This is a genomic window from Pseudomonadota bacterium (assembly GCA_022361155.1).
Taxonomy (GTDB): domain Bacteria; phylum Myxococcota_A; class Polyangia; order Polyangiales; family JAKSBK01; genus JAKSBK01.
In genome coordinates this window covers 1-50,930 of sequence record JAKSBK010000299.1, presented here as the reverse complement: position 1 = coordinate 50,930, position 50,930 = coordinate 1, and the positions used below count along the sequence as shown (strand labels likewise).

At 65.4% G+C, this 50,930-nt stretch carries 39 protein-coding genes and 1 tRNA gene; 17 read left to right on the top strand and 23 right to left on the bottom strand.

Annotation, left to right across the window (positions count from 1 at the left end):
* Both MJD61_11700 and MJD61_11695 read left to right on the top strand, forming a co-directional pair.
* Positions 1 to 330, top strand: a 330-nt coding sequence (locus MJD61_11700; GenBank protein MCG8555932.1) for a hypothetical protein, incomplete at its 5' end; no start/stop codon positions are given.
* 111 nt (positions 331 to 441) lie between these two features.
* The gene (locus MJD61_11695; GenBank protein MCG8555931.1) at positions 442 to 2,295 is read left to right on the top strand and encodes a hypothetical protein; all 1,854 of its coding nucleotides are present in this window, start codon (positions 442 to 444) and stop codon (positions 2,293 to 2,295) included.
* Between the two features lie 79 nt (positions 2,296 to 2,374).
* Here the strand turns inward: MJD61_11695 and MJD61_11690 are convergent.
* The 3 genes from MJD61_11690 to MJD61_11680 form a co-directional block, all read right to left on the bottom strand.
* Positions 2,375 to 2,450 (bottom strand) — tRNA-His (locus MJD61_11690).
* Positions 2,451 to 2,506: 56 nt separating this feature from the next.
* Positions 2,507 to 3,043 carry a TrmH family RNA methyltransferase gene (locus tag MJD61_11685; GenBank protein ID MCG8555930.1) on the bottom strand — a complete coding sequence of 179 codons (537 nt, stop codon included), beginning with the start codon at positions 3,041 to 3,043 and terminating at the stop codon, positions 2,507 to 2,509.
* Positions 3,040 to 3,594: a thioredoxin family protein gene (locus MJD61_11680; protein ID MCG8555929.1), complete on the bottom strand. Its 555-nt coding sequence runs from the start codon at positions 3,592 to 3,594 to the stop codon at positions 3,040 to 3,042. The genes MJD61_11685 and MJD61_11680 overlap by 4 nt, the downstream gene beginning before the upstream one ends.
* A gap of 232 nt (positions 3,595 to 3,826) precedes the next feature.
* Here MJD61_11680 and MJD61_11675 point away from each other — a divergent pair, with 232 nt between their 5' ends.
* Both MJD61_11675 and MJD61_11670 read left to right on the top strand, forming a co-directional pair.
* On the top strand, positions 3,827 to 4,300 hold the full coding sequence (locus tag MJD61_11675) for a hypothetical protein (GenBank protein ID MCG8555928.1): 474 nt from the start codon (positions 3,827 to 3,829) through the stop codon (positions 4,298 to 4,300).
* The gene (locus MJD61_11670; protein MCG8555927.1) at positions 4,297 to 5,757 is read left to right on the top strand and encodes an HTTM domain-containing protein; all 1,461 of its coding nucleotides are present in this window, start codon (positions 4,297 to 4,299) and stop codon (positions 5,755 to 5,757) included. The genes MJD61_11675 and MJD61_11670 overlap by 4 nt, the downstream gene beginning before the upstream one ends.
* Before the next feature lie 23 nt (positions 5,758 to 5,780).
* Here MJD61_11670 and rpmG read toward each other — a convergent pair whose 3' ends face one another.
* The gene (gene rpmG, locus MJD61_11665; GenBank protein ID MCG8555926.1) at positions 5,781 to 5,942 is read right to left on the bottom strand and encodes a 50S ribosomal protein L33; all 162 of its coding nucleotides are present in this window, start codon (positions 5,940 to 5,942) and stop codon (positions 5,781 to 5,783) included.
* Between the two features lie 174 nt (positions 5,943 to 6,116).
* Here rpmG and MJD61_11660 point away from each other — a divergent pair, with 174 nt between their 5' ends.
* Positions 6,117 to 6,371, top strand: a complete 255-nt coding sequence (locus MJD61_11660) for a hypothetical protein (GenBank protein ID MCG8555925.1) — start codon at positions 6,117 to 6,119, stop codon at positions 6,369 to 6,371.
* Between the two features lie 86 nt (positions 6,372 to 6,457).
* On the opposite strand, the gene ruvB is transcribed toward MJD61_11660, so the two are convergent.
* Both ruvB and ruvA read right to left on the bottom strand, forming a co-directional pair.
* Positions 6,458 to 7,423, bottom strand: a complete 966-nt coding sequence (ruvB, locus tag MJD61_11655) for a Holliday junction branch migration DNA helicase RuvB (GenBank protein MCG8555924.1) — start codon at positions 7,421 to 7,423, stop codon at positions 6,458 to 6,460.
* 94 nt (positions 7,424 to 7,517) lie between these two features.
* A complete protein-coding gene (ruvA, locus tag MJD61_11650) occupies positions 7,518 to 8,126 on the bottom strand; it encodes a Holliday junction branch migration protein RuvA (GenBank protein MCG8555923.1) in 609 nt (202 codons plus the stop codon).
* A gap of 352 nt (positions 8,127 to 8,478) precedes the next feature.
* Here ruvA and MJD61_11645 point away from each other — a divergent pair, with 352 nt between their 5' ends.
* On the top strand, positions 8,479 to 10,395 hold the full coding sequence (locus MJD61_11645; GenBank protein ID MCG8555922.1) for a sodium/solute symporter: 1,917 nt from the start codon (positions 8,479 to 8,481) through the stop codon (positions 10,393 to 10,395).
* 9 nt (positions 10,396 to 10,404) lie between these two features.
* On the opposite strand, the gene ruvC is transcribed toward MJD61_11645, so the two are convergent.
* From ruvC to MJD61_11630, 3 genes are read right to left on the bottom strand one after another with little or no spacing between them, the layout of a single operon-like run.
* Positions 10,405 to 10,908 carry a crossover junction endodeoxyribonuclease RuvC gene (gene ruvC / locus MJD61_11640; protein ID MCG8555921.1) on the bottom strand — a complete coding sequence of 168 codons (504 nt, stop codon included), beginning with the start codon at positions 10,906 to 10,908 and terminating at the stop codon, positions 10,405 to 10,407.
* 8 nt (positions 10,909 to 10,916) lie between these two features.
* On the bottom strand, positions 10,917 to 11,672 hold the full coding sequence (locus tag MJD61_11635) for a YebC/PmpR family DNA-binding transcriptional regulator (protein ID MCG8555920.1): 756 nt from the start codon (positions 11,670 to 11,672) through the stop codon (positions 10,917 to 10,919).
* A 58-nt stretch (positions 11,673 to 11,730) separates the two neighbouring features.
* Positions 11,731 to 13,176: a glycosyltransferase family 2 protein gene (locus tag MJD61_11630; GenBank protein ID MCG8555919.1), complete on the bottom strand. Its 1,446-nt coding sequence runs from the start codon at positions 13,174 to 13,176 to the stop codon at positions 11,731 to 11,733.
* Positions 13,177 to 13,713: 537 nt separating this feature from the next.
* Between MJD61_11630 and MJD61_11625 the strand changes: the two genes are divergently transcribed.
* The 6 genes from MJD61_11625 to MJD61_11600 all read left to right on the top strand — a co-directional run bounded on the left by MJD61_11625 (position 13,714) and on the right by MJD61_11600 (position 23,953).
* Positions 13,714 to 15,981: a cytochrome-c peroxidase gene (locus MJD61_11625; GenBank protein MCG8555918.1), complete on the top strand. Its 2,268-nt coding sequence runs from the start codon at positions 13,714 to 13,716 to the stop codon at positions 15,979 to 15,981.
* Between the two features lie 69 nt (positions 15,982 to 16,050).
* The gene (locus tag MJD61_11620) at positions 16,051 to 17,304 is read left to right on the top strand and encodes an Nramp family divalent metal transporter (protein MCG8555917.1); all 1,254 of its coding nucleotides are present in this window, start codon (positions 16,051 to 16,053) and stop codon (positions 17,302 to 17,304) included.
* A 162-nt stretch (positions 17,305 to 17,466) separates the two neighbouring features.
* Positions 17,467 to 18,777, top strand: a complete 1,311-nt coding sequence (locus MJD61_11615; GenBank protein ID MCG8555916.1) for a hydroxymethylglutaryl-CoA reductase, degradative — start codon at positions 17,467 to 17,469, stop codon at positions 18,775 to 18,777.
* A gap of 283 nt (positions 18,778 to 19,060) precedes the next feature.
* Positions 19,061 to 20,470 carry an AarF/UbiB family protein gene (locus MJD61_11610; protein ID MCG8555915.1) on the top strand — a complete coding sequence of 470 codons (1,410 nt, stop codon included), beginning with the start codon at positions 19,061 to 19,063 and terminating at the stop codon, positions 20,468 to 20,470.
* 106 nt (positions 20,471 to 20,576) lie between these two features.
* Complete coding sequence (locus tag MJD61_11605; protein ID MCG8555914.1) at positions 20,577 to 23,159, top strand: DUF2079 domain-containing protein; 2,583 nt, start codon at positions 20,577 to 20,579, stop codon at positions 23,157 to 23,159.
* Positions 23,156 to 23,953: a class I SAM-dependent methyltransferase gene (locus MJD61_11600; protein MCG8555913.1), complete on the top strand. Its 798-nt coding sequence runs from the start codon at positions 23,156 to 23,158 to the stop codon at positions 23,951 to 23,953. Before MJD61_11605 ends, MJD61_11600 begins: the two co-directional genes overlap by 4 nt.
* On the opposite strand, the gene MJD61_11595 is transcribed toward MJD61_11600, so the two are convergent.
* The 9 genes from MJD61_11595 to MJD61_11555 form a co-directional block, all read right to left on the bottom strand.
* Positions 23,946 to 24,695, bottom strand: a complete 750-nt coding sequence (locus MJD61_11595) for a glycosyltransferase family 2 protein (protein ID MCG8555912.1) — start codon at positions 24,693 to 24,695, stop codon at positions 23,946 to 23,948. The genes MJD61_11600 and MJD61_11595 overlap by 8 nt on opposite strands.
* Positions 24,696 to 25,055: 360 nt before the next feature.
* Complete coding sequence (locus MJD61_11590; GenBank protein MCG8555911.1) at positions 25,056 to 26,015, bottom strand: hypothetical protein; 960 nt, start codon at positions 26,013 to 26,015, stop codon at positions 25,056 to 25,058.
* A 114-nt stretch (positions 26,016 to 26,129) separates the two neighbouring features.
* The gene (locus tag MJD61_11585) at positions 26,130 to 27,137 is read right to left on the bottom strand and encodes a hypothetical protein (protein MCG8555910.1); all 1,008 of its coding nucleotides are present in this window, start codon (positions 27,135 to 27,137) and stop codon (positions 26,130 to 26,132) included.
* Entirely contained in the window at positions 27,134 to 27,706 is a 573-nt protein-coding gene (locus MJD61_11580; GenBank protein MCG8555909.1) for a hypothetical protein, read from the bottom strand. Before MJD61_11580 ends, MJD61_11585 begins: the two co-directional genes overlap by 4 nt.
* Positions 27,703 to 29,028 carry a succinylglutamate desuccinylase/aspartoacylase family protein gene (locus MJD61_11575; GenBank protein MCG8555908.1) on the bottom strand — a complete coding sequence of 442 codons (1,326 nt, stop codon included), beginning with the start codon at positions 29,026 to 29,028 and terminating at the stop codon, positions 27,703 to 27,705. The genes MJD61_11580 and MJD61_11575 overlap by 4 nt, the downstream gene beginning before the upstream one ends.
* Positions 28,991 to 30,820, bottom strand: coding sequence for an ABC transporter ATP-binding protein/permease (locus tag MJD61_11570; protein ID MCG8555907.1), 1,830 nt, complete (start codon positions 30,818 to 30,820; stop codon positions 28,991 to 28,993). Before MJD61_11570 ends, MJD61_11575 begins: the two co-directional genes overlap by 38 nt.
* Positions 30,817 to 31,929 (bottom strand): hypothetical protein, encoded by a 1,113-nt coding sequence (locus MJD61_11565; protein MCG8555906.1) that lies wholly within the window; start codon positions 31,927 to 31,929, stop codon positions 30,817 to 30,819. The genes MJD61_11570 and MJD61_11565 overlap by 4 nt, the downstream gene beginning before the upstream one ends.
* A 153-nt stretch (positions 31,930 to 32,082) precedes the next feature.
* Positions 32,083 to 34,410, bottom strand: a complete 2,328-nt coding sequence (locus tag MJD61_11560) for a hypothetical protein (protein ID MCG8555905.1) — start codon at positions 34,408 to 34,410, stop codon at positions 32,083 to 32,085.
* Positions 34,411 to 34,638: 228 nt separating this feature from the next.
* Positions 34,639 to 37,791, bottom strand: a complete 3,153-nt coding sequence (locus MJD61_11555) for a TonB-dependent receptor (protein MCG8555904.1) — start codon at positions 37,789 to 37,791, stop codon at positions 34,639 to 34,641.
* Between MJD61_11555 and MJD61_11550 the strand changes: the two genes are divergently transcribed.
* The gene (locus MJD61_11550) at positions 37,790 to 38,014 is read left to right on the top strand and encodes a hypothetical protein (protein MCG8555903.1); all 225 of its coding nucleotides are present in this window, start codon (positions 37,790 to 37,792) and stop codon (positions 38,012 to 38,014) included. The genes MJD61_11555 and MJD61_11550 overlap by 2 nt on opposite strands.
* On the opposite strand, the gene MJD61_11545 is transcribed toward MJD61_11550, so the two are convergent.
* The 3 genes from MJD61_11545 to MJD61_11535 form a co-directional block, all read right to left on the bottom strand.
* Positions 38,004 to 40,052 (bottom strand): thiamine pyrophosphate-dependent enzyme, encoded by a 2,049-nt coding sequence (locus MJD61_11545; GenBank protein MCG8555902.1) that lies wholly within the window; start codon positions 40,050 to 40,052, stop codon positions 38,004 to 38,006. The two genes, MJD61_11550 and MJD61_11545, sit on opposite strands and share 11 nt — an antisense overlap.
* Before the next feature lie 379 nt (positions 40,053 to 40,431).
* Positions 40,432 to 41,634, bottom strand: a complete 1,203-nt coding sequence (locus tag MJD61_11540) for a trypsin-like peptidase domain-containing protein (protein ID MCG8555901.1) — start codon at positions 41,632 to 41,634, stop codon at positions 40,432 to 40,434.
* 3 nt (positions 41,635 to 41,637) lie between these two features.
* Positions 41,638 to 41,997: a cupin gene (locus tag MJD61_11535; protein MCG8555900.1), complete on the bottom strand. Its 360-nt coding sequence runs from the start codon at positions 41,995 to 41,997 to the stop codon at positions 41,638 to 41,640.
* A 161-nt stretch (positions 41,998 to 42,158) separates the two neighbouring features.
* On the opposite strand from MJD61_11535, the gene MJD61_11530 reads away from it, so the two are divergent.
* On the top strand, positions 42,159 to 43,400 hold the full coding sequence (locus tag MJD61_11530) for a DUF1015 family protein (GenBank protein MCG8555899.1): 1,242 nt from the start codon (positions 42,159 to 42,161) through the stop codon (positions 43,398 to 43,400).
* A gap of 120 nt (positions 43,401 to 43,520) precedes the next feature.
* Here the strand turns inward: MJD61_11530 and MJD61_11525 are convergent, their stop codons facing one another.
* Positions 43,521 to 46,466 carry a sulfatase-like hydrolase/transferase gene (locus MJD61_11525; GenBank protein ID MCG8555898.1) on the bottom strand — a complete coding sequence of 982 codons (2,946 nt, stop codon included), beginning with the start codon at positions 46,464 to 46,466 and terminating at the stop codon, positions 43,521 to 43,523.
* Positions 46,467 to 46,601: 135 nt separating this feature from the next.
* Here MJD61_11525 and MJD61_11520 point away from each other — a divergent pair, with 135 nt between their 5' ends.
* A complete protein-coding gene (locus MJD61_11520; protein MCG8555897.1) occupies positions 46,602 to 47,708 on the top strand; it encodes a DUF444 family protein in 1,107 nt (368 codons plus the stop codon).
* A gap of 216 nt (positions 47,709 to 47,924) precedes the next feature.
* Positions 47,925 to 49,466 (top strand): SpoVR family protein, encoded by a 1,542-nt coding sequence (locus tag MJD61_11515; GenBank protein ID MCG8555896.1) that lies wholly within the window; start codon positions 47,925 to 47,927, stop codon positions 49,464 to 49,466.
* A 66-nt stretch (positions 49,467 to 49,532) separates the two neighbouring features.
* Here the strand turns inward: MJD61_11515 and MJD61_11510 are convergent, their stop codons facing one another.
* Complete coding sequence (locus tag MJD61_11510) at positions 49,533 to 49,715, bottom strand: hypothetical protein (GenBank protein ID MCG8555895.1); 183 nt, start codon at positions 49,713 to 49,715, stop codon at positions 49,533 to 49,535.
* Positions 49,716 to 49,936: 221 nt separating this feature from the next.
* Between MJD61_11510 and MJD61_11505 the strand changes: the two genes are divergently transcribed.
* Complete coding sequence (locus tag MJD61_11505; protein MCG8555894.1) at positions 49,937 to 50,755, top strand: helix-turn-helix domain-containing protein; 819 nt, start codon at positions 49,937 to 49,939, stop codon at positions 50,753 to 50,755.
* The last annotated feature ends 175 nt before the right edge of the window (positions 50,756 to 50,930 follow it).

The following is a 50,930-nucleotide window of genomic DNA, read 5'->3' as shown; positions in this document are numbered from 1 at the left end:
GCCACGCCCGAGCTCGAGTCCGACCTGCGCTCGTTCGAGGGCTACGTCAGCACCGACCCGAACCGGATCCGCAACACCCGCACCTTCTTCGAGGTGAGCGGGGACCTGAGCGAGCCGGGCGCGGTCGTGAGCCCGGACCGGTACGCGCGGGTCAAGGTTGGCGGGCGCTGGAGCCAGCGTTTGGCCGTGAGCGCCATCAAGGACGTGGACGGGGAGGCCGAGCGCGTCACGTTTGCCCTTCCCACGGGCATGGCGCACGCCGAGCAAGCCGAGCTGGTGCTTCACGGAGTCCGCGTCGACATCCGTGCTGATATGATCGAGCCCTACTAGTGCCTCGCCACAGGAATCCTGATCGTTTGGCCCCAGCCCTGGCGCCCGCTGGCGGCGTGGCGAGGCACTAGTGTCCTGCATCCGTGATTACTAGAGGTAAGGAGACCCCCCATGCGTGTCAAACACCCCACACGGACCCAGGCGACGCCAGCGCGAGGCTCACTGTGCGTCGCGCTGGTAGCGCTGGTAGGCGCTGCTTGCTCGGGACACGACTACCCCACCCCAACGGCGGGCGCGAGCGTGGCTCCTAGAGCCGGGACGTCCGGCGGCGCAGGCACGGGCGCTGCGGGCGGCGCAGCTGGCCAGACGACGGCCGGAACGGTTGCTCCCCCGCTGGTGGGCGGCATGGGCGGAGCCCTGCCGCCGATGGGTGGTGTGGGCGGCCTGCCGCCGATGGGTGGTATGGGCGGCCTGCCGCCGATGGGTGGTATGGGTGGCCTGCCGCCGATGGGTGGTATGGGTGGCCTGCCGCCGATGGGTGGTATGGGCGGCCTGCCGCCGATGGGTGGTACTGCGCTGCCGCCGTTGCCCACCGTCGGCGCTCAAGGCGTCAACATCGTGCGGGTGGAGATCAACCAAGGCAACGCCATCGTGCTCGCCAAAGCTGGCCAGCCGGTCGCCGATCCCTACAAGATGGCGCCGGTCGTGGGTGGCAAGAAGGCGCTGGTGCGCGGCTACTGGCAGGCCGGCGCGCAGCCGGGCTCCGTCTTGGGGATCCTGACGGTGACGCAGATGGGCGGGACCATGAAGCGCTTCGAGGACACCAAGATGGTCAAAAAGCCGTCCAAGCCGCTCAACAGCGGTTCGGTGCCCGAGGACGGAGCCTTCAACTGGATACTCGAAGCCGAGGACGTCAAGGACGGCATGCAGCTCGCGATCGAGCTCTTCGATGCCACGGCCGCGCCCGGGGCACCGCCCGTGCCGGCACCCCGCTATCCCGAGACCGGTACGCTGCCGGTCAAGGCCGACGACACCCGCTCCGAGCTCACCGTGGTGATCCTTCCGGCTACGTTGGGCGGCAGCACGCCCACGCACACGCCCGCCGAGGCCAAGGAGCTCGAGGACTACCACTACGACATCTTCCCGGTGCAGAAGGTCAACATGGACGTGAGGGGTCCGACCACGCTGGACGGCGTGCCCCAGGGCGTTTCCGAAAACGCGCCCATCTGGACGGCGCTCGGCCGGATCTGCCGCAGGGACATGGCGAAGCTGGGCGTCTTCTACCAGGCGATCATCGATCGCTCCAAGACCGGCTTCAGCAAGGGCGGCAGCTCGACCGGCCGCACGAGCACGCTGATGCCGTGCTCCAGGCTGGCCTTCAATCTAGGCAACTACGGGAGCTACACGAACTCGATCACCACCAAGATGGATTCGGTGGCACACGAGTTCGGCCACAACCACGAGCGCCCGCACATCGACTGCGGGGGCCCGGCGAGCGTCGACCCGACATTCCCTTATCAGAACGGCGATATAGGCCAGCAGGGCTACCGCGTGACCGTGGGCGAGTTCATGCACAGGGACATGTGGAAAGACTTCATGGGCTATTGCCGGCCGCGCTGGATCGCCGACTGGAGCATCGGCAAGCTTCACGAAGTGACCAAGAGGCTCACGCGTACGGCGCCGCCCGACGTGCCCGCCACGCCCGAGCTCGAGTCCGACCTGCGCTCGTTCGAGGGCTACGTCAGCACCGACCCGAACCGGATCCGCAACACCCGCACCTTCTTCGAGGTGAGCGGGGACCTGAGCGAGCCGGGCGCGGTCGTGAGCCCGGACCAGTACGCGCGGGTCAAGGTTGGCGGGCGCTGGAGCCAGCGTTTGGCCGTGAGCGCCATCAAGGACGTGGACGGGGAGGCCGAGCGCGTCACGTTTGCCCTTCCCGCGGGCATGGCGCACGTCGAGCAAGCCGAGCTGGTGCTTCACGGAGTCCGTGTCAAGTTCGGTGCCCAGGGCATCGAGCGTTTCTGAGCCGGAAGCTCCGATTCGGGTTGGGTTACCGTGCCTTCCGCGCGCGGCCACGAACGCTCCCGCGCGCGGAATGTCGGACTGGGGTGAGCGACGGGATTCGAACCCGCGACGACTGGTACCACAAACCAGCGCTCTACCTACTGAGCTACGCCCACCAAGGAGCTGCCAGGACCATAACCGCGCTGCCGGTCAAGTCAACGTTGTACTAGCACTACTGCCACCCAAGGATGCCGCGGCCGCGCGGGTAGTAGCGTCGGGTCCACTCGGCCATCGCGATACCGGCCGCCACCGAGACGGGGTACGAGTGGTTGACGCCGAACATGGGGATGGCCACCACCTGTTCGGCCGCATCCAGGATGCTCGGGTCCACGCCCGTGTCTTCGTTGCCGAAGACCAGGACCGCGTCCCGCGCCGGCAATTCGGCCTGCCACAGCCCAACTCGTGCGTGATCCCGCTCGAACGCGATGATGCGCCAGTCCTTTTCGCTTGCCAGCTGAACGAACCGGGCTGGCGAGGCCACATGAACGATGTGCTCGTATTTTTCCATTCCCATGGATGCCCGTTTGTAGTAGGGAGCTTCACCCAAGAGCAGGATCTCCTGGGCCAGGAACGAATGCGCTGTGCGGATGATGGCCCCCACGTTGAAGGGATTCTTGAAGCGGTCCACGGCAATCCGAAGCGGGTGCCGCAATCGCGCCAGCTCGCGCCGTACTTCCTCGCTGGGATAACCGAGCGGAGCTACCCTCACGCCCGCGCTTTCCACTTGATGCTACACCCCATAGAAGCTACCGGCGCGAAGCTCAGGGTGGCGTCGGCCAACAGGCAGTCGATCACCTCCCGCAGGTCATGACGCTTGACTTGGTCGGCGTGCTGCCAGTTGTCATCCAAGCGGCCGTTGTAGCGGAGCCTGCGCGCCTGGTCGAATACAAAGAAATCGGGGGTGCAGGCGGCGTTGTAGGCGCGCGCCACCTCCTGACTCTCGTCCCGCAGGTAGGGAAAAGGAAACTCCCGATCTCGCGCGCGTTGCACCATCTTGTCAAACGAATCCTCGGGGTAGTTGACATCGTCGTTCGGGTTGATCGCCACTAGCTGCGCTCCTCGTGGTCCAAAGTCCTCTTGGAGCCGCACTAGCCGGCTCTCGACTGCCTGGGCGTAGGGGCAGTGATTGCAGGTGAACACGACCACGAGCACCCGTGCGTCGTTGAAGGAGTCGAGCGAGTAGCTTTGACCGTCGGTCGCGGGTAGCGAGAACGGTGGGGCGGGGGTATCGAGGGGCATTCCTTTGGAGTAGGCGACCACGTTTGATGCTCCTGGGCAGTGGGATGACGATACGCTTGCGATAGGCTCTAGTGTCCTGGATCCCTGATTTCGTACATGAAAGGACGGTCGCTGGCTCGAGCGGCGTCAAGGGCCGGTGAATTATGTGCGAGATTTGGAATCCGGGACACTAGTCTAGTGCCTCTGCAGCACGATTTCGACGGGTCCCACCGCTTCCGAAGCCCGTGGATGGTAAGGTTGCCGCGCAAGGCCCATGCCGAAGGCAGCCGAAGAGCCCGCGAGGCTCGCCGACCCGCCTCAGGGGAGAGCACGTCGCTTGACAGACGTGCTCATCGCTGGGTTCGTACTGGTCCAGCTAGCGCTGCCGTTGAGCTGCTACCTAGCGGATCGCGGCTCCGACGAGCGCTTCTGCTGGCGCATGTTCTCCACGTTGCGCATGCGCAGCTGCAGTGTCTTGGTGCTCGAGACCCGCTCCGAGAGCGGCGAGCGGGTCTCGCGCGAGCTCGCGCTCTACAAGGCGCTACACTCCGCCTGGGTCAGCTCGCTCAAGCGTTTCCGGCGCAATGTGGTCGACAAGTTCTTGCGCTGGCGCTGCGAGCAGCCGGGAACCACGAGCGCGGTGTTCACACGATCGTGCCGTGAACCCGACGGCAGCGAAGTACCCGCAGACAGGCTGGCGATCGACTGCACAGAGGGGTGGATCCGGGTCATGGGGAGCGGCCGGTGAGCGTTTGGGAGCGACACTGGTACGGTGACGTGATCGCGCTGCGCCCCTACCTTCTGCGCAAGGGCGTATTGGTGCTGCTCGCCCTGGACGCCTGGCTGCTCATGCTCGGCCACGCGGGTCGCTATGGAGCGGGCGGTTTCAATGTGGCGCACTTCCTCTGGCTCGATGCTGCGCAGCCGCTGCCGGTGCCAGGCTTGTACATCGGCGTCGTGCTTGTCGTGGGGCTGCTTGCGCTCGTCATGGCGCTCGTCGGCGAGTCGCGAACCGGTATGGCGGCGCTGTGGCTGCTGTACACGTACTCCTGGTGCATGAGCATGCTCGATAGCTACCAGCACCACTACCTGCTGTCGGTCGTCCTTTTCTGCCTGGTGTTCTTCCCGCCGGCAGATGCCTCGGGCCTGTATGCCCTGTCCGGGATCCGCAGCCGGCGGCCGGCCCAGCGCTGCAGCCAGCCCACGGCCACGGCCACGTGGTCGCTGCGTGCGGCTGCACAGCGCTGCAGTGCGACACTCGGGATCGTCGTGGGGGGGCGTGGCTGGCGGCTAGCCACGACGAGCGCGTGGAGCTACCGCATGCTGCTTACGTTCGTCGGCATCGTCTACGGCTATACGGCACTCGCCAAGGTCGACGACACGTGGCGCAAGGGGCATACGTTTCGCTCGATCGGTGATGCCGGCCGCCTGCTCGAGCCGCTCTCGGTCCATGCGCGTGAGCTCGGCATGTCGTCGGAGAGCTTCTGGGAGCTGATGGCGAGCTCGGTCGTGCTGGCCGAGGTGCTGCTCGCGCTGGGCTACGTGGTTGTGGCCTACAGCGACCAACTGGAGCGAGCCTGGCTGCGGCTGTGGTGTCTCGCTACTTGGCTGCTGGCGCTCGGCCTTCATGCGATGATCGAGCTGATCGATCTCAGCATCGGTTGGTTCAGCTACTACATGCTGTGGGCCGCGTCGGTCGCGCTGCTGCCGGCCTCGTGGCTGCATCGCCTCGGCATGGCGGCGACTTGGCCGGCGCGCCTCCTACAAGCCGGCCTCACGCGCTGGGAGCAGGAGCAAACCGCGCGCCGGGAGGGCCCGCTCGTGACGCTGGTGCTCGCTTGCGGCGCGGCGGCGCTCACGGTGTTCGCTGGACGGGCTCTCGATCTGCCGGGCGCCCCGCAAGCGGCGCTCGTGGTCGCGGTGCTCCTCCTCGTTCGGGCGGTCGTGTCGGCTCGCAGCGCCGCGGGACGCGCGAGGCTTCAACGCGAGGCGCTGGCCACGGTCGCGGCAGTGGGCTTGCTGTGGCTCAGCGTCACCAACAGCGACGTACGCTACGACTACTACCGATTCGTTGGCGGCGACCTGAGCCGTCGCGACCGGCTCGAGGACGCGCTGTCAGCCTACCTCAAGGCCGAGCGCTACGCTCCCGAAGGCGAGTCGCGCAAGGACAAGATCGCGCGTCTCAAGCGCCAACTGGGGATCTAGCTATAGGCTGGCCTCAGGCTGGCCTAGCCCTTGGAGATGCGACCCTCTTTGTGCAGCGTGTGAGAGCGGCAGGCGCGGCAGAACTTCTTGATCGAGAACTTGCCGGTCATCTTCCGCTTGTTCTTGTCGGTTACGTAGTTATCGCGCCCGCACGCATCGCAGCTCAGCTTGATGAGGTCTCGCATGACGAGGCGGGCATAGCCCCCGGGTGTTCCCTCGGCAAGACGAGGCCGCCGTTGGCCCGAACCGGCAGCCGGGGCCACCGCGTGTCACGGCGGCTTGCGGGAGTTTTTCGTGCCTGGTTTGACGCCGCGATGTGTGTACCTAGAATTCGACACTTGGGGGGAGAGGGTCCAACCATGAGACGGCTCACACTCTGGTGCGCGCTTATAAGCTTGCTGATCAGCGCCTGCGGGGGCGAGGGTTACCCGATCCCGCTGAGGGGCGATACCGGAGATGCTGCACAGCTGACCGACTGCTACGACCCCGAAGACGAGGGGCTCGAATGCGACGAAGCCGATCCGATACCCATATCCGACGTGGGCAGCTTCTGCCATTGCCAGTGCGTTGACGACCTCGTCGAGTGCCAGATCGGCAATACGCCCCTGCCGTGATCGGCTCCTGCCGGATGCATGCCGGCGGATCGGCTGGATCGTAAGGGCCCCAAGGCCTTCCTCAGGGCTCGACGAGCCCTCGGTCATCAGAACAGATCTGCCTGGCGTTTGGCCGGTTTCGCCATGCCGAGGTGCTCGTAGGCGCGGCCCGTGGCGATGCGGCCTCGGGACGTTCGGCCCACAAGGCCTTGCTGGATGAGGTAGGGCTCGTACACATCCTCGAGGGTGTCGCGCGGCTCGCCCAGTGCGGCTGCGAGGGTGTCGATGCCGACCGGGCCGCCGGCATAGTGCTCCACGATCACCCGGAGATAGCGCCGGTCCATGGCGTCCAGACCTGCCGCGTCCACTTCCTCGCGCTCCAGGGCATCGCTCGCAAGGTCGTGGTCCACGCGGCCATCGGCGAGCACCTCGGCGAAATCGCGCGCGCGCCGCAACAGGCGGTTTGCGATCCGTGGAGTGCCCCGGGCGCGCCGAGCGATTTCCAGCGCGGCGTCGTTGCTGAGCGGCAGCGACAGCAGCCTGGCGCTGCGCACCAGGATCCGCGCCAGCGCGTCGACGGGGTAGTACTCGAGTCGTGACACGATACCGAAACGTGACAGCAAGGGGCTCGTCAGCAAGCCGGTGCGCGTGGTGGCTCCCACCAGCGTGAAGGGTTGCAGCGGCAGCTGGAGCGAGGTTGCATACGGGCCCTCACCCTGGACGATCTGGATCTTGAAGTCCTCGATGGCACCGTACAGGCTCTCCTCGACAGTCGGCGTCAGGCGATGGATCTCATCGACGAACAGCACGTCGCGTCGTTCGAGCTTGGTGAGCAGGGCAGCAAGCTGCCCCTTGTGCTCGATGGCCGGACCGTCCGCACGTACCACGTTTGCATTGAGCTCTCGCGCCAGGATCAGTGCCATGGTGGTCTTGCCCAGGCCCGGGGGCCCGCACAGCAGCGTGTGATCCAGCGGGTCCCTGCGCCGATTTGCGGCCTCGGTGTAGACGTGCAGGTTGCTCTTGACCTTGTCCTGCCCGACGAACTCGTCAAAGCAGGTCGGTCGCAGCGTCACGTCGTAGTCGCGATCGTCGTCGCTTGCGTCTGCGTCGAGCGGCTGGTTGGCTCTGGGGTCGAGTCGTTGGTGCACTGGCGTGTTTCCGGACCTGCTAGCCGAGCAGCAGCAACGTCTTTCGCAGCAGTTCCTCGACCGGCTTGTCGAGGTCGCCATCGGGGATCTTGCCGGCTGCCGTCTCGGCTTCGCTCTTGCGGTAACCCAGGTGAACGAGCGCGTTGGCTACGATCGCACGCTGTTCGGGCAGGCCCGGGGCTTCGCGTGCCGGGGCTGCGCTGGGACGCGTGGCGCTCGCGACCGCCGGCAGCTTATCCTTGAGCTCGAGTACCAAGCGCTCCACGGTCTTCTTGCCCACGCCGCTGATGCCCTTGAAGCGGCTCTTGTCGCCGCGCGCTACCGCGGTGACGAGGTCGCTGGCGCTCAGGTGACCCAGGATGGCCAAGGCGATCCTCGGACCCACGCTTGCAACCCCGAGCAACGCGCGAAACACGGCGCGATCCTCGACGCTGGCGAAGGCGAACAGGGTGAGCGCGTCTTCGCGCACGTGGGTGTGCACGAAAAGCGACACTTGCTCGGGCGCCGCGGGCAGCCCTCGAGCCGAGCGGACCGGCAAGAGCACCTCGTAGCCCACCCCGCCGACGTCGACGACACAGGTACCGTCAGATTCCCGCCCCACTACTACACCGCGCAGCCTGCCAATCACTGGCCGGTTCCGATCGCTGGGCGCCTGGCGATCACGGCGCCGAGGGTAGCATGGCCGGGGGCCGGCGGTAGCCACCCTCGCCAGCAGCGCGCTTGGCCACACAGGCTTGGGTTTCCCTTGGCGCACGGCCCGCGTGCCCGGCGATACCGACTACTGACGGCAGCGCGGTGGCGGGCTGGCCGGCCGCTTGCGGGTCCATTTCCGAATTCTGCATCCGAGCGTTCAGGAAACCGTGGTGGGTCGAGCCGGCTGTGTGTAGAGTCGCTCCGCTTCAATCCGCCGGGGCGCGGACGCCGGCCCGCTTCAACGCAGGCGTTCTGGGACACGGCGCGATGATGGAAAGGCTGCGGCAATGGCTGGCTCCGACATACTCGTCTTCGTCTTGTTCGTGATCTCGGTGATCTCGATCGGTCTTTGGAAGAGCCGGGGCGAGGAGACCCACAGCGAGCACGGCGCCCAGGACTATTTCCTCGCTGGCAGGGGGCTGCGCTGGTGGCTGGTCGGGTTTTCGCTGATCGCCGCCAACATCTCGACCGAGCAGTTTGTCGGCATGAGCGGCAAGGCCGCGGACTGGCTGGGCATGGCCATCGCCAGCTACGAGTGGATGGCCGCCATCACACTGGTCGTCGTGGCTTTCGTGTTCTTGCCGACCTTCCTGCGCAGCGGGATCTACACCATCCCCGAGTTCCTCGAATACCGCTATAACCCGTTTGCGCGCACGATCATGGCCATCAGCACGCTCGTTATTCTGGTCGGCGTGCCCACGGCATCGGTGATCTTCGCGGGCGCCAAGGTGATCTGCGTGTTCTTTCAGGGCCAGAGCCTGCTCGGCCTGGACCTCGGCAACATCACGGTGGCCTGCTGGATCATCGGCACGCTGGCGGCGGTCTACGTTTTTGCGGGCGGCCTGAAGGCCTGCGCCTGGGCCGACTTGATCCAGGGTGCCGCGCTGATTCTCGGTGGAGGCGTCGTCCTCGTGTTGGCCATGAACGCCCTGGCTGCGGCCGATCCGCAGTTTCTAGCGGCGCATGCCGTCAACCCGGATGTGAGCCTGGAGCGGCTCACCGCGGGCGGTCCGGTGGCGCGTTTCGTCGAGCTGAACGGCGGCGCGCTGCCCGAAGGCAAGCTGCACATGGTGCGGCCGAGCGACGACCCCGAGATCCCCTGGTCCGCGCTCGTGGTGGGCCTGTGGATACCGAACTTCTTCTATTGGGGGCTCAACCAGTACGTCACGCAGCGCACCTTGGGCTCCAAGTCGCTTGCCGAAGGCCAGAAGGGGATCGTCTTCGCGGCGTTTCTCAAGCTGCTCATTCCCTTTGTCGTCGTGATTCCGGGCGTGCTCGCCTTCAATCTGTTCGGCACCGACCTGCAGCACGAGGCCAAGCGCAAGAACGCGCCGATCGTGGAAGCCTTCGAGCGCGGCGAGCGAGGGCTGATCGAATTCTCGGAAGACTTCGCCAGGGACAACCCCGAGCTCGGTCTCAAGGTGCTCGCGCACAACCGGGCGCTGCTCGGTCAGCCCGAGCCCGGACCCATGCAGCCGGCGCAGCTCGTCGCCGCCAACGCCCTGTGCGCACGAAGCGGGGCGGATCGCGGTTTGCCCACGCTGGGAACACTCATCGGCTACGACTACGATGCCGCGTTCCCCACGCTGCTGCGCAACCTGCTCGTGCCGGGCTACGGTCTGCTGGGTTTCGTGCTGGCCGCGATCTTCGGCGCGGTGGTGAGCTCACTGGCTTCCATGCTCAACTCGGCGTCTACTATTTTTGCGATGGACGTTTACGCTCGGGTCAAGAAGGCGCATTCCCAATTCGAGCTCGTGAGCGTGGGCCGGGCGGGGGTGGTCGTCTTTGTCTTGATCGCCATGTTGATCGCTCCGCACCTCGGCAGCCCGCGCTTCGGGGGCATCTTCACCTTCATCCAGGAGTTTCAGGGCTTTATTTCGCCCGGCATCTTGGCGATATTCCTGTTCGGGTTGCTGGTGCCCAAGGCACCTCGCGTCGTGGGCATGGTCGGTCTCGTGCTCAACCCAATCCTGTACGGCGCGTTGAAGGTAGTCTTGCCCCAAGTCGCGTTTCTCGACCGCATGGCCATTTGCTTCGGCGTGGTCCTGGTCGTGCTGGCCGTGCTCACCGCAGCAAGACCGCTGAAAGAACCGGTCGTGCTGCCGGTCAACGAAGACATGGACATGACCTCCACCAAGGGCGCCAAGACCTTTGGGGGCGTGGTGGTGGTCCTCACGCTGATACTGTACGCCGTGTTCTGGTAGTTCATCTGTTCAAGTTGCGCGCCGGGCAGCCTCGAGCGGCGCCACGTTCAAGTGCGTGATCGCGACGGCAAGGGCATCGGTGGCGTCCAGCGAGGGTAGGTTGCGCCAGCCCAGGATCGCGGCAACCATGCGCGCGACTTGCTCCTTGGGAGCACGCCCCTTGCCTGCGACAGCCCGCTTGACCAGCGCGGGCGGGTACGCATGCACGCTGAGCTCGGCCTTGGCGGCGGCCAACAGCGCGACTCCGCGCGCGTGCCCAAGCTTGAGCGCGGCTTGGGGCGAGCGCGCGAAAAAGATGTCCTCCACGGCGACCGCTTGCGGGCGGTGCCGCGCGATAACCGCGCTGACTCCGTCGTAGATATCGCGCAGCCGCTCGTGGAATTCGCTGTTCGCACAGGTCCTGATGGCGCCCGCTTCCAGTCCGGCCAGGCGCGAGCCCGAGCGCTCCACCACGCCCCAGCCGGTACACACCGATCCAGGGTCTACGCCCAAGACGAGCAGCGAGCGCGCCATCCTATGGGCTAGCCGTCCGTGGCTAGTCGCTCAAGGGCAGCCTGGGACAGTTCAAAGTCCGAGCTCACTCGCTGCACGTCGTCGTGGTCCTCGAGGGTGTCGATCAGCTTCATCAGCGTTTCGGCGTCCTGTGCGTCCACGTGTTTCTTGTTTCGCGCGCTGCGGTCGAGCTCGGTGCTGGTGACCTTGATCGCAGCCCTTTCCAGCGCCTCCCGCACCTCGTCGAGGCCGTCGCGCGGCGTGGTGACCACCCACTCGTCGTCCAGCGCCTCCACGTCATCGGCGCCCGCGTTCACGGCTACCTCGAAGATCCGCTCCTCGCCCGCAGCCTCAAGCGGGAGGCGCACGACCCCTTTGTCGTCGAACGCCCACAGTGCCGAGCCCGCACTGCCAAGCTGACCGTTGTGGCGCTCGAAGATCTTCCGGATTTCCGGGGCGGTGCGGTTCCGATTGTCCGTCACCACGTCGATGGCGAACAACGTGCCTCCGGGGCCCACGCCTTCGTAGGTGAGCTCTTCGTAGTTGACCCCATCCAGCTCGCCGGTACCCTTCTTGACTGCCCGTACAACGTTGTCGTTCGGCATGTTGTGCGACTTGGCGAGGTCCATGGCTCGCCGAAGGCGGGGGTTGCCATCCGCGTCACCTCCACCCAAGCGGGCTGCGACGGTGATCTCCTTGATGATCTTGGTAAACACCTTGCCGCGCTTGGCGTCGGCGGCGCCCTTCTTGTGCCGGATCGTGGACCATTTGCTGTGGCCGCTCATGGCGTGCTAGCGCGAGCCCCCGCCATGGCCTGCTTCCTAGCACCGGGCGAGGTCCCGGTCATCTCGACTGATACAGGCTCAGCGTACCCACGTACAGGAAGCCGATCATGAACAGCACCAGAAAGGGAATGCTGACCCAGGATCCGGTTGCTACCGCGAGCGCGATCGTAAACACGAAGTAGAGCCCGAACCCGAGCTCGATCAGGCTTCCGAGTCGCTTCGCGGTTGCCCGGTAGCGCTTGGAGTACCAGGCGTCGCTGCGCTCGACGACACCGTGCTTGGGCGTGCGCACGAACTCGGATGGACCCCCGAAAAGGCCTTCGAGCACGGCTCTCGCGTTGTTGATAGACAGGCCGATGCTTATGGCCATCATCAGCGGCAGCCTGCGCACGGCCTCTGCGAGGTTGCCGTAGAGCGCTCGATGGGTGGTGAGGTAGAAGATCACGATGGACACGCACGTGGCCAGGAACAGGGGCACGTCGAGAAGCAGCAATTCGGGCCGATCCATCTGTCTGCGCAGCAGCATGTTGGGTAGCTGCAAGCATGCCAGGATCACGAGGAACAGATAGGCGAAGTTGTTGGTGAGGTGAAACATGCACTCGAGCTTCACCTTCCAAGGGATGTCGGCTGTAAGCACCTGCATGATGAGCTTCTTGGTGGTCTGGGCCGAGCCCTTGGCCCAGCGATACTGCTGGCCCTTGAAGCTGTTCATCTCACAGGGTACCTCGGCCGGCGCCAGAGCCTCGTGCACGTACACGAACTGCCAGCCGCGCAGCTGCGCGCGAAAGCTCAAGTCCATGTCTTCGGTAAGCGTGTCGTGCTGCCAACCCCCCGCATCGATGATGGCCGAACGCCGCCACATGCCCGCGGTGCCGTTGAAGTTGAAGAAGCGCCCGGAGCGGTTGCGTGCCGTGTGCTCGATCACGAAGTGACCGTCCAGCATCATGGACTGCACGCGCGTCAATACCGAGTAGTTGCGATTGATGTGGCCCCAGCGGGCCTGCACCATGGCTACCCTTGGATCGCTGAAGTGGTGGATCAATTCGTTGATGATGCCGGGTGTCGGCAGGAAGTCGGCGTCGAGCACGAGCAGATAGTCGCCCCGGGCCACCTTCAGTCCTGCTTCGAGCGCTCCAGCCTTGAAGCCGACCCGATCGCGACGGTGCAGGTGCACCACGCACAGGCCCCGGGCTCGCAGGTTCGCCACCTTGCGGGCCACGATGTGTTGGGTTTCATCGGTCGAGTCGTCCAGCACTTGTATTTCGAGCTTGTCCAGCGGGTAATCGATGTTCGCGACGGCTTCGAGCAGGCGTTCCGCCACGTACATCTCGTTGAACATGGGCAGCTGAACGGTGACGGAGGGCAGCTGTTCAAAGCGCGCGGCAGCCACCGGGGCGCGCCGTCGATGTTTCCAGTACAGAAACAGCAGCTGGCCGCGGTGAAAGCCGTAGGCTCCGAGAATCGACAGCACCGCGAGGTACAGGATGACGACGGCTGTTTCCATGGGCCGTGTGCTCGTTGCCGGCCCCCAGCCACCGGCGTCGGCGTGCATGGGAGCACCGAGCGTCCGCGCAGTTGTCACGGGAATGTAAAAGGTTGTCGCAAAACGTCCCGGGAAACCTGCTACCGGCGCCGAGACGCAGGAGCTTGATCTGCGAACCATATGGTCAGCCACCATCGTGTGCTCGCTAGCCTGCCACTGCTTTTCTTGGCGGCGATAAGGGGGCTTTTCGCGTCCGATCTGGCTCCAGGCCGGCTGCGGCTCCACCCGAGAGCGTACACGTGGTTCGCGTCCGCGGACATGGAACGCGGCGCCCGGCTCGATCTCGAACGGTTGGGTGTCCGTCAGTTGGGTGTCCTCGACACCATCGGGCCACGTCTGGGGCAGGGCATCGCTCTTGCACTCCTGCCGCAGGATGAGCTCGGGTCAGCGCTACAGACCCCGATCCCGCGACATTCGGATCGCGGCCCGAGCAAGCCTTGCTTTGTGACCGGGAAAGGGACGCGGTGCATGAAGCCACGGCAGCGCAAGGAGGAACCAATGACGAAACCAGCCTGTTTTTCCCGCACCGCGGGGCTTGCGCGAGCACGTGTGCCCGGGGGTCTTGGTCGGTTGGCGCCGAGCGCCGTTGTACTGGCGCTGTGCGGCACGCTGAGTGCTTGCGGCGACCACAAGACAGCCATGCACATGCACGGTGGGGGGCCGTACGCAGGAACCGCGGGCACGGACGGAGCCGGAGGCCGGGCTGGCGTGGTCAGAGCACCGAGCCCGCGATCCGGAGGGGGCCGCGGCGGCGTCCTGGGTCCCGCGGGCGTGATCGGCGGTCGCACCGCAGGTGTGGCGGGCATCGGGGGCACGACGGGCGCGATCGTGCCGTGTGGTGCTGTCGGCGGCCGCCCGGGCGGTTTTCCGGGGTTTGGGGGGCTGGGCCTGCCCCTCGGGGGCTTCGGGGGCCTCGCGGGCTTGCAGGCGGCTCCGGCGGTTCCGGTCGTGCGGGCCAAGACCCCGCCGCCGCCCATTAGCGGCGGCACCTTGATTCTGACCAGCAACGGCGGTCGAGCCGTGGTGTCCGATCCCGATCGGGACGCGGTGTACATCGCCGACCTCGGCAGCTTCGAGCGGATCGCCGAGATCAAGCTCGAGGCGGGCGACGAGCCGGGTCGTCTGGTCGAAGACAGGGCGGGCCGCGTACACGTCGCTCTGCGCGGCGGAGGCGCTGTCGTTAGTGTCGATCCGAAGCAGCCGGCGCTCGTGGAGCGCCGCCCGGCTTGCGACCATCCCCGCGGCATCGCCTACGACCAGACGACCGACTCGTTGCACGTCGCCTGTGCCGAAGGGGTTCTCCTAACCTTGCCCGCGGGTGGTGGGCCGCCCAGCCGCTCGCTGACCCTGGCCCCCGACCTGCGCGACGTGGTGGCGGCGGACGATCGACTCTATGTATCCCGGTTTCGCGCTGCGGAGCTGCTCGTGCTCGACGCACAAGGACAGATCAGCCAGCGCATGACGCCAGCCCCGGCGAAGTCCATGGAGCAACGTGCGGTTCAGGCGGGGCAAGGCATGTGCAGAGTGATGCCCGTGGAAGTGTCCTTCGAAGCCAACGTGGCCTGGCGCCTTGTGCGAATACCGCGCTCGGGCGTCGCCATGCTCCACCAGCGCTCGGACGCTTCGCTGATCGGAACCAAGACGCCGGGGGGCTATGCCAGCGGCGGCTGCGGCTCGAGCATCGTGCACGCCAGCGTGACTTCGTTGAGTGCCTCGACAGGCGGCGGACCGGCGGCTCCGGCGGCTCCCGTGCTGACCTCGGCCGTGCTGGCGGTGGATCTCGCTGTATCGCCCGGCCGCAGTAGAATGGCCGTGGCAAGTCCGGGCAACGCAGCGAGCGCAGCTTCCGGGCCGCCGCTGGTGGCTGCAGCGGACTTCGAGCCGTCGCTGCCGCTGCCGAGCGGCCTGTCGACGCAGGTCCTGGTCTACAGCGCGCCGGGCGGATCCCTTCCGACCAATCCCGCGCGGGGTCAGCTCGAGTGCGCGGCAGCCAGCCGACAGCTGCGCATGCGGGGCGAAGCCACCAGTGTGATGTTCCTGGACGAGGCGACGCTGGTGGTCCAGTCCAGGGAACCGGCCGAGCTGGCGCTCTTCGATCTGAATGCAGCGGCCTCGCAGACTCCGTTTGCCACGATTCCGCTCAGCCTCGAGCGCCGAAGCGACAGCGGCCACGCCTTGTTCCATCGCAACAGCGGTGGCAGTATCGCGTGTGCTCAGTGCCACGCCGAAGCTGGAGACGATGGCCGGGTCTGGGACTTCGAGGGTTTCGGCCGGCGGCGCACACAGCACCTGCGCGGCGGCATCCTGGGAACCGAGCCCTTTCATTGGCAAGGCGACATGAAGGACTTCGGCATGCTCGTGCACGAGGTGTTCGTTGGCCGCATGGGCGGCTTCACGCCGTCCGCCGAGCAGATCGAGGCCCTAGCCCAATGGATCGACGCGCAGCCGGCACTGCGGTCCAGTCCGGCCGACGCTGCGGCGGTGGCGCTAGGCAAAAAGGTCTTCGAGTCCCAACAGGCCGCTTGCTCCTCGTGCCATGCGGGTCCCAAATTGACCAACAGTGAGAGCGTGGACGTCGGCACAGGCCAACCCTTGCAGGTCCCCGGACTGCTGGGCCTGCGCTTCCGTGCGCCGTACATGCACAACGGCTGCGCTGCAACGCTCGAAGAACGCTTCGGCGCCTGCGGTGGCGCGTCGCACGGCGACACATCGCACTTGACTCCTTCCGAGCTGGACGACCTCATCACCTATCTCAAGTCCCTGTAGGATCGAGCGATTCGGCTGTAGCGGGTGGTCCCGGTGGACATCCGCAATTGGGGTTAGCTCGGCTCCAGCATGGGAAAGCAACGCAGTAGCGCGACCCCGACGACCGGAGGATTGCTCTGGACGTTGGGCCCGGGCCTGCTGGTTGCTGCTACGGGCGTGGGAGCCGGCGATCTCGCGACGGCCGGCCTGGTAGGAAGCCACCTCGGTGTTGGCGTTCTGTGGGCGGTGGTGGTGGGAGCCGTCCTGAAGTACGGCCTGAACGAAGGCCTGGCGCGCATTCAGCTTGCCAGTGGAAGGACGCTTCTCGAGCGATGCGTGGACCGCTGGGGCAAGACCGTGGCCTGGCTGTTCCTACCGTACCTGATCGCTTGGAGCTTCTTTGTCGGCAGGGCATTGCTCGCCGCGTGCGCAGTGACCGCGGCCGCGATCCTTCCGATCTTCGACGATGCCGTTCGCGCGAAGCTCGTTTTCGGAGCGGCGCACAGCGCCGCGGCACTAGCCTTGGTTCTTGCGGGCGGGTTTGTCCTCTTCGAGCGCATCATGAGCGCGCTGATCGGCGTGATGTTTGTGATCGTGGTGGTGACGGCAGGCTCGCTGTGGCCCGGAACCGCGACCGTTGCGCAGGGCCTGTTGTTGCCGAGCATCCCCGACGCACAGGGCGCGGGCCTCGGCTGGACGCTTGCGCTCGTGGGCGGCGTGGGCGGCACCGTCACGGTGCTTTGCTACGGCTACTGGATTCGTGAGGCGCAGCGGGATCAGCCCGAGCACCTTCACGTCTCCAGGATCGACCTCGCCGTCGGCTATACGGCAACGGCCATCTTCGGCCTGGCCATGGTCGTGATCGGAAGCACGCTGAGCACAGAGGGCAAGGGTGCAACCCTGCTGGTCGCGCTGGCCGACCGCCTCGGGCAATCGCTGGGAGCGCCGGGACGCTGGCTCTTCCTGGCAGGAGCCTGGTGCGCGATCAGCAGCAGTCTTCTCGGTGTCTGGCAATCGGTGCCCTACCTGTTCTCGGACGTTTTCCGCCTTGCGCGAGGCGACAGCCAGACCCAGCCAAGCGCGGCCAGACCCGCGTACCGCGCCTACCTTGTTGCGCTGGCGACCGTCCCCTTGTTTGGGCTTGCGGGGAGCTTTGAACAGGCTCAGAGGGCGTACGCGATCGTAGGCGCTTGGTTCATGCCCGTGCTGGCAGCTGCCCTGCTGTTGCTCAATCGCCGGCCTTCCGCCTTCGGTGCCTTGCGCACGGGTGCGCTGGGAACGGGGTTGCTCGTTGCGACGCTCTTTTTCTTTGCCGTGATGGCGTCGCGGCAGCTGTTGCCTTGACGCAATGGAGGCGATGAGGCTAGGCGGAAACGGAAGTTCCGGGGCGGTGGTGTCAGGAGCGAGATTTGCGGGTATGGTGCCAGCGCTAGTTTCGTGCGGGCGCGGTGCCGATCCCTTGGCGATCGGGGCCGCGGGTGCCGGCAGCAGCGAGGACGTCTCAGCATGAGCCACAATTCGAGAATCCCGGGCTTTTATCGGCTTTCGTTGGATCAGCGTCGCCGGCTAGCGGCGGAGCTCTTGGACATGCCGCTAGACCAGCTTGAGGGGGCGCTCCAGCACGGGGGCCTAGCGAGCGATCAAGCCGACAAGCTGGTGGAGAACGTGGTTGGCACCTACACGCTGCCGCTGGCGCTCGCGCTCAACGTCAGGCTCAACGGGCGCGACCACCTCGTGCCCATGGCCATCGAGGAACCTTCGGTGGTGGCCGCGGCGTCGAACGCTGCCAAGATGATCCGCTTGGGTGGAGGGTTCGTGGGGGAGGCGGACCCGCCCCTGATGATCGGGCAGATCCAGCTCGACGGGGTCGATGACCCCACAAAGGCCGAGCGCAGGTTGCTCGAGCATCGCGCCGAGCTCATGCAGCTGGGCGACCGGGCGGTGCCCACGCTCGTCGGCCACGGTGGTGGTGTGCGCTCCATCGAGGTGCGGGACCTTGGCGACGGCATGGTCGTGGTTCACGTGCTGGTCGATTGCTGTGACGCCATGGGCGCCAACCTGGTCAACACCGTGGCCGAGCAGCTGGCGGCCTCGGTGGCAAAGCTCATCGGCGGCCGCATGGGACTGCGCATCCTGTCGAACCTCAGCGACCGGCGCCGAGTGCGTATCAAGGGGCGTGTGCCCGCTCGCTCGCTTCAGTCCAAGCTACATTCGGGCCAGGCGGTGCGTGAACGTATCGTGCAAGCGTCGCGCTTCGCCGAGCGGGACCCTTACAGGGCCGCCACACACAACAAGGGTATCATGAACGGCATCGATGCCGTGGTGATCGCCACGGGCAACGATTGGCGTGCGATCGAGGCAGGCGCGCACGCCTACGCTGCACGCAGCGGCCGCTACCTGCCCTTGTGCACCTGGGAGGTGGCCGAAACCGGCGAGCTGGAGGGCACGCTGGAGCTGCCGCTGGCGCTCGGCACCGTGGGTGGCCCCAACCGGGTGCACCAGGCGGCGCAGCTCGCGCTGCGGCTGGTGCGAGCGCGGAGCGCCACCGAGCTGGCCATGGTTGCCGCTGCCGCGGGCATGGCCAGCAACCTCGCCGCACTCAAGGCCCTTGCGACCGAGGGCATTCAGCGTGGCCACATGATGCTGCACGCGCGCAGCGTTGCCAGCGCCGCCGGCGCCACGGGCGCGGACGTAGAGCGGATCGCGAGCGCCATCCACGCGGCGGGTCGTATCACGATCGAGGCCGCTAGACAGGCCCTGTTGCAGGGCGTTGGCACGGCCGCGCCCATCTCCGCTGCGAGCTCCAATCCAGGTTGAGGCCTGGAGCCCTTCACCACCGAAACCCGACCCGCGCGGCGACCAGATCCGCTCCGGAGCGTCGGCACCCGAACCCCGTGTCGAGCAGGCGCTGGTAACGAAGCATGAGGCGCAGCCGTGCGGTGTGTCCTCGAATGCGCAAGCCGAGCGCAGCGGCTGGCAGCCAATGCACATTGGTGCGCTCATCAGCGTGGCCAGGACAGGACGCCTGTAGAGTCCTCGCATCATGGTCCATCCGTGCAGTGTGCCGGCTGGGTTGGCTTCCGGGCGCGCCGCTGGGACAATGCGGGCGATGCGATTGACGGCGCGTCTGCTCCGCGCGTGGATCCTACTGGCGGTCATCTTCTGTAGCTACATGCTTCAGTTCGCGCTCGTCCGGCTCTTCGGCCGTGTGCAGCAGGGAAAAGACGGTGTTCGGGAGCTGGGGCGGCCGCAGTGGCTGACGGAGCGGCGGAAACGCACCGACGAGCGCAATGCCGTGCGCTTGTTGGGCGGCATCCTGCGGTTGCGCGGGGTCTACATCAAGCTGGGCCAGGTGCTGTCCATCTTGGGTGGGTTCATGCCGGCAGCTTACCTCCGCAGGCTGGAAACCCTTCAGGACAAGGTCCCGGCGCGGCCTTTCTCCGAGGTTCGCACGGTGCTGGTCCGCAGTTTGAGGCGCCCCCCCGAGGAGTGCTTTGCCAGCATCGAGGCCGAGCCCATTGCTGCGGCCTCGCTCGGTCAGGTGCACGCGGCCCGGCTGCCAGACGGCACGCACGTGGCGGTCAAGATCCTCTATCCGCGCATACGCGAAACGATTCGTCTCGACATGAAGGTCGTGAAGCTGGCACTGGCGATCTACAAGCGCTTCATGCCGGTGGGTAACATCGAGGTGGTGCACCGGTCGCTGGTCGACCTGCTGCGCAGAGAGACCGATTATCTGCACGAGGCCGAGTGCATGCGGCGGATCAGGGACAACTTCGTCGCGGTGCCCGATGTGTTCACACCCGAGGTCATCGACGCGCTCACGTCACGCGAGGTGCTGACGATGACGTTCATGCGCGGCATCAAGATCACGCACATCGACGAGATGCGCGCGGCCGGCATCGACCCCGACGCCGTGGCGACACGCCTGGTTCAGAGCTTTTACAAACAGCTGTTCGTGGATCGCTATTTCCATGCGGATCCGCATCCGGGCAACTTTCTAGTTCGCGCTGGCCCGAGCCCGTCACGGCCTGAGCTTGTGCTGCTCGACTTCGGTACCGTGACCATCGCGCGCGACAACCTGATCGACGGCATGCTGGAACAGCTGCAGGGCTTCTTCGCCCAGGACGGCGCTCGCGTGCTGCACGGCTTCGAGCGCATGGGTTTCGTGGCGGCCGAGGGCAACCGCGAGCTGCTCGAGGAAACCGTCATGCTCTATTTCCGCCGCCTGCTTCAAGTCAAGCACCGGACTCCGGGGGCGGTCATGCGCGCCGACCAGGAGCGTCTGCGCAACCTTGCCAACCCGAGGCTGGAGTTCGAGCAGCTGCGTGAGCTGGCGCGTGCCTTTGTATACCCCGAGGGTTGGTTCTATATCGAGCGCTCCCTCGTGATGTTGTTTTGGTTGGTGGGTCAGATCGCGCCGGACGTCGACATGCTCCAGGTGGGCTTCCCTTACGTCGTGGAATTGCTCTCGAAGCAAGCTCGAGTCGGCCAACACTCGGCTGGCTAGCGCTGGTGCTACGCCATCCAACCCTGCAGCGCTGCGCCATGCTCGGTCCGGAGTTTCGGGATGGGAACTTGCTAGGGCAGGGCGCCCCAGCTACATGGGCCACAGCGTGAGCACGCCGGACCAGCCAACGGAACCGGGGGATCGGGAACCGGACTCGAGCGAGGACGGTGGGGACGAATCGGCGACGGCGCCGCCAGAGCCGGACGCCACTGCCGATCACGCCGAGCTCGCCACGCCGATGGGGGTCTGGAGCGCGCCGCCGCCCGGCGGCGAGGAGCCGCAGGTTGCCCCATTCAGCGAGCCCCAGCGCGAAACCGCCGAGCCGCCCGTGGCTCCTGCGCCGCCCGCGCTGGCAGACGTCGGACGGGAGTCGCAGGTTGCCGAATCGGGCGAGCCGCCGGACGCAGCGGACGAGCTGCACGCGGGTTCGCGGCCGCCCGCGCAAAAGGACCTCGGCCCGGAAGTCCCTGAGGATGCGATCGCGGCAGCGAGCCCGAGCTCGGCGGGAGCTAGAGAGACCTTGCCCCACTCCACGCCGTTGTCTGCTCTCGTGCCCGGCGCGGCTGCTGCCGGTAACGCGGCTCCCGTCGAGTCGGGATTCGAGGTCCCCAAGCGCATTACGTTACCGCGGTCCGTCCGCTCGCCCGCCCCACCCGAGGCTGTGGCAGCCGCCGTCGACACCCGGGTGGACTCGTTTGCCTGGCCAGCTTTCGCGCGGGCGTGTCTGACGCTCGCTGCCGCAGGTGCTTCCGTGGTCCTGACCGCGGTCCTGGTCACGCTTGAAGGGCCGGAGTTCGATCGGTTGATCCAATCCAACCTGTTGGCGCCGGGCAGTCGATTGCGAGCGCTGATCGGGGTCCTGGCCGGGGGCTTGGCGCCGGTGTTGGTGGCGGGCAGCTATGCGCTGTGGCAGCGCGCCAAAGCCCGGCGAGCCATCGAGCGTGTCGCGGACCTGCTGGCGCCGCTGTGTGTGGCGTTCGTGGTGCCGGCGCTTCTTTCCTATCGCGTCTTCTATCACCGGCCGCTCGTGTACCTGACGCTTCTGTCGGCCACGGTCTTGGTTTTCGAGCAACTGCTGCGCCGCTCGGCCCGGGCCGCCGCGGCCATCTGGGGCGAAGCCCTGCAGGACCGGCTCGACCGCGTTCCCCAGCAGCTTCGTAGGGCGGCCCCGCTGCTGCTTGTGCTTGTGGGCGCGGCCGTCTACTCCGTCTACGCGTCCTACTACACGTTGCTTCACCACCATCGCCTGGGCACCGCTGCGTTCGATCTCGGCATCTTCGACAACCTCATGTTCAACGCCATGTCCGGGCGACCCTTCTACTCGTCCGTGGCCGTCCCGCAGGGCAGCTACCTGTCGAATCACGCCGAGTTCGCGATGCTCTTGTTCGTGCCACTGTACGCGTTGCAGCCCGGCGCGGAGACGCTTCTGATCGGTCAGTCCTGCTTCATCGGCTTCGCGTCGGTACCCCTGTACCTGTTTGCCGCGACGCGGGTCCCGCGCGCTTCGGCCGCGCTCCTGGCGCTTACCTACCTGTTGTTCGCACCCCTGCACGGCGCCAACTTCTACGACTTTCACTGGATGCCGATGTCGCTGCCGTTCTACTTCCTGCTCTTTGTCGCGCTGGCGCACAAGAAGCTGTGGCTCGCGATCGGCACCACGCTGGTGCTGCTTCTCTTGCGAGAGGATATTTCGGTCACGCTGGCCGTCCTCGGTGTATTCCTGGTGCTGGTCGATCACTGGGCGGGCTTCGGCGCCGTCTTGACGCTGGTTTCGCTGGTCTGGTTCGTGGCGGCGAAGTTCGTGGTGATGCCGCTGGCGGGACCGTGGTGGTTCTCCAACATCTACAAGGATCTGGTGGCTCCCGGCGAGATGGGTTACGGCAGCATCGTACGCACGATCGTCACCAATCCGAATTACTTCTTCACCACCGTCCTCAAAGAAAGCAAGCTTATCTATTTCTTGCACATGGCTGCGCCTCTCGCCTTTGTTCCGCTGCGTCGCGTGATGCTGCTCGTGTTGTTTCTTTCGCCTTTCTTTTTCACGTTGATGACGACGGGCTATCCTCCCACCATTTCACTCGGCTTCCAGTACTCGAGCTATTGGGTCCCGTGGCTTTTTGCAGGCTCGGCCGTTGCGCTCGGTTTGCTTGCGCCACAAGCGCGCAGGGCGGCGCTCGGCGCGTTGTGCCTCGGTGTGCTGTGCCACAGCTACGTCTACGGCGCGCTGCTGCAGCGCAACACCTTCATGGCCGGTTTCGGCAAGATCAGCTTCGAAATGAGCCAGGACGAAAGGGAGCTCTATCAGGGACTCAAGGAGCTGTCGGCCATGATCCCTGACGACGCGCCCGTGGCCGCGACGGAGCAAGAGACGCCCCACATCTCGGCGCGATCCAACGCCTATGCGCTGCGCACAACCCATGGCCACGCGGACTATCTGCTGGTGCACCAGCACCACCTGGGGCTGCCCCACAGCCACTTCCAGCTGCAGGACGCGATCTTCAAGCACCCGTATGGCTTGCTCGCGCAGCGAAAACAGCTGTTTCTGTTCAAGAAGGGACATCGATCCGCCGAGACGCCCCGGGCACTTTCCGCACTGGGGCTGCGGCCCGGGCCTCATCCGTCCTACCAACAGCCGCAACCATCGCCTGCACCGGCGCCTGCACCAACGCCGCCTGCCGGCCCCCCATGAGCTACAAGCTGCTGTTTCCAACCTACCGCACGCGCTGGCTGTTCATCGAGCGTGCTCTCGGCCGCGTGCGCGCCCGCGGCACGATAGAGCGCGCGCTCAATCTCGGTACGGGCGAAGGGGACTTCGATCCGCTGATCAAGCAGCAGTGTGGCGAGCTGTTCGCTTGCGACATCAATGCGGCGGACGTCGAGTTCGCACGCAGGCTGAACAGCGATCTGCCGAACGTGCACTACGCGGTCGAGGACGCGCAGGCGCTCGGTTATCAGGCGAGCTTCTTCGATCTGGTGACGTGTGTCGATGTCATCGAGCATGTGGACGATCCGCAGGCTCTGCTCTCGGAGGTGGCGCGCGTGTTGCGTCCAGGCGGCACGCTGCTGCTGACCTGTCCCAACCGTTGCTTTCCCGCAAGCTACGATCCAGTGAACTTCCTGCTGCAGCGCTGGCAGCTGCAGCGACCGTTCGGCGCGTACGGCTACGGCCACAGCTGGCTGGTACGCGAGCGCGATCTCGAGGCCTGGCTGCACGCGGCGGCCTTCGAGGTCACACAAACGAGCAGGCTCACGGGCGCGCTGGCAGCCGGCCTGGAGTGCTATTGGCCGGGCGTGCTGCAACGCATGCTCAAGGCGAACCCAGGCAATCGCGCCGCCGCAGGCCACACGAGAGCGCGCTTGCGGCCTTCACGTGCGATTCCCCGTTGGGTGGCGGCGACCGACTGGCTGATCGCGCTCGACAGGCGCGTGGCCAGCACGCATTCGGTTGGTCTTGGCTTCGTAGCGGTCAAGCGCGCTACGTAGTCCTGGCAGCTAGCAGCTGCCGCGTCTTTAGACGCACCAGATCCCTGAACATCGACGCCGAGTCCAGCACGGGAGAGATCTTGGAGTCATCGCTGTGCTGCCAGGCCACCGGGACCTCCTTGATGACATAGCCGAGCTGCTCCGCCAGCATCAGCACCTCCACGTCAAAGGCAAAGCCGTCCAGACGCTGCTGAGAGAAGATGGCCTCGGCGGCGTCTCGGCCAAACAGCTTGAAGCCGCACTGGGTGTCGCTGAAGTCACCCAACAGCAGCGCGCGCACGAGCGCACTGAAGCAACTACCCAACAAGCGCCGATGCAGCGGCTGCTCACCCAGGATGTTGCTGCTCGGTAGCCGGCGCGATCCGATCACGACGTCGGCATCGGCCGCGAAGTCGATGAGCTTGTCCACCTCTTCGATGGGAGTGGACAGGTCGGCATCCATGAACAGCACGCGCTTGCCGCGAGCCGCAAGCACACCGCGACGCACGGCTGCTCCCTTGCCACGATTGCAGGGCTGCTTGAGCAGGCACGCGTCCTCGAAGGACTCGACCACGCCGGCCGTGTCGTCGCGGGAGCCGTCGTCGACCACGATCAACTCGTAGCTGAAACGCCGCCCCAGATGCGCGACCGTGCGCTTGAGCGTGTCGCGGATGCGCTGCCCTTCGTTGAAAGCGGGTATGACGACACTCAGGTCGCAGGGTGTTGCAGGAGCCGACTCGGCCATGTCGCTCGTGCTCGGCACGACATCCGAATGCCGCGGCGCCTCCCCAGGATGTGTATCCAGGGCGCGCCGTTGCGGGGATTGGGCGGCGGAGGGCATGCGATGCCGTGCGGTACTCATACCCCACGGCCGCGCCAGGTGCCAGGCCGCGTAACCGTTCACCGGGGTCTTTGCTTCGGTGACGGCTTCCCGGGACCTGAACGGTTGCCGGGCCGCGTGGCGCTACGCATGGCCTCGCAAGCCTGACGCTAGCTGCACGCTGGTGCGAAAGTGGAGAAGATCTTTTTTCAATGATTCCGGTGGCCGGAAGGCTGGGTGGCGGTCCGAAGCTGCGTTTTTTGGGGGTCCTATCGTGGGAAATCGTGGGAGCGAAGCTCCGGGTCAAAAACTGCCGCTCAGGACGATGCCGCCCGGACCCACTGCGAGCGTGGTGTCGCGTCCGGCCGAATCGTCGTCGTCGTCGCCGTCCCCCTCGATGAAGTACAATGCCACCGCAGCCGCCAGACAGATCGCCGATGCATCGAGCGTGATGTTGGTGAGCAGGTCGTAGCGGTGGACGTTCGACTCCCAAGCTGCATGCTGCTCTGGAGTACAGATGGGATCCTCGAAGCTGCACCAGTCGAGCAGGTTGCGGTAGTCGCTTTCGGCTTTTTGCCAGAAGAAGTAAGCCGAGCCACCGGCTACCAAAGCCGCCCCGGCCGCAATCCAGGTAAGGACCCGGGGACTGCCGCCTCGGCTCTGCTCGGTCTCGGCGCCGCTGCCGGCAGCGTCGGCATCGAGAGTCGGCGCGGGGGGGAGCGCGGTCGCTGATTGCGATTTCTTCGGCTTGGGCTGGGTGGCCGCGCCAGGCCGCGGAAGCGCCTTTGCCCTGACCTGGGTGCGTGGACCACGGTCGGCTCGCGCCTCCCGGGGCGAGCCGGAGCGCTCGCGCGAAGCGGGCGCGGAATCGCGTGGCCCCGTTGCATCCGAGTCGCCTCCGCCGGTCGCTGCCGCGCCACGCCGTTGCGCTTCGGGTGCGGCTCCGAGCTCCGACTGCAGGTTGTCGATCCTCGAACGCGCCTCGCGCGAGTGCTCCGCATTGGGCGCCTTCCGCAGGTAGCGGCGATAGACTATCAGTGCCTCGGCCTCGCGATGCAGCGCCTCCATACACAAGGCGATCTCGAACAGCAGGAACGGCCGGCGGCTGAGCTCATAGGAAGCTTCGAGATCGGCCAGAGCGCGCTCGTAGTTGCCCTGCTCGAAGGCGCTGCGACCCGAGTCGTAGAGCGCGGCGGCACGCTCCCATCCTAGTGCCGAGCGCCGCTTGGCCTTCGAAGATTGCGCCGGTGCGGTCGATGCCATGCAAAGCGAGACTCCGAACGCCAACAGTATTCCCAATCTGCGCATTTGGAATCGCACCTCACAGGGAAATGGCAGGTCTGCGGCCAGTGTCAAGCGGTGCATAGTCGCGCGCGCTCACGCCTGGTTGCCCCCCCGGCGAGGTAGCAGGCGAGCAAGATACGACCCAAGCCAGGCTACGAGCCGCTCTACCGGGAAAAAAGCGGCGAAAACGAGTCCGGACAATTGGTAACGGAACTTGATGTGCATCAGGGCGAAGATCCCCCAATGCATGCCCCAGGTGGCCAGGGCCCAGATTCGGGCGGCCCTCCTGTTCAGCAACGAAACCGGCCCGCCGAGCTCGAGAACCATGGTCAGGATTCCGATCACGGTGAACAGCGCAATCTGGTCGTAGAGCTCGAAGGCCAGCGGCGACACGACGCTGCCGAGCACCTCCTTGCGAATGGCGTCGACCGCGATCTGGTCGCGCAGTGCGCTACCGCCCATCCAGGCGAGCCCGAGCTCGCCGGCCAGCTTGGCGACTCCAGCAAGCCAATAAGCCAGGGCGGTGAGCAGGCAGATCAGCTGCAGCGGCCACCCGTATTGCCAGCCCGACGGCGAATCCACCCGCGACACGTCGCTCAAGCTCGAACGCCACAGCCCACCACGGTATGCGTAGCGGTCGGCCGCGGGGCTGAAGGCCACAACGAGGGCGTGAAGCACCACTATGTTGTGACTGTGGTAGATCATCGACCACGAGTTGCGGTAGCTCAACACCACGAGCAGCAGCAGCGCATAGAGGGGACCGGTCCAGCGGAACTTCCACCCTAAAAGCCAGGCCACGTTGAAGACGAGCGTGGCGATCACGATGAGCTGGAACAGCCCGGGCGGCAGGGGCTGCTCGAGCAACGCCACGGGCCCCACGGGCTTGAACATGGACACGCGCGTGTGAGCGACCTCAAGCAGCATCGAATAGCGCGTGCCGACGTAGAACAGGCCGTAGGCGCCTATCAGGATGCGCACGATGGCAAGACGGGTGGCTGGAGCCTCCATGAACCAGAAGCCCGCCAGGCTTTGCTTGATCGAGCTGCTTTGCTTGATCGAGCTGCTTTGCTTGATCGAGCTGCTTTGCTTGATCGAGCTCATGCCTCTCCGCTGCGCACGCTACACGTCGCGTGTGTAACTCGCTTGCGCGGCGTGCTTATCTGGTGGTGCATGAAATCTGCGATCCCGAAGCTGCCTCGGACGACCTTGATCGTGGTCACATCCGGGTACTTTTCCCTGCGAGCCGCGACGCGGGAGGCGACCTCACGGCACAGCTCATCGCTCCACCCGCGTTTGACAGCACGGTTGATCTGGCGGCGTACTTGATTGTGGCCGCCGCTGCCGATGACCCGCCTGGGCAAGTGCTGCTCGTTTCCATCGCGGTCGACCCCGATAACGTACGCCACCTTGACGGTTTCGCCCCGCTTCTGGGAAAACATGGGATAGTAGGACAATGGAAAGTTGTCCCGCGGCCGGCGGCTCCAGTTTTCGACCACGGGATAAACCACGGCAAGGATCAAAACCAGCCCGAACAGGCTTGCCCCGCGCCGGCTCAGCAACGGCGCTGAAGGTGCTTGGAAGCGTGTGGCCGAACGCAGCCCGGCGGCCGGCCGCTGTGCGGCGTGCTGCTTCGCGGTCGGTCGCGAGCTTTGCTGCCTGGCGGCGGTCATCGCTCCAGCCTCAGGATGGGATAGGCGCCGTCGGGATCGAACCGAAGGCCAAGCCCCGGGTAGCGAACCAAGCCGAAACGTGAGCGCGGTTCAAGCAGCAGGGCCAGCGCGACGCCGGAGCGTTCCCGGGCGCTGACCTGCACGTAGTCCCGCAACCGCGTCGGCTCACGCACCGCACGGACGCGCGGCCGGCGTCGTGTCAACCCCGTCTCGGTTTCAAGCATGCGGTAGCGAACGGCCTCGACCGGTCCGTCGAAGTCTGCCTTGCGGACGTGGAAGCCGTGCCTGCTCAGTACCTCGATCACCTTCCCGAGGCCGCTCGGGATCGCATACGCGCAGGGCAGATGCACATGGCGGTACGGTCGCACCACGGACTCGAAGCGGCTCGGCCAGCGCACGCTCCGAACCTGTCCCGAGCGCAGATCGAGGAAATCGAAGCAGCGCGGTTGCGCTTGCGCTACGTAGCGGCACGACAGCGCCACCTTGCGGCGGCGCTCCGGCGTGCTGCACAGCTCGGCTCGCCGTGCGCTCGCCGTCTCGAGAACGCTCCGCAAGGCGGTCTTGAGGGCCTCGCGGGCCCGGTTGCGACCGGGCCTGCCGTCGCTGCGTCGAGGCGTACGACCCTCCACAAGCACGCAGGGCAGGCCGTAGCGAACGCTCAGCCAGTTGCGCGCGTCTCGGATGTCGAGCGTCCCGTGACGAACGCGTCCTTTGGGACGGAACAGCGTGTAACGTGCGGAACGAAAGCCGGCGCGCTCGAGATCGCCTGTTACGCCGCCAAGGAAGCCCGCGCCCGCTGGACCATCGAAGGCGTGTCCGGCGTTTGGATTCGTGGGCAGCTCGACGAAGATATCGTGGCAGTAGGCGAGCCCGAGTTGGAGCAGATGGCGCCGGCGTGTCGGGTAGGTGTGCACGTCCACGAACAGGTGCGGTTCGAGCGCGCGCATCAGCCTGTGAAGCGCTCGGGTTTCGGGGCTCGAAAGCAGTTGATGATCCCGATTCAGGTCCACTGCCAGGGCGTTGCGACGCTGCCGTTGTAGCGCTGCGTCCGGATTCGCGTCGGGCACGAGCGTAAGCGCCATGTCGAGCTCGCGGGCTCGTGTGGAGGCCTGCCCGGCAAACTCCTCGACGGCGATGCGGGCGTGGCGTTCGTCGCCGTGCTGACCGGCCACGACAAGCACCCGCAGCGTGGCGTCTGGTCGCCCGAAGTGAAGGGCACGCAGCGGTCTATCCTCCACCGAGCGACCGAAGCTCGAGGTCACGGTGGTGCTTGCGCCCGTGTTGTCACAGGGCGCGTCGGAGATGTGAAACGCCTTCGGCATGGAGGTTGAACAACGTCTGGTAGATGGAGCACGTATTGCGCAGTTGCCGGTGGGTTCCCTGGGCCACCACCTTGCCGCCATCCAGCACGACAACAGCATCGGCGCTGCGAGCTGTTTGAAGATGGTGGGCCACCACCACTATGGTCGTCGTGGCGCTGAGCTCCCTGAGCGCAGCGAGCACCGCTCTGCCCGAACCTGGATCAAGCGCGGAAGTAGGTTCGTCCAGCAGCAGGACCTTGGGCTTCGCGAGCAGGGCGCGAGCAATGGCCAAACGCTGCAGCTCGCCACCGGACAGCAGCCCCACCTTGGCGGCGCCTTGAACCGTCACACCCAGCAGGTCGGTGCCGCGCCGGCCAAGCTGAGCGCCGAAGCCGGTGGGTAGTCGCTCGATGAACTCCGTGGCGTGCGCCCGATCGCAGGCCGCGCGAACGTCGGCCGCGGAAGCTTCCGGTTGAAACAGACGGATGTTGTCCAGGATCGTGCCGGTGAACACCATCGGTTGTTGCGGCACGAATGCCACCTGCGAACGGACCGAACCGTGTCGTGCCTGGGCCAGCTCCTGACCGTCGATGAACACTCGACCTGCATCGGGCTCCTGCAAGCGGTCGAGACAGCGCAGCAGCGTGGTCTTGCCGGCCCCGCTGCGTCCGACAACCGCGGTGAGCAGGCCGGGATCGATGTGCAGGTCGATGCCGTCAAGGATGCGCCGACCGCCATGTTTGACCGAGACTGCCTCGAGCGAGATCGCCCCCCTCGAGACCTCGAGATCGCGCATCCCTGCTCGATCGCGCAGGGGCTCCGGACGCTGCAACAACTCCGAAAGTCGCTCCAGGCTAACCAGGCCACGACGGCAGGTGTGGGCTATCTTCGTGAAGCGACGGATGGGCGCATACAGCAGCACCACGAAGCCGCAAAACGTGACCAGCGTCCCGACCGCCATCGACCCTTGAAGCACCCGCAGCCCACCCTGCCACCACGTCAGGGCGAGGCCGAGGCTCGTGGTGAAGAGCACCGAGCCGTTGATGGTCGCGGATAGACGCCTGGCACGCAGCTCGGCACGCTCGAGCTCGTCGGCCCGTCGCTCCATCCGCGCTGCGGCCAGCTGTTCGCCATTGAGCGCCTGAACCGTTTCGATCGCATCGGAGTGCTCCTTGATGTGCGTGGCCAGCTCGGAGTGAGCCGACCGTGTGCGACGCGTGGCGCGGTGCAACTTCTTCTGGAGGTAGCGTGCCACAGACCACTGCGGTACGAGCACTCCAAACGCGAGGCCGGCAAGCACGGCGTCGCAGGCCAGCAGCATCGCGGTCGGATATACGATCCGAAGCACGTTGGAAGGCAGGTGCACGAACACATCCTCGGTGAAGCGGCGCACCGAGCTGGTATCCGTGAGGGCACGATCCAGCAGCTCGCCGGTGCCGTAGTTCCTCTGCTGCTCTGCGTCGAGCATCAGAAGCTTGCGTGTCACCGCCTTGCGCAGCGATGCCAGCAGGCTGCGGCCCAGCCGGGCGCTGGCAACCTGGCGCGCATAGGCGCCGTAGCCGTACAGCACGGCGAGCGCCAGCAGGCCCAGCGAAACCACGCCGAGCGCCTCCCGCGGAGCTGCGTCAGGCCACTGGTAGGCGTACACTACAGGAGCCTCACCGGCGAGAACGCTTACGATCGCCCCGGTAAGCACCGGCACCTGCATCGGCAGCGTCTCGTGCGCCAGCCGCAGGCCGAGAGCCGACACCAGCAACGACTTGTGGTGCTTCAGATGCTGAACCACGAGCCGCAAGCGCGGATCGAGCTTCACACCGCCATCCGCAGGCGCTCGAGGACCAAGTCCGTGAGCGCGTCGCCGCTGCCGGCCGAGCTTGCGACCGGGACGCTGCTGCGGCCGCCAAACTCGGCGACCAGCAGAGGAGAGTTCGTGATCACGCCGCTGACCCCGACGACTCGGTGCCCCAGCTGCTCGACCGCGGCTACGGCATAGAGCGCGGATGCCGCGCACGGTGCGGTAAGCAGGACGCCCGCCGCGCGCCGGCGCAGCCCGGGCTCGCTGAGAAGCATGGAGGTTTCGCGCTGCAGCAGACCGTCGGCGAGCTCCATGAGCACGATCTCCGGCTCACAGCGCGCCGCATCCTCGAGCATGCGCGTGTAGAGCCGCACCAGCTCGTCTTGCGGACAAAGGTAGGTGGAGGGCAGCCCGTAGTCGCTGAAGTCCCTGACGTCGACAACTCCGGTCGCAAGAAGCTCATCGGGGTCGCGGTGCGATACGCTGCCGGTCAGCTTGCATGCTGCAACTCGCTTGCCCCTGCGGGCAAGGCCCCGAGCGAGCCTGGCTACCGCCGTGGTCTTGCCGGTGTCCATGGCCGTGCCGACGACCAGCAAGGTACGGCAAGGAGCAAGTTCCGTAGTCTCCGTTGGAAACAGGCGATCTTTGAGGTTGACCGGCTTGCCGGATTCGTCGAGCAGATGACCCAGATACCTGAGCTCGGTCGGCGCCCGCTGCTCGCTGTGTCGCGACCGCACCGTGCCCAACATGCCGGCACCCGTGAGCATGTGCAGCTTATGCAGGGAAGAGACCCGAGCCTCGAAGGCCATGGTGGCGTAGCGGTTGCCCAGCGCTCCGAGGATCTTGTCTCCGGGGTACATGCGCAGCCGCTTGTTGCTCGCGGTCATGACCCGCTGGTGCTTGCCCGTCTTGACGATCTCTGCCACTACGACGTCCCCAACGCGAGGCTTGCTGCTCGACGATCGATCGGCGAAGCGCCAGGTCGAAAGGGGAGCAAGCGACCGGCATGCCCACGAGTGCTTCAGGTTCCGATCGGCGGGATCGGTCGAGCCGATGTGGCCTTCGGGCAAACCCACGGCGTCCTGCGCTACCGGTCGCGATCCTGCCCCCTGCCCTTGCCCGTCCATCCGAATCTCTCCTCTCCCCGATAGCCCGCAAGTGCGATTCCAACCCTGCTGGTGTCAGCCCGGTTGGAGCTCGGAGCTTGACGCCGACGCGGGAGTTGTGCAAGAGCCTTTCACGGCACGCGCAATAGTCGTACACAAGGGTTTGGGGGGGCCTTAGCCACCCGTTGAACGCGTGTACCATGTCAGCCCCAACCCCACGCTCACGTTCACAGCCACAGCAAGGGGCTCGCCCTGGCGGTGTTCCCCATACAGGTTCACCTGAAACCGCAGATCGAATCGGCGCTCGAGCTCGATCCTGGTCTTGAACGAAGCGCGCAGGGTCTGCAGGGCGCTGCCTCCGAGCCCGGTCACGAAGTAGTTGAGCTGAGCGTCGAGCTCCACCAGATCGTCGTCGCGATCGATGATTTCCCAGTCGTCGAGCAGCAGCTCCACGCCCGCACCCGGACGAGCCCGCCCTTCGGGGTCCTTGAGCTGCATTTCGAAGCCGCTCTGCACGCGCAGCTCGAGCTCGTACAGAGCCATGAAGCTCAAGCCTACCGTGGGACGAAACAGCATGTGCCTGTAGCTCCTGTCCTCGGGAAGCGTGAACTCGCTCTCGAGATAGGAAGCCGCGTACAAGTCCGGAACCTTGCGGGAAGCGTAGCGCGCCCGCAGCCGGCTCCAGCGCGCGCTCAGCTCGCTGGTGATCAAGTCGTCTCCCTCGCTGATCCTGGCCTCGTCCCCGAAGACGCGGGTGCTCTGGTAGCGCGCCGTTGTTCTGAAGCGCAGCACCCAATCCGCATGATTGCCCTCCAGAAGCATCGAAGCCCGTCCCCCCAGCGTGGCGCTCTGCTTGCGGTCGAGCTGGGCCGAATCGTAGGAACGGGGATTGCGTATCGCAGTACCCGCTGACTGCACCTCGCTGTCCACCCGAGCTCGCCATTCCACGTAGTGGTCCGGATTCGCCAGCACCTGCGCCCGAGGATCGTCCGTGCGCGACAGGTAGCGCAGTATCGCCGATCGCAACCGGGGCTCGGCAACGGGTCGCCACCGTGGTCCCTTGCGCAGGCGAGTTTGGGCCGCGTGTCTGGTGGCCACGATGCGGTAGCGTGCGCGGCTGCTGGCTCGACGCCAGCCAACATGCAGCTTGCGACCCTCTCGGTGAACACCGTGCAGTCGCAGCAAGGAGCTCGAGTCCGGGCCGGCTGCCTTGCGCCGCCGCCGAAGCTCCCTGTAGACCTTCTTGAGCCAGCGCCTATCAACCTCGGCCACGACGAGCGGCTCATCGCGGGCGATTGCCATTTCGATGTCGCTGCGCGAGACGCCACGCGGCTGCAGCGGCGACCACGGCTGGTCCACGAGAGCACCATCCACCACCGCGATTTCGGCGCCCGAGGTCGTGAGCATCACGTTCGCGGCCAGATTGAGCAGCTGCTGCCTCGACCTTGGTCGCGCGACACGGCGTCGACTCGGCAGCGGCATTGCCCAGCGGCGGCAGTACTCAGGACCGATCTCGGCCATCCAATCCGAAAGCGGCGGCGGCGCGCTGGAGCCCGCATGCAGCGGCCGGGCGTCCAGCGCGTAGCCCGCGCCCATCCTGGCGGGGCTGAGGTGCACTTCCAACAATCCCCCCGGAGGCCCAGCCGCGATCACCGGGCGAACGCTGGCGGGACGGGCGGACAGCAGCTCGGCCCCAAGGGTCGACACCACCATCACGTCCGGGCGCTCCTCTTCCGGCATGCCGCGCACTAGCGACAACGCGCTTGCAGCCGCGTCCGGGTCCCGCCAGGCATCCAAGCTGACGATCACCAGCTCGGCGCCCCTTTCGCGCGCCTCTCGCGTCTTGGCGAGCATCGTGTCGAGGGGATCTGCGAGCGAGAAGTTTCGCGCCCGCGCAGGCGACAGCCCAAGGAACGCCTGCCTCGGCATGACGCCGATCAGCGCGACCTTGGCCTTGCCGTCGTCGTGCAGCCACACAGGGTCGTCAACACTCACGAGCGCCGCACAAAACTCCTTTGCCCGGGCACCACAGCGGAGGTTGCTGGCGATGACCGGAATCGCGAGATCGCGAAGGGCTTGCACGACGGCAGCCAGGTCCGTGCGGCGAGCGCCGAGGTCGTCCACACCCAATACCAGAGCCGCGTAGCCCAGCTCCGCAACGAGATTCGCCAGCTGCTTGGGCTGCTCGCGCAGAGCGTAGTTGGTGGGCCCGCGAGCTGCCAGCAAGCCACCGGTATCAAAGGCCAGCGGTCGCTCTCGCAACGCCGGTTGCCAGGTCAAGGCCGCAGCGCTCCGGGCGAAGTCGCTCGGCCTGAGCGTTTCCCCACCAGCGCAGACAGGGTGCGCGAGGCGCCCGGCAACACCGGACGATACGATGAGTCGGGTCACCTGAGCATCGGCCTGAGCGGCGGTCCGGCCGGCCCAACAGAGCGCCAACCCCACGGCAAGCCACCCCGGCAACCTGACGTGGCGCGCCGCGAGCCGTGGCAGAGCGGCGGGCATCGCGCGTCAAAGAGCACACTCTGCCGCCGCAGTCAACGCGCAGGTTGAGCCGGACCGCGGGCTTGCTCTTTGGGGGGCCTGGAGCTTCACGGCTGCCTTAGGGCCCACGGAAGAATAACTCGTCTGTATCGCCGAGGGCCGGGCGCCGTTGGCAAGGCGCAACATAGCCAGCGGTGGTCGGAACCGGTGAGATGGATGAGTTATTCTTCCGTGGGCCCTTAGTTGCCACTACAGGAAGGTGTGCTTGAGCTTGACATAGACCAGCCGTCCACGAATGTCGTGCACGGTTCCCTCGTACCCCGGACGGATGACTCCGTCGGCGGGCAAGCCAGGGGGGTCTTGATCGAGCACGTTGTTGGCCCCTACTACGAGAACCGATTCACCGCCCTCCACCACACCCGACAGACGCAAGGCGTATTGCGCATCCAGCGTCGTCCAGGGTGCGACCCTGGACGTGATCTCCATGCTATCCACGGCGCGAAGCGGTTTTTCGTCCTGTTTGAAACCACCGATGTAGCGGACGGCCAGATGCGCGGCGTGGCCTCCAAGCGCCCACGAGCCGCTCAGCACAGCCCGGAGCTGGGGCTGCGGAGCGAATGCGTCGAGGTCGGAGTTTCGGTACCCGCGTCGGTTCTCGAAATTCCCATCTCCGTCGACATCGGCCTCGAACTGGGTGAGCAGGGTGGCAGCCAGCCGCAGATCGAACGAGCCCGTTCCGGGAGTCTGCAAGCCGTAGCTCGCGTTCAGATCGAGGCCGCTCGCTCGTACCTGGCCCACGTTGATGAAATTGGAAGTCGTCGATAGCAGCTGGCCGGCGGCGTTCCTCACCACCCGAGGATCGGGATTCGGTGCAAGGCCCTCTCGAAACGTCCCATCCTGATTGAGGCAGGTGTTGTCGACCAGCGTCTGACCGTTGGCATCCAGGCCGATCAGACCATGGTAGCGATAGTTCCAGAAGTCGACGGCAAAGCGAAGCGATCGCACGGGAGCCACCACGAGCCCGAGGTTGAAATTGTTTGCGCTTTGAGGCTCGAGATCGGGCGACCCCACTCGCTTTTCCACCGTGTTGAAGTTCTCGCCGGAGTTCATCCGGCAAACCGATTGACCCATCTCGCGCACTTCAGGGTCGGAAAGGCTGCGGGAGGTCTGCTCGCCAGCCACCTGCGTCATGGTGGGCGCCTGAAACGAGGTTCCCCAGGATCCTCGCAGGCGTAGCCATTCGAGAGGTCTGATCTCGGTCGCGACCTTGGGGTCGACGGTGTTCATCCCCCCACCGTAGTCTTCGTATCGGCCCGCCAGCTGCATCTCACCGATTTGTCCCAACGGGATCACGGATTCGGCGAACAGCGCGTAGACGTCCTGTGCTCCCTTGATCTGCAGCTCCTTGTCGCGACCGTTGGCCTCCGCTGCGGCCTCGAGCGAGTCGGGCGTACGCTGGTAGTCAAGGCTGCGGTATTGGACACCGACCGCCAGCGGAACCACCCCCAGCGGCGTCTGCACAACGTCTCCACGCGCGTGCGCCTCGAGCACCTTCATCTGCATCCGTCGAGATTGGACACCCACGCCGTCGAACTGAGCCTGGATCTCCGGAGCGTTCGCTGCCGTTACGCCTTGGCTGCCGGGCTTGGGCGACACCAGATCCGGATTCGCCAGTCGGGTGCCGAAAGGATTCCAGCGCCCTTCGAGGACCAGCTGATTGAACACGTCGGCCAGGTAGTTGCGGGGTTCGTGCCCTGTGAACTCGTTGTCGGCAACCATTCCCGAGATATCCGCGGACCAGGTGTGACCGAGATCCAGCTTCAAACCGGTTAGGAATCGTGTGTTGCGGAATTCGCGCAGCCGCTTGGCCGCGCCAGGACCGTTCGCTTCGTTTCCCAGCGGGCGCATGGTGGCCGCCAGGTCGGCCGCCTGCAACGTCCCGTTAGCCCAACCGGGATCGGTCGGAGGCACATACAGCAGGCCGCCGGGCGTGACGGGGTCCGCGATCCAAAAATTGAAGGGATGGTCTCCGGGAATGTGGATCCCCTGGCCGCCCACGATGCTTCCGTTGTTGAACTGTGCGGCACCGAGTCGGTCGGTGATTTTATTGACCGAATGGCTGACCTCCGTAAAGAACTCTACCTGGTCACCAAGCTCGTAGCTGCCTTCGACGAAGACCTGCGCCCGCTGTTCGTCAGGAATGACAGTAACCTGGTCGGCGAATAGAAACTTGCAGGTGTCGCCCGTTGCGCTGAGAATGCCACCCGCTGCTTCGCAATCAACGTCCGGGACCTGGATTGCGTTGGGCGCTCTTTGAAAGCGCCCCGTCATGAAATCAGGAACGGCCAGGTTGTAGCTGCCCGGCGAGCCGACGCTGCTCGTGTGGCGACCGCTGAGGTAGTCGCCGCCGGGCTTGGTGACGCGATCGACGATCCAGTCGAAATCGGTGCGGAAGTTTGCGGTCTGGCGATAGTACGCACCGAACACGCCGATGTGCCCCTTGTCGTGATCCGCACCGAACGCCAGTCCGAGATCGTAGCTCCGGTTGCTGGCGTTGGAAGCGCCACCCGAGATCTCGAAACCCTCGAACTGGCTGCGCGTGATGATGTTCGCCACGCCGGCGACGGCCTCGGAGCCGTAGGTCGCAGAGGCACCGTCGGTCAAGACATCGATCCGCTCGATCATGTTGACCGGAAGCGAGTTGATGTCGAAGAAGAAATGGCCTGCGCCGTTGCTCACCGGGGCGAGCCCCGCTCTGCGCCCATTGATCAGCGTGAGGGACGAGCCCAGGCCCAGACCCCGCAAGCTGAACTGCGAGGTGCCCTGGGCTGCGCTTTGCTCGACGGCCAGCGTCGAGCCGGTGTTGACCGTCAACGTCTTGAGCACATCGGAGGTCTGCGTCACCCCCGCGCCGGATAGGTCTGCGCGATCCAAGGACTGGATCGGAGAGCGCCCCTTGTAGGCGGATGGCCTGTTGAACAAGGAGCCGGTCACCACGATCTCCTCGATCTTCTTGTCGCGCGAGCGCGGGGAACTCGCCGGCGCGGACTGCTGCGCTTGCGCGGGCCGCGTTTCGCCGGTCCGCCCGGTCTCGTGTGTGGCAACGTCTTCGCCGTCGGGTTGCCGGTTGGTGTCCGGTGCGTTGTCTTGTGCGAACGCCGACGCAAACGAAAGCAGCGCCGGCAGGACAAACGCTGCGCCTGCCCACACGTAGCCGCTGAAGGTCTTGTGCACTTGTTGGCTTCCCTTTCGATGCTGCCCGTCGATGCTGCCCGCGCGGGGCCCGCCACTCGGGCAATGATTGCCCTGGAGACATAGGTCGTACATGCCCTTGCTGTCCAGTTTGTAGTTTGCGACGTCTGCTTTCGTTTCCGGCGCAGGCGCGACATCGCCGGGCGGCATGAGTCGGCTCCTTGACGCTGCATCGGGTCCAAACGAGGCTGGGCTGCCGGCGGAGAGCTACGTGCAGCACCCGCCGCTGGCCTCTGAGCTCGTGATCGGCGCCGGCGCGACCCACGCCGAGGTCGTCGCCTGTTCGCAGGTCAAGCAGGCGCTGTCTGCGCTCGCCGCACTGATGACCAGACGCGCAGTCCCTCTGACCGGCCACGGGGGGCCTAACGCTTGATGAAGCCGCTGATGGAACGGGCCCGATCACCGAGCGGGGGCGGGGCGGCGGCGTCTACGCGCACTTCGATCAGGGCCGGGCGGCGGGAGGCCAGGGCCCTGGTCACGATGTCGCCGATCTGCCCTGGGGCGTTGACGATCTCGCTGTACAGACCCATGGCGCGGGCGATGGCCGCGACTTCAAGCGAGCGCCGATTTCGGACCGAGTTCAGGGGCCGTTTGCTGCCGACCATTTGGCTGCCGTGCCAGGTGATGCCGTGCATGTTGTTGTTTTCCACGATCCAGATTACCGGAATCTCGTTGTCGGATGCGGTCAGCAATTCCATGCCGTTCATGGCGAAACAGGCGTCCCCGATGATCGCGAACACCGGTCGTTTGGGTGCCGCCAGCGCTGCGCCGATGGGTGCTGCCGTGCCGTGACCCATGGAGCCGAAGCCCAGGTTCAGCACGAACTTTTGGTGCTTGCGGATGCACAGATGGTGGACGTTGGTCAGCATGTGCCCGCCGATGTCCGAGAACACGATGGCGTTTTGCGGCAGCACCTCCTGCAGCTCCACGCGCCAGCGCTGCGGGCTGACCGGAATGCGATCGCTTACCCGTTGCTCGGGCTCGCTGAAGCGCTCGTGGCCACGGGCGAGCGGCGCGGCTTCCTTCCATTTGGAGCCCGCCACGCCGTGCTCGCGCAACAGGCGATGCACGTGGTAGACGAGCTCGACCAAGATCGTCTGTGCGTCGCCCACCAGTGCCGTGTCCACGGGGTAGTTGCGTCCGATGCGCTCCATGTCGAGGTCGAGCTGGATCAACGCTACCGAGGGGCGCAGCCTGGGTGACCAGTTGAGCGTGGTCGTTTCGTTGAGCGAGGCGCCCACAGTGAACAGCACATCCGGCAGGTCGCCCAGAATCGTTTCGCGTGCGTCGCGATGGCCGGCAAAGCCGAGCACTCCCAGCGACAAGTGGTGATCTTCAGGGAAAAGCCCCTTGCCGCGGGGCGTGGTGGCCACGCGTGCTGGCAGGAGCTCGGCCAGGGTCCGCAGGTGCTGTTCGGCCCCGGCGATACCGACACCGGCGCCGGCCAGGACCACGGGGTATTGGGCACGCAGCAGCGTCCGAGCTGCGCGCTGCACGGCCACGCGATCAAAGAAGGTCGTTGTGGGTCGATAACTGCTCGGCTTGTACCAGTGTTCGTCGAGCTCGTAGGCGAGCTGCTGCGCCCACAGATCCACCGGTACGTTCAAATGGACTGGACCTCTTCTTCCGGTCAAGGCATGGCGCAGGGCGCGGCGCACGTGGTGGGGCAGGCTGTCGGCCGACGTGACCATGGTGGAGTACTTGGTCACAGGCCGGAACATCTCCACGATGTCGATGTCCTCGCGGTTGGTTTCCTGTGCGGCGCCCTTGCCAAGTGCTGCGCTCGCAGCCTGGCCGGTCACTACCAGCATGGGAACGCCATCCGCGTAGGCGCACGCAACGCCGGTGAGCAGGTTGGTCGCCCCGGGGCCCGAGGTGCCCGCACAGACGGCCAGGCGGCCGCACACGCGCGCGTAGCCGTCGGCCATGAACGCCGCGCCTTCTTCGTGCTTCGAGACGATCAGGCCAAGATCCGCGTCGTGTTCTACGGCATCGAAGAAGGGATGCAGTAAACCGCCCGGGATGCCGAACACCACCTGAGCGCCTTCCGCCTTCAAGTGCTTCAAAAAGACGTCGACAGCGCGCGGTTCGCTTGCGGGCGCGCCGACTTCCGCGCCGAGCGCCGGCGCCTGCGGCGGCGGTCGAGGAGTCCGCAGCTTGGCGCGGGCGTGTTCTTCGTCTTGCTCTTGGTCTTTGGCAGGCAGGGGCTTTGCCTGTACCCCAGAGGGTCGTTCGAGCGGCGCGGCGATCGGGTCGCCTCCAGAGGGCTCCCCACCTTCGGCGAGCTCTCGGTCTACCGCGATCCGAGTGTGTTCAGGAGGCGTTGTTGCATGCTCTGCCGCGGCCGGCTGGTTCGCCCCAAGGGGGCGCGGCGCGAGTCGTCCATGTGGCTTAACTGGTAATCGCTCCATGGCTTCATCCCGCAAAAACGAGCACTGCTGAAGAGACCCCTAGGACTCCTCGATTCACCCCTGGACAGCGTTGGGCAAGAGCCGCGCCAATCCGCTTCGAGCGGTGATCCCACAGAGACTATAGGCGGGATTCGGTTTTGATCCCAGAGCCGTGGACGAACAAAAAGCGATTTTGTTTAGTGGTATTAACCCTTAGGGCTTATGTTGGGGAGCAATCGTTCCTCGTCGCCCGTCCGGCTTACGTTGTCATCGCAATTACCCACCACGAAACGTACTGGTCGCTCCCGCTCGTTAGGGAGCGTGTCCCCTTCCTCGGCCTGTGAACCACGACGGCGGCTGCTCGCCGGCACGCAGAGAGCTGCACACACCTTGCACATTACTACTCGCGGGCTGCGGCCAATCTGAGACGGACCTGCAGCGTGCCGGCGGCGCGTCGCAACCGCACCGCGACCTCATCGCCGACCGCATGCCGATCGAGGATGCGGTACAGATCGTCGTGGTTTCGCACTTGCTGTTCATCAATGCCGGTGATCACGTCGAACACGATGTCGCCGCTCGGTACGCGCCTGAGCGGCCGGATGCCCGCAGCAGCGGCAGGACCGTCTGCTGCAACGTCCCATACCAGGACGCCCTGCAGGCCAAGACGCCGCAGGATGAGCTCGTCGCCCAGGATGATTCCCAGCAGCGGGCGCATGACACGGCCGTGTTCGATGAGCTGTGGGACCACGCGCTTGACCGTATCGACGGGCACGGCAAAACCCACGCCGGCCGAGACCCCGGTGGGACTGTAGATGGCCGTGTTGATGCCGATCAGGCGGCCCGCACTGTCGAGCAAAGGTCCGCCCGAGTTACCTGGATTGATGACGGCGTCGGTCTGGATCACGCCTTGGATCGGGCGATTGGTCAGCGAGCGTATCTCGCGTCCAAGGCCGCTTATCACGCCCGTAGATAGCGTGTGATCGAGCCCGAAGGGATTGCCGATCGCGAGCACGGTCTGGCCCACGCGTAGCTTCTGCGAGCTGCCCCTGGAGATCGGGCGCAGCTTGTCGGCCGGAGCATCGATGTGCAGCACGGCGATGTCTTTGTGGCGCGTTCGGCCGACCAGGCCCGCCCGGTACACCGAGCCATCGGCAAGAGAAACGCGGGCACCGCGGGCGTTTCGGATGACGTGGTAGTTGGTGACGATGTGGCCCTTGTTGTCCCATACGAAACCCGATCCCGTGCCTCGTGGGATCTCGAATACATTGAAGCGAAGATCATGACCTTGATCGACGGTCGTGATGAAGACCACCGAGGGGCTGGCGGCTTCGAAGAGCTGGATGATCCTGTCCTCTCCTTCGGCGAAGCCGGACGCGACGCCCAGCGCGCTCGACGCTGGAGGCGCCAGCGGGTGTGCGGGCTCGGGCGGCGCTGCCAGCCGCTCCTTGGCCCCGTTGCCGGCCGCGAGCTCGTCGCTGGCAGGCGCGCGCGTCAGCCAGTACCACATCGCACCCGCCGCCGCTGCCGAAGCTAGCCCCATGGCAGCGAGCACGCCGAGGAACACCACGACGAATCGACTCTGCTGCTTGCCGCGATTCGCCATGCACTAGGCCGGATCGCGGTGGACGGTCTGTGGCGAAAAAGCGGGCCTACACACCGCCACGTAGCGAGCGCCCTCAGGCGTCTTGTAGCGCACCCATTCGCCCCGTCGAGCCACTACAGCCTGTCCCGTTTCCACGCTCACGCTGCCACCCTCGAATTCGACAATCAGGCTGCCCTCGAGCACCAGCGTGTACTCATCGAACTCCGGGCGCTGTCCAGGTTCCTCCCACCCGGCGGGACTGTGCATGAGGGCCACGCTGACCTCGGCATCGTCCGTGCGCACGCGGCCGACATACTCCTCGATCAGCTTCCCGCTGCTGCCCGCAGCAGCGATGCGTGCGGGTTCCTCGATGAGCCTGGGCATCAGCCAGGCCCGTCTAGCATGCGGGCCGTCCCGGGTTCAACCAGGTCCAGCTCGCTCAATGCGGCTTCCCCCGGACCCGCCGGTTTGATCTGGTCCCCCCGGGTCGCCTCGCGTTCGATTCTCTTTGCGGTGGGCTTCGGCTATAGTGGTGTTCGTTCTTCATGGTTCGCATTCAACCATTCTTCGCCTTTCGTCCTCGGCCCGAGATTGCGGAGAAAATCGCATCGGTGCCGTACGACGTCGTCAACACCGAGGAAGCGCGTGCGCTCGCCGACGGCAATCCACTGAGCTTCTTGCGCGTGATCCGGCCCGAGATCGATTTACCCGATGGGACCGACCCCTATGCGGACGAGGTGTATGCTGCCGCTGGTCGCAACCTGCGCAAGCTGCTCGACGAGGGCGTGCTGATCAGGGACGTTCGGCGTTGCCTTTACCTGTATCGGCAAGAGGCCACGCTGCTCGGCCGCCAGGTAAGCCAGAGCGGTGTCGTGGCCTGCTGCCACGTGGGAGACTACGACGCGGGCCTGATCAAAAAGCACGAGAAGACCCGGCAGCACAAAGAGGACGATCGCACGCGTCACGTGCTGGCGCTGAACGCGAATGCGGGCCCGGTTTTCTTGCTGCATCGGGACCGACCCGCCATCAAGTCCCTGATCGAGGAGGCCCAGCTCGAGCAGCCGCTGTACGACTTCACCGCCAGCGACTGTGTCAGGCACACCGTGTGGCGCGTAGATCGCAGCGAGCTGCTCGTCCAGGCGTTTGCCGAGCTTGACCACGCCTACGTGGCCGACGGCCACCATCGCGCGGCTTCTGCGGCGCGGGCCGGGGCCGCCCGGCGCAAGGGCAATCCGCTGCATACCGGCAGCGAAGAGTACAACTGGTTCTTGACCGTGCTGTTCGGCGCGGAGCAGTTGACCATCTTGCCCTATCACCGGCTTGTTCGCGATCTGAATGGGCTGAGCGCCGAGTCGTTTATTGCTCGGTTGATGCAGATCGGCACGCTTGTTCCCACCGGTAGGCCGGAGGTCGTGAGCTCGGGCGCATTCAGCGTGTTCGCGGGCGGCAAGTGGTATCGGGTGCGTATGGCGCTGGAGTCGATCGCCAAGGATGACCCGGTACGTTCGCTCGACTATGTGCTGCTGGATGAGCGCGTGCTCGATCCCGTGCTCGGCATCAAAGACGTGCGCAGCGACTCCAGGATCGACTTCGTGGGTGGTATCCGAGGCACCGCCGAGCTCGAGCGCAGGGTCAGCTCCGGTGAAATGGCCGCGGCTTTCGCCATGCGTCCGATCAAGGTCGAACAGCTCATGCGCGTGGCCGATGCCGGGGAGATCATGCCTCCCAAGTCGACCTGGTTCGAGCCCAAGTTGCGATCGGGGCTTCTGATTCACTCCCTGGACTGAAAACCGTTCCTGTTCAGAATGGCGCCATAGCTGCTCGCGTCAGCGCTGCTGTTCTTGCGGCTTTTTCTGCAGGCGCGCTGGCTCCGGCGCCATTCTGAACAGGAACCGGACGTCTGTGTGTCAATCCAGTTTGGGCTTGCTGGTTGACCGTTCGGCGGCGTACCCGAGGGCCCGCAGGCGATCGATGGCGGCCTGGTCGGCTGCCACGTTCACGCTGCGGGGGGCCACCGCGCCCTCGGCGGCCTGCTGCCGGTATTGGTCGAGCCGCTGCTCGCCATGGGTCAACTCGGCCAGGCGCGCGTGCGCGAGATTCTCCTGCTCGCCCGGGTCCGAGTCGAGCTCATAGAGCTCACGCGTTTCAAGCCCGCGCGGGTTGTCCCGATTGGCCGTGATCAGCTTCAGCTCCACGTGGTCGTGCTTGAGACGCAGCGCACCGAGCACGTTGCCCTCGTGGCTTTCCTCCGCGAACACCTCGTCGCTCCCGACAAATGCATCGCGCCCTTGCACGCCCTGGGGAATTTCGAGGCCCGCCCGAGCAAGCAGCGTGGGCATCAGATCGATCGACTGCACCCAGTGATACACCGTGGTGCCGCCCCGTGCGTTATCAGGGAGCTTGAGCAGGAGCGGCACTCGGATCTGTTCGTCGTACAGGGTCGTCCCATGCCAATACCCGCCGTGGTCCATGAACTCCTCGCCATGGTCGGAAGTGACCACCACGGTCAGGTCTTCGTAGAGGTTGCGCTCCTTGAGCGCCGACAGCAGCTGGCCGAAGTGGTGGTCCCAATACGTGATCTCTCCGTCGTACAGCCGCTGCAGGCGGGGAGCCTCCTCGGGTCTCGGTCGCTGGTGAGTCGAGCGCGCGTAACCGGCGCCATCGTAGGGGTGGGCGTAGTACGGGTCGTGAGGATCCATGTAGCCGGCGAACACGAACCAGGGTTTTCGGGGCTTGCGCTCGAGCAGGTCGAGGATCTCGCGGTTTACCTGCTCGGCGTCTTTGTAGACGCTGCCGGGGCGGGCCGGCTGCAATTTCTCCACGATGCGTCGCGCAAGCTGGACCATCAGCAGCTTGGAGGACGTGTCGTTGGCAAAGAGCACGTAGCTGGGTTCGAGGTAGCGGTAGTCATCAAAGCCCTGGTGGAAGTTGAAGAACGGTGCAACGTTGTAGTTCGTGGCCACGCCCAGCGTGGTGTAGCCACCGGCACGCAGCGCTTCCGGTAAGGTGACCAGCTCGTCGGGCAGCGCGTCGGCTTTGGCCATGGTGTGGTGGCTTGCCGCGTAGCGCCCCGTGAGGATGGAAGCGAAGCTCGGACGGGTCCACGACGCGTTGGCGAAGGCCTGGTCGAAGCGCACGGCGTCCCGGGCGAACGCGTCCAGGTGCGGAGTCGAGCCTCGCCGGTAGCCGTAGGCCGGCAGATGGTCGGCCCGCAGGGTGTCCACCACGAGAAACAGCAGGTTTCCGGCTGCTTTCGGAGCGCGCGGCCGGGTCGCAACGGGCTCGGCGGCGCCCCCCTGCGCGCCCAGGGCCGGCATGGCGAGCAGGAGCATGCAGGCGGCCCCAAGGGCGGGCGTCCCCCAGGGCGTGAGCAGGAAGCGACCCGCGGCCCGGTCCATCAGCGGTCGCAGCAGCAGCCTTAGGACCGCGTAAAGCGCTGCTGCGGCAAACAGGCAGGCCAGCAAGACCGCCAGGCCTCGCCCGCTCTTCCAGACCAGCTCCTCATGGAAGAGGTCGCGCCGCACGCGGAAGGCGCCAAGCACGAAAGCTGCCCCGGCCACGATCGCAGCGCTGAGGCGGCCATACACCCTGGGTTCGGGCTCGGCCTCGCGCTGCATCAGTCGCCCACTTGCGGCCATGGCTCCGCCCAAGCCAGCGCCAAACAGGCCGCAGCTCAGGCCGTACAGGCAGCCCGCGTAGCTCAGCACGCTGAAGTCTCGCTCGGCGCTCGAGGCCAGCGTGACCAGGGCCTCGCCCACGCCCACGATCATGCCCCCGAAAAGGCCTGCGCCCATGCCCACGACCACGCCGCGTGTGACGCTGGGCCGGCGCGCCGCGGGTACGTGTTCGATCTGCGCTTCGTTGAGCTTTTCGCGCTCGGCGTGCTCGACCTGGATTTCGACGCTGTAGCCGACCCGGCGGGCCAGGAAAACCAGGCCGCCCACGCTCGATATCAGCATCTCCACGGCGAACCCCAGCGTGGGAATCAGAAAGCCGACGGACTGCGCCACCCCGAATTTCGAATACAGCTCGATCGCGGTTGCTTCGCGCACGCCGATACCGTTGACCGAAGCTGGAAACAGCGTGGCGAGGATCTGCACCGTCGATACGAAGAAGATCTCCCCGATGCCGAGCTCCGTTACTCCGAAAGCCCGCGCCGTGGAGACATAGATCAGGCTGTTGAAGGTGTGGGTCCCGACGCCCAGCGCCGCTGCTTGCACGACCAGCGTGCCCTGCCCCTGATAGGCGCACACGGCGTCGATGACCGACTGCAGGCGCGAGCGATACGACACCGGCAGCGTGCCTCCGAGGAGCCGAAACAGGGCCGGTCGCATGATGAGCACCAGCCCAAGCCCGATGGCCATCACGAAGATCGCATCGACCAAGAGCACCCACTCGATCCCGATGACGCGCAGCCCGAACGTCGAGCCTGCCACCAACACCACACCAAAGGCGAGGTAGCCGAGCACCATTTCGATTCCGATGACCGCGGTCGACCTGGACACCTTGCCGGTTTGAACCGCGATATCGTACAGCCGGTAGCCGTTGAGGCCGGTCCAGCCGCCCGGTGTGAACGCGCCGAAGAAGCGACCGATCATGAACGAGCCCACCAGATGGCGTGCGGGGGCGCGGATACCTTGCCCCACGAGTAGGCGCTGCCAGCGCAGCACACTGGTGGCGATTGCGCACAGCTGCATCGTGGCCGCGGCACCCAACCAGGGCCACACCACCGCCGACATCTTGTCCCACAGCTCGTCGGCACCTTCGCGCAGCAGCACCCGGCGGATCACGTACGCGATAATGCCTCCCGAAACGAGCAGCTTGGCCAGGAATATCCAGCGTTTCTTGTGCATGGAAGCTCTGAGTCGGCCGGCCACAAGCGGCCCTGCCTCGGGCAATCTAGGAGTTCGGGTCGACGCCGGCAATGCGTGTCCGCACCGCTGCGGCTAGCCCTGGTTGATCTAGCTAGTTAGACTATGCAATAGCGGATGTCCCTTCGCATCGATCAAGACCACTCTCGGTTTCGGCAGATTGTGCGCGGCCGGATCCGTCAAAACCTACGCAAGTATATCTCGCAGGGCGAATTAATCGGCAAACAGGGTCAGGAACGGGTGTCGATCCCGATCCCCCAGGTCGACATCCCGCGCTTTCGCTTCGAGGACCGGCAGCGAGGTGGCGTGGGTCAGGGAGACGGCGAACCCGGGGACCCGGTAGCCGGGCAGCCCGGTCAACCGGGCCAGGGAGCCGCCGGTAGCGCGCCGGGCGAGCACATGTTGGAAGTCGACGTCAGCCTGGCTGACCTTGCGGAGATCCTCGGTGAGGAGCTCGAGCTGCCTCGCATCGAGGACAAGGGCAAGGACGCCATCGTGGAGGCCAAGGATCGGTATGTGGGGATTCGTCGCGTCGGCCCCAACTCGCTGCGCCACTTTCGCAGGACCTTCCGACACGCCCTGAAGCGCCAGATCTCGCTCGGGACCTATGACCCTCGCAACCCCGTCATCGTGCCGGTTCGTGACGACATGCGCTTTCGTTCCTGGAAAACGGAGCACGAGCCGGTCGCAAACGCCGTGATTCTCTACATGATGGACGTGTCCGGCTCGATGGGCGACGAACAGAAGGAAATCGTGCGCATCGAATCCTTCTGGATCGACACCTGGCTCAAGCACAACTATCAGGGCATCGAGACACGCTTCATAATCCACGATGCGGTGGCACGTGAGGTGGATCGCGACACCTTCTTTCGCACGCGTGAGTCGGGTGGAACCATGATCTCGTCCGCCTACAAGCTAGCCTCTGATATAATCGATCGTGACTACTCTTCCAGCGAATGGAATATCTATCTGTTTCATTTTTCAGATGGCGACAATTGGAGTGTGGACGACACATTGCTGTGCATCCAGCTCCTCAGCGACAAGCTGCTTCCAACGTCCAATGTTTTCTGCTACGGGCAGGTGGAGAGCCCCTACGGATCGGGCCAGTTCATCAAGGATCTGGGCGAGCATCTGAAAGACAACGAGCGTCTGATCACCAGCGAGATTCGAGATAGGGATGCCATCGTACACTCCATCCGCGAGTTTCTGGGCAAGGGCAAGTAGATGTCCCGTTCTTGCGTGCAGCGGAGCGTCGACTACAGGGTGTCCAAGCAGGCGTGGCGCGTGCCGGGCTTCGGAGCCGACCCTCAGCGCCTGCGGGGGCCGGCGGAGCAGCCCGGATCGAGCTCGAGGCAAGGGGCGCTTTGCGCGCAACGTGAGCGAACCGGTCGTCGAAGCGAAGTCTCCCGTAAACGGTTGCCTGCGAAGGATTGCCGCTGAATGGCCCAGTTTGCCCTAAAAACAGACCTGCCTGGCTATCTTCGCGACGAGCAACGCAAGATCGAGCAGTACGCAAAGAACTACGGCCTCGATTTTTTTCCGACTGTGTTCGAGGTGCTGTCGTACTCGCACATGAACGAGATCGCTGCCTACGGTGGATTTCCCAGCCGCTATCCACATTGGCGCTTCGGCATGGCTTTCGAACAATTGTCGAAGAGTGCCGAGTACGGATTGTCAACGATTTACGAAATGGTGATCAATAACAATCCGGCGATCGCCTATCTGCTCGAGGGCAATAGCATCATCGATCAGAAACTGGTCATGGCCCATGTTTATGCCCATGTGGACTTCTTCAAGAACAACTTTGCCTTCCAATCCACTGACCAAGGTCGCGACTCGCTGACCGGACTGCTGCGCCGAAAGTGGATCGATACTATGGCGAATCACGGATCCATCGTACGCCGCTGTGCCAACCGGGTCGGTATCGAGAAGGTCGAGGCGTTCATCGATACCTGTCTCAGCATCGAGAATCTGATCGACCCGTACCGCCCGTTTGGGCCGCAACCCCGCAAGGATCGCGACAGCGATCAGGATACCCTGCAGGACGAGGCCGAAGAGGTTCCGCGCCTTCGAGTCGAGCGCGACTACATGGAGCAGTACATCAATCCGGACGAGTTTGTCGAATCGCAGAAGAAGAGGCTCGAGCAGGACGTCGACAAGAGCAAGCGGGTGCCCAAGGAGCCCGAGCGGGACGTCCTGCAGTTTCTGCTCGATCATGCGCCGCTGGAACGCTGGCAGCGAGACATCGTGGCCATTGTCCGCCGGGAGGCCTACTACTTCGCCCCACAGGGGCAGACCAAGATCATGAACGAGGGATGGGCGACCTACTGGCATTCCAAGATCCTGACGGAAAAGGCGCTCGACGCCTCCGAAATCGTGGACTACGCGGACCGCTGTGCCGGCGTGCTGGCCACGTCGGGTAACCAGCTCAACCCGTACAAGCTAGGTGTGGAGCTGTTTCGGCACATCGAGGAGCGCTGGAACAAGGGACGCTTCGGAAAGGAGTGGGAGGAGTGCGACGATCTGGAGGCTCGGCAAGCCTGGGATAGGAGGCTGGGACTCGGCCGGCGCAAGATCTTCGAAGTGCGTTCCCACTACAACGACGTGACGTTCATCGACGAGTTTCTCACGCCCGAGTTCGTAATGGACCAGAGGCTCTACAGCTTTGGGTTCAATGCCAAAAACGATCGCTGGGAAATCGAGTCGAGGGTGTTCCGAGACGTGAAGGTGAAGTTGCTCGCGCAGTTGACCAACGCGGGCCAACCCTTCATCTACGTGCAGGATGCCAACCACAACAACCGTGGCGAGCTACTGCTCAGGCACGACCATCAGGGAGTCGATCTGAGACTCGACTATGCGCGGGCGGTGCTGGAGGCGCTGGCACACATCTGGAAGCGTCCCGTCGAGATCCACACGCTGCTCGAGGGTAAGGCCACGCTGTTGCAGTACGACGGGTCCAGCCACGAGCAGAAGGGGCTGTAGCTGTCAAGCCATCGAGACGAGCGATCGATGAGCGTGGAGCATCAGTCCGCCCCGGTGCCTGTCAGCCTATTTGGTCGACGCGATTTGGATCTCGCCCGGTGTCGGTCGTTGATGCTTCGAGTATTTGACGGCGCCTTGCGTGCCCAGCATGAAGCTCATGACGGCGCTCAAGTACATGACGACGCATGCAATGGTGATCAAAAAAAGCTTGGTTGCCAACGCGTCGGGTGAAGGGTTCTCTTTTGCCATGGTTGTCCTCGCATCAAGGTGCGGGGTGAACCGCTCGCGGAACCCCGACCGTCGATGCAATTCAATCTACCCGCCTGGCTCGCCGCCCGATTTGCGCTGGATCAATTGGGCGTGAAAGGGCTGCCATTACTTGGCAGCGCTGCAGGGTCGGGCACCAGGGCTTACTAAGGGCCTACTAGGACTTGCAGGCACTGTTGCGGGGAGTACACTCAGAATAGCGGATGCGCGTGCGGGCATCCTTTTGCGTGGCCATGACGGCGTCGAGCGGAGCATCCGGGGTGGGGGGCCGTCGCACAGCGGTCACCACGACAGCGTGTCCGGACTGCCCGGCGCGCCGTCGGGGCGTACTCGACGCCATGCTGCCCTCGGCCGAGGGTCCTTGCAGCTTCGTATCGCTCGCGGTCGAAGCTCGCGAGGCGGTGCCCGCGCGCTGGCTGCAAACCTATGGCTTCGCGCTGGTCCGTCGAGGCCTGCTCGTTCGCCAGCGTTCCGACGCTCAGGGACGACTGACGGCTGTCGACGTCGTCGGTCCGGGCGCCGGGTTTTCGGTCCCGAGCGCAGCACGAGACCCGAAGTGCTCGGTTGTGCCAGCCGGCTACGCGGCGACGCGAGCGCTGCTCTGCCTGGTGCGTGGGCAGGCAATGTGTGATCACGCGGCGGTGGGCGGCGTCACGGCCACGGATCTACTCGAGCTGCAAGGTGAGGCCGCGGAGCGCCTGGAGCGGTTTGCGGACGCGCGCAGCAAGCCCGGGCTCGACGCTCGATTGGCGGCGCTGCTGTGCTGCTTGGCCGACACACTCGCCAGGGACTGTTTTCCAAGCACTGCCGTGGATCCCGAGGCCCTCGAAATCGTGGGGCGCTCGCGCGCTGCCGCGAACCTGGTGCCGCCCGGCCTGCTGCAGCGCGACCTGGCTGCGCTGGTATCGGCCCGTCACGAGTCGGTCTGCAGGGTCTTGAAGAGCATGTCGCGGCGCAAGCTCATTCAGAGTAGCGAGGCGGGCATTCGTTTGCTTGACAGGGCGGCCCTCGAGCAACTGTAGCTTGCACGTGGGTGACCGCTGCGGGCTGGGAGGCGCATGAACTGGTGTCCTGGGCTCAGGGCCCGCGGAAGAACCACTCATCCATTTCGCCGGTTCTGACCACCGCTGGCTATGTTGCTCCTCCTCGAAGTATCCCCAATACTCCTCGTCGTCGCGCCTCGCCAGCGGCGCCCAG

Excerpts from the sequence above, each read along its gene's own strand:
- MJD61_11585 (MCG8555910.1), bottom strand. The coding sequence starts at position 27,137 with ATGAGCTCGATCAAGCAAAGCAGCTCGATCAAGCAAAGCAGCTCGATC.
- MJD61_11580 (MCG8555909.1), bottom strand. The coding sequence starts at position 27,706 with ATGACCGCCGCCAGGCAGCAAAGCTCGCGACCGACCGCGAAGCAGCAC.
- MJD61_11635 (MCG8555920.1), bottom strand. The coding sequence starts at position 11,672 with ATGAGCGGCCACAGCAAATGGTCCACGATCCGGCACAAGAAGGGCGCC.
- MJD61_11565 (MCG8555906.1), bottom strand. The coding sequence starts at position 31,929 with ATGGACGGGCAAGGGCAGGGGGCAGGATCGCGACCGGTAGCGCAGGAC.
- MJD61_11505 (MCG8555894.1), top strand. The coding sequence starts at position 49,937 with ATGCGCGTGCGGGCATCCTTTTGCGTGGCCATGACGGCGTCGAGCGGA.
- MJD61_11610 (MCG8555915.1), top strand. The coding sequence starts at position 19,061 with ATGCGGGCGATGCGATTGACGGCGCGTCTGCTCCGCGCGTGGATCCTA.
- MJD61_11630 (MCG8555919.1), bottom strand. The coding sequence starts at position 13,176 with ATGGAAACAGCCGTCGTCATCCTGTACCTCGCGGTGCTGTCGATTCTC.
- MJD61_11540 (MCG8555901.1), bottom strand. The coding sequence starts at position 41,634 with ATGGCGAATCGCGGCAAGCAGCAGAGTCGATTCGTCGTGGTGTTCCTC.
- rpmG (MCG8555926.1), bottom strand. The coding sequence starts at position 5,942 with ATGCGAGACCTCATCAAGCTGAGCTGCGATGCGTGCGGGCGCGATAAC.
- MJD61_11545 (MCG8555902.1), bottom strand. The coding sequence starts at position 40,052 with ATGGAGCGATTACCAGTTAAGCCACATGGACGACTCGCGCCGCGCCCC.
- MJD61_11600 (MCG8555913.1), top strand. The coding sequence starts at position 23,156 with ATGAGCTACAAGCTGCTGTTTCCAACCTACCGCACGCGCTGGCTGTTC.
- MJD61_11555 (MCG8555904.1), bottom strand. The coding sequence starts at position 37,791 with ATGCCGCCCGGCGATGTCGCGCCTGCGCCGGAAACGAAAGCAGACGTC.
- MJD61_11515 (MCG8555896.1), top strand. The coding sequence starts at position 47,925 with ATGGCCCAGTTTGCCCTAAAAACAGACCTGCCTGGCTATCTTCGCGAC.
- MJD61_11590 (MCG8555911.1), bottom strand. The coding sequence starts at position 26,015 with ATGGCATCGACCGCACCGGCGCAATCTTCGAAGGCCAAGCGGCGCTCG.
- MJD61_11625 (MCG8555918.1), top strand. The coding sequence starts at position 13,714 with ATGACGAAACCAGCCTGTTTTTCCCGCACCGCGGGGCTTGCGCGAGCA.
- MJD61_11525 (MCG8555898.1), bottom strand. The coding sequence starts at position 46,466 with ATGCACAAGAAACGCTGGATATTCCTGGCCAAGCTGCTCGTTTCGGGA.
- MJD61_11660 (MCG8555925.1), top strand. The coding sequence starts at position 6,117 with ATGAGACGGCTCACACTCTGGTGCGCGCTTATAAGCTTGCTGATCAGC.
- MJD61_11560 (MCG8555905.1), bottom strand. The coding sequence starts at position 34,410 with ATGCCCGCCGCTCTGCCACGGCTCGCGGCGCGCCACGTCAGGTTGCCG.
- MJD61_11675 (MCG8555928.1), top strand. The coding sequence starts at position 3,827 with ATGCCGAAGGCAGCCGAAGAGCCCGCGAGGCTCGCCGACCCGCCTCAG.
- MJD61_11510 (MCG8555895.1), bottom strand. The coding sequence starts at position 49,715 with ATGGCAAAAGAGAACCCTTCACCCGACGCGTTGGCAACCAAGCTTTTT.
- MJD61_11615 (MCG8555916.1), top strand. The coding sequence starts at position 17,467 with ATGAGCCACAATTCGAGAATCCCGGGCTTTTATCGGCTTTCGTTGGAT.
- MJD61_11530 (MCG8555899.1), top strand. The coding sequence starts at position 42,159 with ATGGTTCGCATTCAACCATTCTTCGCCTTTCGTCCTCGGCCCGAGATT.
- MJD61_11620 (MCG8555917.1), top strand. The coding sequence starts at position 16,051 with ATGGGAAAGCAACGCAGTAGCGCGACCCCGACGACCGGAGGATTGCTC.
- MJD61_11535 (MCG8555900.1), bottom strand. The coding sequence starts at position 41,997 with ATGCCCAGGCTCATCGAGGAACCCGCACGCATCGCTGCTGCGGGCAGC.
- MJD61_11695 (MCG8555931.1), top strand. The coding sequence starts at position 442 with ATGCGTGTCAAACACCCCACACGGACCCAGGCGACGCCAGCGCGAGGC.
- MJD61_11520 (MCG8555897.1), top strand. The coding sequence starts at position 46,602 with ATGTCCCTTCGCATCGATCAAGACCACTCTCGGTTTCGGCAGATTGTG.
- MJD61_11550 (MCG8555903.1), top strand. The coding sequence starts at position 37,790 with ATGAGTCGGCTCCTTGACGCTGCATCGGGTCCAAACGAGGCTGGGCTG.
- MJD61_11645 (MCG8555922.1), top strand. The coding sequence starts at position 8,479 with ATGGCTGGCTCCGACATACTCGTCTTCGTCTTGTTCGTGATCTCGGTG.
- ruvC (MCG8555921.1), bottom strand. The coding sequence starts at position 10,908 with ATGGCGCGCTCGCTGCTCGTCTTGGGCGTAGACCCTGGATCGGTGTGT.
- MJD61_11575 (MCG8555908.1), bottom strand. The coding sequence starts at position 29,028 with ATGCCGAAGGCGTTTCACATCTCCGACGCGCCCTGTGACAACACGGGC.